The following is a 57,671-nucleotide window of genomic DNA, read 5'->3' on the forward strand; positions in this document are numbered from 1 at the left end:
TTTCTTTCTTCGTTAGTTGAGTTTTTTAATTCATAAACCTTTCTAGGCTCTTCTTCTTTTTTACCTTGATTTTGAGTCCCTTCAGCCTTTTTTCCTTGGTTAGGGGTTCCCTCCGATTTTTTACCCTGATTAGATGAACCTTCTGCTTGTTGAGCTATTTGCAATTGTTGTTGAGCTTTACTTTTCTTAACCAACAATAGAGATGCAGGGAAAGCTGAATTTTTAAATTCAAAATCAACATCTTGGGATTTATCTCCCATTAAAGGGGCTTTTAGTTGGAGTGTTGTAATTTTTTCATGATATTGATTTTCAGAGTATTTGTTAACATTATTTGGTTTTTTAGCTAACTCAATTTTTATCATTGAGTTAGCCTTTGTGATTTTACTTTTATCTAGTTTTAGGAGATAAAAAGCTCCTTTTTGATAATCATCATTATTTTTTAGTTCAAGATTTTTTAATTGTTGTCCTCTTGTATTTATTTGAGAAATGTCGAAAACTTGAGGACCTAAATTAGATTTTTTCTGTTGAGATTGTGGGATTGATGAAGATGATGAAGAAGTTGAGGAGGATGAAGAGGAACCACTACTTACTCGAGAAACTTGCAAAGTTTGTTGTTGTGGATTTTGATCCTCCTTATTTAATGGGAAAATCTTATAGATTTTGCAATTTGGGTCATATTCCATTGTTACGTCTTTTATTCCAGTTCCACTATCTGCTCTTGAATATTCAAAATATCTGCATCAATACTTTTTTTCCCCAAAAATTTGTTTACTTTTTAAGTTTTCTTCCCTTTTTTTCTTGATTTCTTCCAATTTACTCTTAACTTGACTTCCCTGCTCCTGTACTTGAGACTCCTGTTGTTGCTGCTGTTGTTCTTGTTGCTTGGCCTGTTGAAGTTGCTTAGCAACTTCTTCAGCCTTAGTAATGATATCTTCCGGAATGTGTGGTATTCCAGTATCGAATAAATCTTCAACTGCCTGAACTAGAAAGAATTCTCCATCAAAAGTCATGATGGAGGTATAGTAAGTATTTAAAAGATGAGTTCCTATACCAGCTCCACTAGGAGCTAGTAAGAGAGAGGCAGCTAATTTAGCTCCCCTTCAGAGAGCCAATTTAGTTGGTTATCTCTTTAAACTAGAGAGTTCTTTATAGAAGAATATTATTTTCTTCTAAGAACTTGGTAGTTAATCTAACTATTTCTTCTTCTGTAGAAAGTTCTAGAGCTTTTTCAGCCAACTTTTGAATTTCACTGAAGTGAACATTATTAAGAACTCTCTTAATAATTGGGATTGAAGGAGCTGACATTGAAAGAGTTTCAATTCCCAAACCTACTAGAAGAATAGCTGAATGAGCTGAACTAGCCATTTCACCACACACACTCACATCTATTCCAGCTTCCTTAGCTGACTTAGCAACCATACCAATTAATTTCAGAATAGCTGGGGAATTAGGTTGGTAAAGGAAATTAATATTTTCGGACATTCTGTCCACAGCATTTGTGTATTGGATTAAGTCATTCGAGCCAATAGAAAAGAAGTCAGCTACTTTAGCTAACTTATCTGAAATAAGTGCAGCTGAAGGAACTTCAATCATTAATCCTACAGGAATATCTGAAGGAATAGGATATCCTTCAGATTCAAGTTGAATTTTTACCTGTTCAACTAGATATTTAGCTTCCATAAATTCTTCAAATGTAGTTATCATTGGGAACATAATTTTTATTTTTCCTTCACAACTAGCTCTAAGGATAGCTCTTAATTGAGTTATGAAAGAATCTTTTTCTTTCAAACTCATTCTTATAGCTCTATAACCAAGGAATGGGTTAGCTTCCTTAGGGAATGTGTAGTAATTTAATGTTTTATCTCCCCCTATATCTAGTGTTCTTATAGTTAAGGTTTCATTTTCACTTAACTCAGTAAGAGTAGTCTTATAAGCTTCATACTGAGTTTCTTCTGAAGGTCATTCAGGACTCTTCATATAAAGAAACTCGGTTCTAAATAAACCTACTCCTCTTCCTCCGAACTCTCTAACTTTTTTCATATCAGAAGGTTGACCAATATTTCCTAATATTTTTATTTCCTTTCCATCAAGTGTTTGGCACTTCTTAGTCTTATATTCTTCCCATATTTTCTTAGTTTCTTCAAATTTCTTCTCTCTTTCTCGGAATTCCTTTAGAAGTGGATCTTCTTCTGAAGAGAAGCCATGATACACAAATCCTGTTTGTGTATCTAGAGCTATTATTTCTCCATTTTCTACTTGAGAAGTAATATTTTGGGCTGAAACTATAGCTGGGAATCCCATAGTTTTAGCCATAATAGCTGAGTGACTTGTTACTCCTCCAACTTCAGTAACAAACCCCTTAATAAATTTCTTATTTAGTAGTGATGTTTCGCTAGGAGTCAAGTCATTAGCAAGTACTATACATTCACTATCTATTTCACTTAAATTACTTCGTTCTACATTCAAGACTATTGTTAATAGTCTTTCTTTCAAGTCTCTCATGTCTGCAGCTCTTTCTCGGAAGTATCTATCTTCCATATTTTCAAAAATATTTACATATTTGTCATAAGCTGTTTTAATTGCTCACGCAAGTGAGCAATTCTCTTCATAAAGAATATTCTTTATTTCTTCTCTTATTTCTTCATCTTTCATTAATTCTTTGTGAGCTCTAAAAATATCTGCTTTTTCCTCGGAGATATTTTTAGAAGCTAATTCAATTAAATTGTCAATTTGCTTAATAGCTTTTTCTTCCACACTTTGGAAGTAGTAGTATTCATTTTCAGGACTAGTATCAGATTCTTTCTTGAATACTAACTCTTCTTTCTTGAATATGTAAGCCTTACCTACAACTACCCCTTCCCCAATTCCTAATCCTTTGATAAATTTAGACATCTATATTAATTTAAATAAATTAACTTTTATTTTCTTCTAATATTTCTTTTTCTGGGGAAGGGAAATATTTTTCCATTCACTGAGAAATATTAGAAGAAATGATATTGCTTATATCTTTTACTTCTACTTCTTTTCCATATTGTTTTTTAATTCTTCCAATTAAAAAAGAAGTAAGTCTGTCTGGTCTATCGGCCAATTTGTGTAATTCTTGATTTTGTTCTGAAAGAACAGACTCACAGAAACCAATAATTTCTTGTTTCTCTATTTTTGGAGAATCCAAATAGTAAGTTACAACTGACTTAATATTTGGATTATTTCCTATTAATTTTTTGCAACTTTCTCTGATCTTTAAGTTATTGAATTTAAAGTCTCTCCCAAATTCTTTTAATTTAAGGGCTTTAAGTAATTGATTTAGAAAATCTATTAAATTCTTTACTTTTGAGATTTTTCCTCCAACGGAGTTAAAAATCTTTAAAGCAAAGAAAGCATTAGATCACTCACCTAATACTTCCCTTACTTGAAGGCAACTTCTAAAGAATTCATAATTATCAATTATTTCTTCTTGTTCTCTAGAAGCTAATGAGCTTTCCTGTATGGATTCAAATAGTGAAACAAGTTTGTGAGACTCACAATCTTTAGTTATTTTCTTTATCTCTTTATCACTTAACTTAATTGTTGGAATACAACTTTCAGGAACAAGTAGATAATCTTCACTACTTGTTTTCTTTCTCATAACAATTAGTTCAGCTTTTTTGTCATCTCACTTAAATGTTTTGTCTTCAAATAAATCTCTATCTTTATTTTTTATTTGCTCCAAGAAATATTCTTGGACTGCAGGAATAGCGTCGGCTATCGCTCTAAGAGAAGCTAAATTTTTCACTTCTGCTCTTCCAGTTAATGGTTTATTTTTATCTCCCTCAAGTGAAATATTTAAGTCAACTCTGAAATTACCATGTTCCATTTCAGCTTTAGAGATATTTAAGTAGAAAAGAAGGAATCTTATTCACTTAATACACTCTAGAACTTCCTCGGAAGTTCTAAGTTCCGGTTCAGTTGCAATTTCAACTAGTGGATTACCTAATCTTTCTGGAAGAAGAATGTGCACATTTTCTTCTTCTCCTTCTCCATGTGCTGCAGTATCTTCCTCTAGGGATACTGCAGAAATTCCTATTTTCTTAATTGATTTAGGTAAAAAAACATATCCCTTTTTAGCGAAGGGATTTTGTTTTTGAGTTATTTGATATCCCTTAGGAAGATCGAAGTAGAAATATGATTTTCTGACAAATTCAATTTCTGAAGGAATTTCTACATTCAAAGCTTTTGAAAGCTTTAGAACTAATCTAATTGCCTCAGTATTTATTTGAGGTAATGTTCCTAAAAGTCCGAGAGAAGTAAATGAAGAAGAAGTTACTGGAATATTTACAAAAGCTTTCCTTTCAGTAAGAAGAGTTGCATGAATTTCTAATCCCATCTTTAACCTAAAGCTAACTTTGGGAGTAGCTTTAGGTTTCTTAACAGTATTAGAAGAGGTAGTGGAAGAAGTTACAGCAGGAATATCTTTACTACTAGAAGAAGTCTTAGTAGACTTAGTAGTTCTTTTACTTTTAGAAGTTAAAGACACTTAACTTCTAAATAATTCCACTTTTTTCTAGAAAAGATACTACAGAGAGAAGATATTTATCTTCTCTGTAATTAGAAATTAAGTGAAGCCCCATAAATACCTTAGAAGAATCTAACTTTGATTTATAGTGAAGTCAAGGTATAGAAATAGCTGGAAGCCCGCAGAAGTTAGCTAATAGAACTAGTGACTGAAAACTATCTTTGAAATAAATAGGAGAATAAGTTTTTGAAAGAGGAGCTATATCTTCTGTTGTGGGAGAAATAATTATTTCTCCCCTAGAAAGTAATTCAGAAAGTCTCTTCTTATAAAGAGAAATTATTTTTCTAGCCTTTTTATATATATTTACTCTATTATCTCCATATAAAAAGAAGAAACCTAGTAAGTGTCTTCTTTTTACTTCTGAGCCCATTTTGGCTCTAATTTTCTCACTATCATAGGAATAGTAGGTACTTACTTTTAGTAGTTTTAATCTACTATCTTCTTCTTGCTTTTTCTTTTTAGATATATTGTCTTCATAATAATCACCCCTAATTCAGGGGTTGACTATCCCACTTAGAGATAAATAATGAGTAACTAACTCACTAAATGCAACAATCTTATATATAAGTTCTGTTAAATAGATTGGAGGTCAATCTATTGTTGAAACTGAAACAGTTGTATTTGGGGCAAATCTAAGTCTTCCAAGTAATCTTTGAAATTCTTTTCTTATTTTCTTTTCCCTCTTATTAAAAGGTCTATTTCCAGCCTCAGAAGCTTCCTTAATGGCTACAAAAGTAATTTTTTTTATATTTTTGTGATTTTTAGGAAGCTTTTCTAAAGCTTCCAGAGGATTCTTTATATTTAGTGGATAATATGATTTTTTTACTGTCTTTATTGTTGTTAAGTCTGCCGGATCAGGAGCAGAAATAACACTAAGAACTTTAGCTATTGTCTCTACAGAATGAGCCATTATAGAGGGGGTATCTAATAATGTGCAGAGAGGGAGAATTCCCTCTCTAGAAACTAATCCAAATGATGGTTTGAATCCATATAAAGAGTTATAGGAAGCTGGAACTCTAGCCGATCCTCCTGTATCAGTAACAATTGAAAAGTCAATTAATTTTTTAGAAAGAAGATAAGCTGATCCTGAACTTGATCCTCCTATAACTCTCTTTGGAGAGAGTGGTTGAGTAATTCTACCTTTATGCCCAAAGACTCCTGCAGCTCCCATCCCAAATTCATCTAGAGATGAAGTTATTAAGTGAATAGCTTTTGTTTTTGACAAAAGCTCATGAATGGTAGAAGATTTTGGGGGATAATGATCTGGATTTACTAGTGCACTGGAAGAGCCAGTGCACTGACTATCTTTTATATATATTGAATTCTTTAGAGAGTAAGTTAGATAGTTTATTGAGGGAGAATTCGAATGAAAAAGAGTATTAAAAAATCTAGATCACTTTGTGGACTTTAAAGTTTTTGATACTAATTTTTTTCAATCAGAAGGACCTTCAATTGCCTCATCAGGAATTGAGGATAGTAATTTCCAGTCATAACCTCAAAGGATTCTCCAGAGTTTACTTTCTCTTCTTTGTTTTATTTTGGTGTTTTTTTAGACTTTTTTAAAAACTTGAAAAACTAAATCTAGCGAAGCACTCTAAAGTACTAAAAAATAATTAAAAGTGAAAGAAACTTCTTTAAAGTTTCTAAATCTTTTTTCCTAAAAACTTATCTAATTCATCTAGTGTTAGTTCTTCATGAGAGTGAAAATCTTTAGCTACTTCATCATTAATGGGCATATTGTAGATATCTAAAAGATCGTTTTGCATGGATTCAATTAATTTAACTGTGTCATTAATCTCTTCTTCACTTGCGGAAAGTTGAAGAGATTCAGATCCCTTTATAAGTATTTCTCTTATCTTTTTAGGGTCTAAGAAAAGAGGGGAACCTTTCCCCCTCTCCTCTGACAAACTAGTACATTAACTTAAAGTTTTCTAACTAAAAGTTAAATGTGAAGATGTCTTTAACTTGTCCGGAAACAAATTCCTTAAACTTCTTTGAAGCTTTCAATCTTGGAACTTCTTTTTCAGGAATATCAATCTTTGCCTTAGTTTGAGGATTAATACCTGTTCTTGCAGATCTTTTTACAACTTCAAAAGAACCAAATTCAAGAACATTAACTTTTCCTTCCTTCTTTAGGTTTTCAAGAATTAGATATTGATATTCTCTTAAAACACTAGCAACATTATTTTGAGTGCAACCACACTTATCCGCTAGGTGCTTTATTAATTCGTCTTTCTTCAACATTAGAACTTAACTATTTCTTAGCAGCTGGCAACTTACTTTCAGAAGCAGCTTCCTTTAGTTTCTTTGAGAAAGAAAACTTAGCAACATTAGCTGCTGGAATAACCATAGGTTCTTTTGTCATAAAGTTAACTCCTTTTCTTTCAGGTCTTCTTGAAATTTTGATTTTTCCAATTTCAAGAACATTAACTTCTCCTTGTTCTTTCATTTCTGCAATTGTAATTGCTTGGTAAGCTTTTAGAACTGAATCGATTTGATCTTTTGTCAATCCGGTTTCTCCGGAAATCTTCACTAATAATTCTAACTTTGTCATTACAGAAATTATTATAGCATAAAGATTTTTTGAATTATCTTTTTTTGTAATAAATCTTTAGTGGAGAGTATCTCAAATTGAAGTAATTTCTGAATTGAGTTTCCACTAATCTCATCTGTTGTGTAGTGATATTGTCAGGATTTGAGCATTGAATAATAAATGTTGGAATTGAAGACTTTACCTGAGAAATATTTTCCAGTGTAATAGTCTTCTTAGCCCCTAGTAAGAGCAAATTAGCTCTTCCTAAGAAGCTAGATAATTGTCCTGCAGGAAATAATCTAGATATCTCTGCCTGAACAATAGACAGAGCTTTAAATACATTTTCAAGCTTCTTGGAATACATTGCACTAATAAAAATAATTGGAGCTCATGGAAGAAAGTAGAACTTCTTTCTTACTTGAGCTTCAAATTCTTTTTGCTTTTGCTGACAGTCAGGATGGTAGCTCATTAAGTCCCACTTATTAGCTACTATGACTACAGGTAAGTTAGATTCAAATATTTCTTTAGCTACCTTCTCATCCAAGTGATTTATTGGTTGAGAAGGATCTATAACAAATAAAAGAATATTTGCTGCCTTTATAGCTTTTTTAGATCTGACTCAGCAAAGATGATCTAATTCTTCATTTCTAAGTCCTTCTTTTTTCATCTTTTTTCATCCAGGACTATCTATTAATAAATAAGTTTTCCCATTATGAGAAATACTGTATTCAACTAGGTCTACAGTAGTTCCCTCTATTGGGGATACTATTATTGCATTACTTGAGAGTAATGCGTTGGCTAAAGAAGACTTACCTACATTTACTTTTCCAACTATCCCTAACTTAACTTCAGTATCTTCTTCAATTAATTCTTCTTCTAACTCTCTTTGTTGCTTTTCGTCTCCGAGAATAAAGTTACAAATCTTATCTATTAATTCATATATATTGATATCGTGCTCTGCAGATATCAATATAGGAGAACCAAAACCTAGAGAGTTAGCATGTTCTTTTCATCTACCTTCTTCTTTATTGGAATCTATTTTGTTAGCTGCCAGTATTACTGGACAGTTAGCATATCTATGTATTAATTTAGATAGTTTTCACTCTACTGCCCTAATTCCATCTACTTTGGAAAACATAAAGAGAATAATTGTTGATTCTTTCAATTGATTAATCAATAATTGATTAATCTCACTTTGAAAGTTTGGAGACAACTCTTCAGAGTAACCTCCACTATCAATTAGTATTACTTCATGTTGATCTTTCAACTTAGTTTTTCTCATAACTAAGTCTCTAGTGATAGACTTTCTATTCAAAACAATAGAATGTCTATCTCCTATAAGTCTGTTAAATAATTGGGATTTACCTACATTTGTAGCACCAACTATTAGTACTTTAGGTAATTTCTTATCTCTTCTTGTTGACATTATCTAACCAGTATTTAACTCCCCCTTAAAAGGTTAAAGGGGGGATATCCCCCTAAAGACTAATTGACAAATTCTTCTTTGATTTCTAAATACTTCTCTAATTGAAGTATTAATTTACTTCTATATTTTTCCAACCTTTCCGATCTATCCCAACTGAAACTTAGTTGTCAAGAATAAAAAGTAGCTACAAATGCAAAGTCAACTAATATTTCGGCATCTAACTTTAGAAGCTCAGCTAGTTGAACTATTTTTTCCTTAGAAAGCTGAGCTTCTTTAGCGAAATTACCATATTCTCAATAAATAGTATTTAGTCTTGCTCATTCATAATCTATGAGAACTAATTTTTCATTTCCTTCCTCATCCTCAGAGTGAATTAAGTTTTTGAGACTTATATCATTGTGAGTCAATACTCTCGGAAGATCTTTATGTTTTTCTATTAGCTCTTTATAGATAGGGAAATATTTTTGATATTCTTCCCTATCTTTATCTATTTTTGAGGAAAAATCAAAATGATCATGTAACTCTATATTTCCCAGTTGATCACTGGGAACTGAGTGATATTTACTTGCTAACTCAATAACTTTTTTGAGTGTTTTTTTATCAATAAATCTTGCTTTGAGCTGATCTCCTTCAACTCAGTCATAAATGGCATTTCCAGTTGACTCATCATAGTAGATTAAGTAAGGATCTTTTATTAACTTAAGTACTTCACACTCATTCTTTCTAGAAATAAGGTGATTATTTTCAGCTATTCTTACCTTAAATGTCTTTCCCTCTAGTAGGGTTATTTTGAATATTTGATTAGAAAACCCTACTAATATCTTTTTGAAACTTCTAATTTGAGATCTATATTTAGGAAAATGGTCAAGGAAAAATTTCTTTGCTATTTCCTTAGCCATTTCCTACTTAGTTATTTTTCTACATTCTTTGACTAATAACTCACAAAGATTATTAGAAGTTATTAGTCAACCTGAAGATACATAGTATTTCAGTATTTCACTAGGAGAAGGATTTTCAGTAATTTTTAATTTCACTTCTCCTTCTTTAATACGTTCAATTACTGAAGAATATCTCTTATTTATTTGCATAGCTCCATCTCGTAAATTTACGAGAATGGAGTGAGCATCTACAGTAACAAAAACCTCAGTAGGACCAATTATTCTTACTCTTAGTGGTTGATTGGGATCCAGAACTGGATTCATTTTGAATCTCTCATGTCTAGGTCTCTCCATCTTAGGGATCTGTATTTTATTAAAATTTTAAATTTTGAAGTTATTGTTTTTCAATATCTAATTGAAAAACTCTCAAACTATTTTCAAATACTGTTTTCTTTACTTCAATTAATTTCAGATTTTTTCAATCTGAAATTAATCTCAAAATAGCTCTGCAAACACATTGATTCTGAGCCAAATAAGGAGAATCACTCTCAACTAACACTTTTTTAATATCTATTCACTTTATTAATTCCCTAAATTTAGAAAAATTCCTAAAAACTAGTGGGGAGAATGAAATAAATCATTCTCCATCTAGTGATAGGAATTGTTTTAATTCATCCATATTTCCATCAAAAGAATGAATTATTCCCCTTAAATTGGAATACTCTCTAAGTATTTTTAGTGCTTCACTATAAGCATTTCTTAAGTGAAGCACTAAAGGTAATTTATTTCTAATAGATAATTCAATGTATTCTCTAAATCACTTCTTTTGAATTTCCCAGTCTTCTGGGGAATTGGTTTTAAAGAAATCTAAACCAACTTCCCCAATAGCTACTATTTTTTCTCTATTCTTATTTATCAAGTCTTGCAGACTTGACAAAACTTCTTCTTTCTTTTCTAGACTATCTAGATAAAGGGGATGAACTCCTACAGCAGCAAATACATTAGAAAACTCTCTAGATTGCTTTACTACTACACTTGATTCTGCAAGTGTAGTAGCTACATTTAAATAGAAGAAAGAAGATTCAAATAGAATTCGCTTTCTAAGCTCTAAATTATTTTCAATATGACTAAGGTGAATGTGAGTTTCAAATACTCTATTCTCCTTAGTCAATTAGAAAATAATAATTATTGTATTAGTGATAAGTAGGACTATTTAATACTTATTTAAATATCTCTAAACCTTACAGTTATTATCCCCTACATTTACATAAGTCCTTTAATTCTATTTCTAAGATCATGCCCTACTTATCACTAATAATTCTTTTAGTTGATAGTAGGGTATTAGATCTAGATAGGATATATCTTTCTGAAATCAGAAAGAGATGACCTAAAAAAAATATACTTCCCATTTATACTAAGTCAGACTTATCTTTAGGAGTTAAACATAAGAACTCCTTTAACTTGCTTCAGCCAAGTTCAAGGAGAAAACTAATTAAGTTAATTAGAGAAGAAATTGAAAAGTCTGACTTAGATGACAAAGAGAGAACTAATTCCGCTATTGTTATGGGAGGAGCCAATAGCGGAAAATCTAGCTTTATTAATTTACTAGTAGGAAGAAAAAAAGCTAAAAAATCTCCAGAGCCCGGAACTACTCGGGCTCTTTCTAGACACAAAATTCCCTCAACTAACTTAATAATTTATGACAGTCCTGGAATTTTTCCCCCAAATTTGGGAAGAAATTCCAAAACACTCTTTCAACTCTTAAACTTTCTCCCTTCAACTCCAGACTCTAGAGAAAATTACTCAGAATGAGCTTTTGAATATCTCAAAGAGAACTATCCAGAAAAAATAGTTCTCTTAAGTTCTAACGAAAATCAAGAAAGTTTAGAGAGCTATGATAGTTTCATAAGATCGTTAGCTGAAAAATATAAATTACTAGAAAAGAAAGGGGAACTTTCTTTATTTAGAGCTGAACAAAAATTTGTTGAGCTCATAAGAAAAGGAGCTATTGGAAGAATCACTTGAAAGATATATAATAGCTAAAAATTAGAACAGTTTTTTTAGCTATTATTCTCTTTCCTAGCTAAATAAAAAGGTCGTGATAAGAATCACTAAAGATAAAGATAGATTCTCTAATCACATTAGAGGAAAAAGTCATTTTTTCAGCCTTAAATTGGCTGAAAAAAGTATGCACCAATCTTTGAGCTTTTACTACAGAAAATATTGCTCAAAGAATGAAGCATTCAATAAACACAAAGAGAAGATACTTACAGCTTCTCTGTTTTTATTGACTACTTCTTCATTCTTATATAAGAAAAAGGAAGAAAGTCTCTGTACATTTCACTGAAGAAATTATTTAAAAATATTTTCTAGAAAGGAAGTTGTTCACTTCCTTTTCTGCGCAATACTTTATCTAATAGAGTATGACTACTTCGGAAAAGAAGATAAGAAATTAATAAAAGAATCTATAAAGAAACACTGAAAAGATTCTTTACCTTCTTTTGAGGAAGCTTATCTTCTTTTAATAATTAAGAAAAACACTAATCAAAATGATTTGTGCTTACTTGGAATAAGCTCAGAAAAATACTCTAAATTAGTTTCACTTGCTCTTCAATTATCTGAAATTATTAGATATGAAATTTCAGAAGACTATTCAAAAGTATTGAATTTAATTGAAATTTCAGATGATTGAAAAGAGAGAATGGCAGAGATATTTGGATTCAAATCCGAATATATCTCTTTTCTTTATTTTGTAAATTTAAGAAGAAAGAATAAAAAAGGATTACAGAATAGTTTCATTAAGTTTTGCTGTTGAGTTTCCTTTCTTTTTTCAAGATAAACTAGATTAAGTAATGGCTTCAAAGAAAAAGAAAGTAAATTCAAGAGAAAGATCCAGAAAGAAAGAGCTAAAAAAAGAAAAAATTAGATATGAACTTAGAAGAAAAGTTAAGAAGTCTATTAAGAAACAAATATCTAATCTTTTCCCTGTAGCTTCAAGAGCTTCTGAAGAAGTTATTAGTCCGAAATTACTTCTAGAAAAGAAAAAAGCTCTTTCAGAGCTTTACAAGACTCTTGATAGCAAGCAAAGTAAGGGGTTAATAACTAAAGGAAGAGTTAATAGACTTAAGTCAAGATGTACTATCAAATTCAATAAATTGTTCCTAAATCAAGAGTCTAAAAATACCTAAAAGGGTTAATTAGTTAAAAAAGAGGAGGTTGTCTGCCTCCTCTTTTATTTCCCCATTTCTAGGAATTGGTTTTGTTCTACTCGTTTTCTGGTATATTTCCAGAAAAAAGAGTAGAGAAGAAACTAGTAAGAAGGGAAATAAAAATGATCTCTGATATTTAGTAAAAGAATATTTAAAAGTAACTGATAGACAAGGTTACAGAATAGTTGACTTAACTTTTTATTCAAGAGCGAATACAATTTCGTTCTTGAGAGAGCAAATACTAGAAAATAAAGAGTTTTTAGAGAAAAGGAGAGAAAAACTCTTTAATCTCAAGAAAAAAAGACTTGAGAGATTTGGTAAAAAACTTCAGAGAAAGTTACCTATCAAGAAGGTAACTTATTATCCAGAACATGAAGATTATCACAGAAAGATAGAACTTTACACTCTAAAAGTTATTGCCAATAAAAATTCAACTTATGATGAATATCTTCAGGAATATGAAAAATATATTCAAGAAGATAACTTTAGAGAGCTTCTCAAACAAAAATTAATTGGAGAAGCTCTCTCAAAAATAACTAAGAATAAAACAATTAACTCAAGAAATAGATTCTTAGTTTGCTTCAAAACTATGAATAAATCTAATGTGATCTCCGACTGAGAAGCAATAGAAATAGAGCTCTTCAAGAATACTAATCCAAACAGTAAAGAGAAATTTAAGGTTCTCTTTACTGCTTCCATAAATTATGAAAAAGAACTTCACTGAATTTACTCTCAGCAATATAAATATGAAAGAGGTAAGGTTGAGAGAGTTAAATCTCTCGAATTAGAAGCTGAACAAGAAGAAAAGAGACTTAAGAGATGATTAAAGATACAACCTCTGGTATCTTTTCCTAAAGAATGTTTCCAAAAAGTTAAGAGTAAATTTAGTTAATTTTTAGTTAACTTGATTCCAGTCCCTAAGGGCTTGGAATCTGTATTTGTTCTTAATTTCTCTAACTTTAAACACTCTTACGAGAGACCTTTAGAGTTTTCTTTTTTGAACTCAGTTGAGCTCCAAAATGTTGTTGAAAAAGATGACTCTAAAGACAAAAATATGTCTTTCTTAGGAATTGCATTCACTCAAAATGAGTGAAAGTGAAATATTATGAAAAAAATAAATAAAAACATAGAGTCAATGCTCTATGACGCATTTCTTGACAAATTAATGGAAATTCTTCACTTAAAAATTGAAGATATTTATTTTTTTCAGGGAGATCAAGAACAATGAGAAATTTTTATGAAAGAAATAGAGAAAAAGGAAGTAGCTCTCATATATAACCCAAGAATTCAATTACTGAATATAAGAAATATTCAGTTACCAATAATTCTTAGTCCAGGAGCACTTCTTTTCCACAAAAACAAGTTTTCTTGTTTTTTATTTTCTGAGTCACTCAGACCAGGAAATATATTTTTTGCAGAATTTACTTTCTATCATTACTGGCTAACTAAATATCTTTCAGTAGATATCCAAGATTTGGCTATCTTCTGAAAGCCAATAAAAGAAGAAAAAGATTCTGCAACTTTTTCATTTACATTGCCTAAAGTGAAGACTTTAAGTAAGTCTTCACCTAATAAGAGAATTTCTATTCATCAAGCTATGGGAGTCCCTCTCCCAGACTATAAAGATTCTTGATTTTCTAGATTTCTTTCGAGGGAAGAATATTCACAGAAGTTTGAAACTTCTAGTCAATTAACAGAATTGGAAATTGAAAAAATAACTCAAAGTTGCGAACTCCTTTCTGAAGAAATTATTAAGAGAATGATGGAAATCCAATCAATAGCTTTAAAGCTTATTGAGAAAATTACGGAAGAATACACTCCCTCGGAGTGATTCAAAAAAGTTAATTGAAGAGAAGTTATAGAATTAACTTCTCTTAGTGAAAATAAGAAATTAACTGAAAGATTTTCTTTTTTACTTCAGATACTCCCTCTTATAGAACTGCTATTTCTTTTATATTTCCTAACTACTCTCTCTTAACTACCCCTATAGTTCCCATTCAAAAAGCACTTCTTTTGGGTGGGGAACTTCAGAAAGAGAAATTAAATAGTGAACTAAAGTCAAATGAATTTGACTTTTTTCTCTCATATTATTTCTGCAAAAAAGTATTTGCAGGAACAAAAATATCTTCTAGTGCTATTTTTTCCCATGAGGGAAAAAAAGAACTAAATAATAGGATAGTCTCTATTGAGTGAAAAGTCTATTATGACTTTGAGTCTTATTCTGAAATGCTGACACAAGCATCATTTCAGATATATCAACTAAATAATTTAGTAGTCAAAGAAGACTTAATTTTTAATCCAGAGAAAGATTATTCCTCTTTTGAAGAAGAATGTGTTATAGGTCTTGCTAGACCGCTCATAATAATAACTATTATGAGTGGTATAAATCTAAAAGAATTTAATAGTGAAAATCTTTTAAGTCTTTCTGAAAAGCTATCTAAACAAGTAGTTTATATAGCTTTCAATAAGACTTTTGAATGTACATGACTTCAAAAGCTTGCAGAAAGAATGACAAAGTCAGAGAATTCAATATTATCTCTCCTAATTAAAGACTTAACAGTTGACTTATGTGACTGATTTATTTTCTCGAAAAATAAATCACTTAATTTAATTGGTGAGTTACAGGGAACTCACAGTCTTAAAAGACTTTCTACGAAAGTCCTAAAAGATATGAAACAATACTCATCTCTAGAATGCGTTCAAGAAGGAAGAGGAGCTCAATTCCTCTTCCTTTATTATTTCTTTATCCTCAAATATCAGGGATTCTCTAAAACACTTTTAAATGATGAACTTTCACCCAAACATTGGGTGAAAGACTATAAAGAAAAACTCTCTAAAACTTGAGAGAATATAAAAAGATATCTAACAGAATATTGCTCTCTAGATGTTCAGGGAATGGTCTGAGCAGTAGACTGACTCAGACATAAATATGAAAGTGAAAAACTAGTAGATAGGGAGTTAATCCAAGACTTTATATCTTGGATTAAAGCAAAAAATCCTTCAGAGCTAAAAATTCTTATTTCTGAATATTTGGCCCTAAGTCCAAATATATAAATTAGCTAATTATTTAGCAGCTATTTGTTTCAGTAATTCTATATTTATTCCTATACTGCCAAGTTTTCCAGCATGAATAGCTCACATAGAAATAGCTGAAAAGAATAAAGCTACTGAAAGACCATCAAATCTATCTCAGAATCCTCCAACTTTAGTTCCGAAAAGTCTTCCAAAGTTTTTATAACCTAATAGTCTTTTTGAGAGACCAAAAGTATTTTCTCCGAAGTGAGCAATATAAGACATTACTGCTACCCATATTAGAAATACAAAGAAAAAGCTTTCTCTGCAAGAGAAAACTCCATGCCCAAATACACCACTATTTCTAATAGCAGCCACAGCTAGCGCTAGCGCTGTAGTAGTAATTAGAGCTGCTCAATTTAATCCTTCTACAGATTTAAAGAGACTAAATCTGGAGAAGCAATTCTTACCGCATTGTCTTCCTATTATGAAAGCTCAAGTACTATTGGAGAAAACCAATAGTACTGTAACTATAAGTATTCAGAAAGGCAGGAAGAAAGCTAATAGGAAGAAAGAAGATCATCCTAGATAATGTCATCTTAGTAGTTTTGCAACTACTCTAGTAGAAATATTGTCTGGAGCATGTTGATCCAGACTAGATAAAAAGAACTTACTAAAGAATTTAAATGCAACTATATTTCCTAGTCAGAAATATAGTTGGAAGAATAAATAGTGAGTGGCACTCTCAATCTTGAAACCTTCTCCAGTATTTTCTGGAGTGTTCTTAAGAAAATATCTATTTAGGAAATTAAATAGAAGAGGCCCAAAAGCTATAAAAGTAAATATTATTTGATATTTCTTCCCTTTAGCGAATTGAGAAGGATGAACAATTGTGGTGAGAATCTCTCCGGCACTATTAAATACTAGATAAGAAGTAAATAGAATAACTCAAAATTTTCCAACAAACTCTATTGAGTTAGGAAAAGGTCCCTGTTTTAAAAGTGATAAATAACTAGATAAAGAACCTCCCTGCGCAAATGATGAAATATTTGCGACAGAAAGAAGTAAAGTAAATACAACACAGCATATAACAACATTTATGCTGTGTCTTACCCGTTGAGACTTCTCCTGATTGGAAGACCAGAGAGAACTCATTTAATCTAGGAAGCTACATAGAGAAAAAGGTAGAAGAAAGAAATTTTCTTCTACTAAAGTACTAGAGAGTTCGTAGTTCTTTTTCTTTTTTAGCTCAATTATCTTCTAACTCTAGTACATACTTAGATATTTCTTTATCTAATTGTTCTCTGTGAGAATGTTTTTGATTCTCAGATTGAACACTATTTTTAAAGTATTTTTGAAGATCTTTTCTCTTATTTCTAAGAGCTATCTTAGCTTCTTCAACTATTTGCTTACCACTTTTTATTTTTTCTTCTCTTATTTCCTGAGTAGGCTCAGGAATAGAGCATCTTAATTCATTGTCCTTTATATTGATCGTTAAATTAGGTTTAGCTTTCTTTATTGCCTTCTCAATATCATGAGTTATTTTTTGAGAAGGCAAATAAGGCTTAATAGTTAAAAGTCTTGCTTTTTCTAGATTAACTAGAGCTATTTCAGAAAGAGAAACTAAATTCCCTTCATATTCAACTTGAAGGGAATAAAAATGTGTTGGATTCAATCTAGAAATAGTAAATTCTTCTAGCTTTTCATTCATTCTCTTTTTAATGTGTTCAAAATCAGTTTTTAATTCTGATGATCAGTCCTTTAGTGGAATGTTTTCCACTTTATCTTTTTCTTTTGAACTCATTAAAAACTAAAAGATTTCTGAAACTCTAATTCCCCCATTAAGACTTTTAATGAAAGAGTTTTCTACTTCTTGATTGAAGATCAAGAAATGTAATTTATTTTCTTTAGCGAGATTTAGTGCTGAATGATCAAATACTTTTATATTTTCAGATATTATTCTGTCATAACTTAATTGACCATAAAATACAGCATCTTCATATATATTTGGATCTTTGTTATAAACTCCTTCAACTCCATCTTTCCCTATTAATATTTTCTTAGCTCCTATTTCTATTCCTCTCATAATTGCAGCACTATCAGTGCTGAATCTAGGCTCTCCTAATCCTCCCCCAAATATTATTACTCTTCCAGAAGATAGATCTTCTTCTATTTTGGAGAGAGAATAATCTTCAACTATTCTCTCTACTGCGAGAGCTGAATACAGTCTGGATTTAACTCCAATACTTTCAAGTGTTTCTTTAAATACATAACTATTCATAATAGTTGCCATCATACCTACATAGTCTGCCTGAACGGCAGACAATAAATCAATTTTTTCTTCTTTACCTCTTCAAATATTACCTCCCCCAATAACTATTCCTATTTCATAAGACTTATTTAATTCTTTTACTTGAGAAGCTAAAGCTATTAGCTTCTCTTCACTATATATCTCTCCCTTACCTTTTAGAGCTCCTCCACTGAACTTTAAAAGAATTCTTTCTTTCTTTACTGACATCTTCTAAAACTTACAGTTTGAAGAAAAACTAAAGTTTAGTTTCCCAACTGAAATACTAGAGAAAATTTTCTCTAGTACTAAAAGAGAGATTAAGTTAGAAGTTCCGATTTCCAATGAATATGGAAGTTCTCTTACAGTCAAACTATCTCCAGAAGATAGTTTAGCTGCATTGCTCCCCATAAATATAGGGGAAAGAGATATTTCTTTTTTAAATCAGAAAAATGTTGTTCCATATTCATGGAACAATTTTGAAGGATTAAAGCTTATAGAAGAGAATTCACTTAAAAGTTTTTTTGATTCATCCGAATCAAAAAAGATATTGTCAAGTGAAATATAAGAAAAAAGAAAAGAACAAGAGCCCCCTAACTTATTCACTTGACTTATCAAATTTTTCTCAAGGGATTCCAGCCCTATTAATCAAATTAAAACAATTTTGTTTTTTAAATCAAATTTTTCTACTTCAAAAATGTTTTCGATTTCGAAAACATTTTCAAATCGACTTGATTTTAAATTATAAGGCTCATTAGTGAAAATTACTAAATTTTCACTATTTTTTAGGAAATTAAAAATTAATTTTTCAATGTAATACTCATTGTGCTGAAAAGTTAAAAAATGAGAAGAGCTGAGACCTAAAAAGCTACAAGCTTTTTTTCTCAGCTCTTCTATTTTTGAGGCGTATTCCAATGCTTTGGAGTGTGATTTATTTTGAATACTACCAGCAAACTCACTGTAGTATTTCTCAATTACTTCTTCGATTCCGAAGAAGTAATTACAAGTTTTCAAGACTACGTGGCTGCTGCTCTAGCTTGATCTTCTTTCATTTTTCTAGCTTTCTCCCTTACATCATCAATATTTCCTGTATAGAAGAAGGCTTCTTCAGGAAGATCATCTACTTCTCCATCTAGAATAGCTTTAAATGATCTCAAAGTATCTTCCCTTGTTAGATACTTACCTCCCATATTTATGAACTTTTCTGCAACAAAGAAAGGTTGAGAGAAAAAGTTTCTAATTTTTCTCGCTCTAAATACTAGTTTCTTATCTTCATCTGTAAGTTCATCAATACCCAAAATAGAAATAATGTCTTGTAGTTCTTCATATTTTTGAAGAACTCTAACAACTTCATTTGCTACATGATAGTGTTCTTCACCCACCACTCTTTCAGTTAGTAGATTAGATGAAGAAAGTAGTGGAGAAATAGCAGGATAGATACCTAGAGCTGCTATTTTTCTATCTAGAACTACTTTTGCATCTAGGTGGGTGAAAATAGTTGCAGGAGCTGGGTCAGTTAAGTCATCGGCTGGAACATATACAGCTTGAACGGAAGTAATAGAACCAGTTTTGGTTGAAGTAATTCTTTCTTGTAGTCTTCCCATTTCGTATCCCAGTGTAGGTTGATAACCTACAGCTGAAGGAGTTCTTCCTAGCAAAGCTGATACTTCTGATCCGGCTTGCGAGAATCTAAAGATATTGTCAATGAATAGAAGAACATCTTTAGAAAGTTCATCTCTAAAGTATTCAGCGACTGCAAGTCCGCTGAATGCAACTCTTAATCTAGCTCCCGGAACTTCATTCATTTGACCAAATAAAAGAACTGTATTTTTAAGAACTCCGCTATTTTCCATTTCATAGTAAAGGTCATTACCTTCTCTTGATCTTTCTCCTACACCTACAAAGATAGAAAGACCACTATGTCGCTTAGCGACATTGTGAATTAACTCTTGAACTACAACCGTTTTACCTACACCAGCACCACCAAATAGACCAATCTTACCTCCCTTTGCAAAAGGGATTAATAAGTCAATAACTTTAATACCTGTTTCAAGAAGTTCAATACTATCTGTTTGATCTGAGAACTTAGGTGGTTCTGCATGTATTGACCTAAGTTCTACATTTTCTAACTTAGGTAATTTATCAATAGTGTCTCCCACTACATTGAACATTCTTCCTAATGTTTCCATCCCAACAGGAACCATTAGTGGTTTTCCTGTTCTCAAAACTTTCATTCCCCTAAATAGACCAATTGTTTGAGTTAAAGCAATTGTTCTAACTCTTCCATCTCCAAGTAGCTGAGCTACTTCAAAGACAGCCTTTAATTCTTTACTTAATCTATTGTCTGGATCAAATATTTCAATTTTTTCATGAATTGAAGGCTGACTATCAAGTGGAAAGACCATATCAACAATTGGTCCTGAAACTTGAGAGATATATCCCTCCATTGTTAGTGATTTATTAGTGATGGTGTCAGAAGAAGACATATTTAAATAACTTTTATCCTTCTATTTTTTCATTTTCATATAGAAGGATAAAAGAAATATAGAAAAAAATTTAAAAATCTAAACTTCTAAAATAGACCTGTTTTTAAAGGTTTTTATGGTTAAATTTGAATTTATTTACTAAAAGTAAACTGGAAAGTTTGCAATTAAAATAAATTTTATTTCTCCTTTTTTCTACTGGCGGTTATGGTGAAATGGTCAACACACCTGATTGTGGTCCAGGCATGTATGGGTTCGAATCCCATTAATCGCCCCATTTATCGAAAATAAAGACTTAAACTATTTAATTTAGAGTAGGTAGTATTTCTATAGACTTCTAAGAAAAAAGAGAATGGTTGATTCAAGTAAGAAATTTATGATACATGCTCATAAATTAGACCATTCTCTTTGCAAGTCTATAGAAAATCACTACCTAATTTATGAAGACTCATCTATGTGAGTTTTCTTTTTACCTCCTTTTCAGACGGAATTTCTAACTGAAACTGAAGTAGAAATTCCTTCTAGAAAAAATAAGGATGTAAATATAAAAGTAAAAAGATATGTAAGTTCTACTAATAACTTACCTATCTTTTGATTTTTCTGAAAAGATCACTGATTTAATGTATTAGTTACATTACATCCAGAAGATAAATATTCTATTTACCTAAACATAGCTACTCCTCCATTGGTGGAGGAAAAAGCTTTTAAGTTTATAGATTTTGAATTAGATTTAAGACTAACTAGTGAAGGAGAATTAAATCTCCTAAATAGTGATATTTATGAGACTCAGTCTCAGAGATTTAAATATTCTGACAACTTAAAGAAAGAAGTTTCCAAAACTATGAGAAAAATTTTTATTCTCTTGAAAGAAGGATGATTCCAAAAATTAGTTTCCAAAGAGAATATTGATTCTCTTTGAAATAGAGTTACTTCTACCCTAGGAAAAGAAAAAGAAGAACTTCTAAGGAAGAATGAAGGATTTACTGAATTAGTTGAACGACTAGAAGTTTCTGAATTTAACTAGTAAGAACTAGTTAATTAAAAAAGAAGGGAGGGCTTTTAGCCTCCCATATTTAATTTCAGTGCTGAAGTAATTTCAGTAATTTCCTGAGTAATATTTGCCTGTCTCATTTTTTGATAAACAATTTTGTATTCAGCTAATTTTTCTTCTGCGGCTTTAACTGCATTATTCATGAGCTCTCTTCTCTGACTGTGTTCAGAGATCTTAGATTCTATGAGAGCAACTAATATAGTTCTCTCAAAATAAGCTGGAAATAATTCTATGATACTTTCAGAATTATCAAATCTGTGATAGTGAGTATCATATCTTATACCTGTTCTTGCCCTCCCAAAATAATCTTTTGTGAAGGGCAATATAGAAAAGTTTCTAAGTTCTCTACCAACTTTGTGGTGAACTAAATTGAGGTGGTAGCATCCTCTAGTAATATATTCTTTTAGTACAAATTTAGCTACCACCTCCAAGCTTTCAACTAAGTCTGCAGATTTAATTTCGGAGGGATAAATTTCAATTATTCTCTCCTTTAGGGCTGGATATCCCTTCAGGAGGTTAAATAGTTTTTTACCAAAAACTACTAGAAAACCATCTAAAGGAAAGTTCTTAACTAAATAATCAATTATTTGAGCATTAAATCTACCGCAAAGAGCTAAATCAGTTCCTATAACTACTCAGAGGGAGAGTTTTTCTCCTCCCTCCCCAATGTATACAAATTTAGCATTACTTACTTTGTAATCATGCTCATAACTGGAATAAAAACTTCTGAATAGGAATTTAATTCCCTCAACATAGTCTCTTCCTTTTTCTCTCATATCTCTATAGTTTTTTAACTTTGTTGAGGAAATTAACTGAAGAGCTTCTGAGATCTTCAGAATGGATTCCATATCCTTAATTTTTCTTGAGATTGCAACTAACCCAGAAGACATTGTTAACTAGTTACTTAAGTTTTAAAAACTTAAGTCCTTTTTAATTTCTAATTGAATTTCTTCAGTATCCATGAAAGCTCTATATTCTGCTCTAAACATACTAGTCATCATATCTTTAGCAGCTACGCTAACTTTCTCAGAAAGAGAAATTGTTTGATAAAGAGAATGCTTTCTTCAAGTTTCAAGTATTCTCTTTAAGAAAGGAGTAACTCATTCCGGTTTTTCTAATTCAAGTATTAACTTACTTGAAATTAGGAATAGTAAAAGAATTTCATCTTGAGGACTATAAGGGTTTAAAGGAGGTTGAACCAAAATAGGAAGTATTCTAGCTCCGAGAGCTAGAGACTTTCTAGATTCCTCATTTAAATCTGATGAGAATTTAGAGAATTCTAGAAGTTCAAAGTATTGAGAAACAGCTAGTTTTAGTGAGCCAGTAAGACTTTTAATTGCAGCTTCTTGCGCAGAAGCTCCAACTCTTGAAACTGAGTTAGATAAGTCTACAGCTGGTCTTTGACCAGAGTTAAAGAGTGTAGTCTTCAGGAATAGTTGCCCATCAGTAATAGAAATTACATTACTTGGGATATAAGCTGAAATATCATCAGACTGTGTCTGAATGATAGGGAGAGCTGTTATAGATCCGCCTCCATTTTCGGGAGATAACTTTCCAGCTCTCTCTAGAAGTCGGCTATGTAAATAGAAAATATCTCCCGGGAAAGCTTCTCTCCCTGGAGGGAAGCTTAATAATAGGGAAAGAGTTCTATAGGCAATAGCATGTTGCGTCAAATCATCATAAATGATTAGGACATCTTCCCCCCTTCTCATTCAATATTCAGCTACTGTAATACCAACAAAAGGAGCCAAGAATTGAAGAGAAGGAAGATCGGAAGCACTAGCTACAACAATAGTTGTATAGTCTAGTGCTCCTACCTTCTCTAAATCTTTAAATGATTGGAATACAGTAGAGTTCTTTTGACCTATAGTTACAAATACACATCTAACATTCTTACCTTTTTGATTTACTATGGCTTCCATAGCCAAAGAAGTCTTACCTGTTTGTCTGTCTCCGATAATTAACTCTCTTTGTCCTTTACCTATCGGAATAATTGCATCAATTGCAAGTATTCCAGTATAAAGGGGTTCGCAAACAGAACTTCTTTCCATTACTTCTGGAGCAGGAGCTTCTACTTGTGATCACTCACTTATTTCTATCTTTCCCTTCCCATCTAAAGGTTCTCCAAATACATTAATAATTCTTCCTGAAAGAGCATCTCCTCTAGGAGCTGAGAAGCTCTTTCTAGTTCGTGAAACAGTCATTCCTTCGGAAATTAATCCATAATCTCCAAGTACTACTGCACCAATACTACTTTCTCGAAGAACTAATACAAGAGCTGGTATTTCTTGTTCTCCTATCAGGAGAACTTCATAAAGGAAGCAATTAGATAGTCCAGAGAGAAGAAGAATTCCATCTGAGTTGGAAAGAACCTTTCCAACTTCTTCTTCTCTTAGAGCTACCTCATTATCTTGTATTAGTCTCTTTAGAGTTTCTGCAAATTCATCTAGTCTTGTAGTAGCCATATAACTCTATCTAATTATTTAGCAGAAAGTCTTTCATAAAGTTCTTTCTTAATGGTATCCATTTTTCTTGCTAGTGAGCAATCTAAAATGGAGTCTTCATATTCCATTCTGATACCAGCAATTAAGCTGGTATCAATTGAAGTTTCAACTCTAATTGATTTTCCAAATTTAATTTCAAGTCCCTCTATCAATTTTTTAAGTTGAGCATCTGATAGTTGCTTAGAACTTGTAATTTTGACATGAACTTGTTCAAGTTCTCGCTCAACACTTTCTATTAATTGTTCTAGAAATAGAACAATGTGTTTTATTAGTTCATGTCGAAATATTAAGTCAATAGTTGAAGGAAGATATCTTTGTTGAAAAGAAAAAAGTCTAATGAGCTCAAAAAGAAACTTTTTTCTTTTCTCTGTTTGAATATTCGGGGAAGTTAAAAATATTTCAAATTCTGGAAACTTCTTAAAAAATTCTAAAAGACTTTTAGTCTCATCTAAAAGGAGACTAAAGTCCTTTTTAGTTGAGTAACAAGCTACTAAAGCTTTTACAAATCTAAATATTTTTTCTCTCTCTCTTACTGCGGAAGAGGAGTTATTACTACTACTCACTTAAGTAACTACTAACTTAAAGCTATTTCTTCTTTTTCTCTAAAAGCTTTATTGATATCACTAATGTATTCATTTACTAACTTGTTGTGTGTTTTTTGATTAATAGAAACACCAACAAGTTTTTCAGCTAATTCAACTGAAAGATCAATAACTTTACCATTAATAGTTTTCTTAGCTTCCTCTTCTATTTGTTGAGCTTTTCTCTTACTTTCCTCAATAATAGATTGTTTTAGTTTTTCAGCTTCTTCTAATTTTTGAGAAAGAATCTTTTCAGCTTTTTGTTTTTGTTCAGTAATTATTCTTTTTTCTTCTTCCTTTAAGTTAGATTGTTGAGTTTTTAATTGAGAAAGAGCTACTTTAGTTTCTTTAGTGGCTGAAGCTAATTGAGTATGAACTTTATCTAATTTATCTTTTTGCTTAGCTAAAAAAGCGTTAGTAGGTTTTCAAAAATAGTAAACAATGAAAATAATTACAAAGATTGAACTCAGAAAGTGAACTGCAATTACAGTTGGATTTGAACTTACTAATGAAAATAGCAGGTCCTGAAGTTTTTTCCCTAAACCGTCACTTTGAAAAAAGATCATTTAGTCAAAATTAAAGATTTTAAGTTAATTATTTACTAATAAATTAAGAACCTACCCCCCGTATAGGCAGAGAATTGAGACAATCAATCCATAGATAGCTACTGATTCACAAATAGCTACTCCAACAATATATTGTTTGAAGATTAAAGCTTCAACTTCTGGATTTCTAGCTAATGATTCAACTGCTTTACCACCAATATAACCTTGAGCAACTGCAGCCCCTAAACCTGCAAGAATAGCAACACCAGCTCCAATATATTTCTCATTATTATTCTGTTGGAATAATGTGAGTGTATTTAAAAGAAAGTCGAAAATTCTCGGCAAAACTACTTGTTAATAAATACTATATATTTAAATTTAAGCTTTTTGCTGATGCATCGAATTAGATGCCATTGACCAATAAATAGATGCCAAGAACAAGAAAATCATGGAATGCAACACTGTATCAACAATATCAAAGTAAAGATTTAGAGGAACACTAATAATTGAAGTAGCTATTCCTGTAGATAGACCTAGAGAACCTAAATAGGTTTCAAAAACATGGTGAAAAATAAACAAAAACAGTACTCCAGCAAAATAGTTACCTCATAATCTAAAAGCTAGGGAAGCTACCTTCCCTAGCTCTCCTAACATAGCCAATACATCAGGAATAGGGAAAATCTTTTTCCCTTTTCTCTTTATTCATATAAAGTAGTCAGTACAGAATCCTCAACCTCTATATTTAGCTCCAAAGAATAAAGTTCCTAAAAATACAAACCCTGACAGGGTTAAGGGAACTATCATAAAGTTAACTATTCCCTTAAAACCGAGCATATTTACTATTCCAGAAGTCCAAAAGTAGAGCATTATGTAAAGAAAAAATGGAATAGTAAATTGATTTTTAGGTCCCAATAACTTTATGGTGTTATTCTTAACCCATCTAACCATTAAGAAAACCATAAACATAAGCTTTGGGAGTTTTTCATATGAATCTGATTTTTCAAGTGCATCCCTATAGAAAACTCCCAAAGCAAAAATAAATATCATCATGAGAGCAACTCCCATGATCATTGAAGAAGTATTGTCTTTAGAGTCTTGTAGAAATTTCAATCCAACACCACTAAATAGTGGTTGTATTGAACTAAAAGACAAACTTAAATTCACTAGATTAAGTTAAAAATATCTATATTCTGAAAAACAACCTATAGGTTGGATTCGGAATATACACTGTAGTAGTAAATAATCTTATAGCAGGAATAACAAGTACTCCTGCTATAGCAAATCATTTTTCAAAATAATATTCCTGTGAACCAACATTTTTTTCAATAATAGTCCCAATTATTAGTACTGAAGAAAGTACTAATAAATTAAGTCAGTGAGAGAATATTAATTTAGTTCTGATTCCTAAGGTACTTTTAGTTTTATCTTTATAATTAATAAACCTTAGGAATCAGAAAGAGTAATTACTCCTAAGTAAAGTTAGCTTAAAGAATTTATTTAGGAGTGTAAAGTTTTTACACGTAAACCAAGCTTGAACAATTGCTGTCAGTAAAGCAGTAATTGTTGCTGGGAATTTTCCCTGACCGATAGTATTTTTAATCAAGAAATCATATATGATTGCAACACTAACATATATGCTCAGTGAAATCATTGATGTAAGGAAGCATATACGATATCACCTTTCACTTTCCAAATAAAGGTATTAAATAGCTAAGTTTTGAACATTTACTTCTTCTTCAGCTTTCAACTTAAATTGTTTAAGTTGAGCTCTTCTATTTCTCAATTGGAATTGAGCATATCTAAAGAATTCCATAAATTTCTTATAGCTAACACTTAATAGTCCTATTAATAGGCAGTGAACTACTCAAAGAACTATTCCAGTAGTTTTTGTTATGTCTGGACTAGAAGTCAAGACATTTACATGTTCACTAGTTCAATAAGTTCATCCGAACCCATTAAATGTTCCAATAAATACCATTGCAGCTCAACAAGTTAATAATCAAGCATTAAAAGTTCACCATATTCAGAGTATTAATTTATTTCTAGAAATTAAAAAACTCTTATATGAGGGAACTTTTAATACTTCAAAAAACTTATGTCTATATATAAGAAAAGAAATAAGGAAAACAGAAAAACCTAAGAAGGAATAAAAAAGTAATTTATGTGATTGCTGGAATATAGCTATAAGCACTCCAGCAATCAACATAAGGTGTGCAAAAAAACCAATGAAAGCTCCAAACACAACATTAGGTATTAAGTTAAAGAACAAAAGGGGTTTCTTTTGAACCCCTTTGTTTGTGTTAATAAAACCTAGTCTTATTAACAAGGTTCCTTTACCTAACTAATTATTTAGATATGGAGGATGAGAATATTTATTTAATAGATTTTCTATTAATACCTTATTCTTCTTAGGATTCAAGAAAAAGAATCCTATTAAGAATATGAGAATAGAAGACACTACCAGAAATAGTAGTGGAGCAAACAAAGCTATTTGGAAAGAATCTCCACTACTGAAGAAATCACTGTATCCTTTACCATTTCCAGCTGAATGACCAAACACGAAAAACAGAGATAAAAAGAAATAATAATAAAAGATCTTTTTACTGAAACAATACTTAAAGTTTTCATTTTCTCTAAATCTATTATTTTCCTTTCTAGTTAAAAGAAAGAAAATAAAACTCATCAAGGCAAATAGAGTAGGAGAGCCTCAACTATTTTGATTTGATCCATTCATACTCACAATACTTTTGAAAAATGCAACAAAACTAACAATTGCGCCAGCAAAACACAAAAAAGAAAGTGTTTGCTTTCACTTTAAATTTCTAACTGGTTTTGTTGAATAAATATATATTCTTCCCTTTCTAACTTCTCTCTCAAGCCTTTCAAGGGCTTGAGTTCTAGTTACTATGTATTCAAAACTGTCTTCATCTCTATCTAGTTTTCCGCTACCGAAAGATCATCTTTCGGTATTGAATAGATTTCTATAGACACTATATCCTGCCCATTCTTTTTCAGATTTTGTTTTAGAAGATCTTCCTTTAAAAGAATCACTACTTCTCTTTTTTTCTTTACTATTGCTTTTAAGATTTTCTTGTTCCTCTTCTAATGTAGCTGAAAATTCTTCAGCTACAAGATCTCCATACTTCTTCTTTACATCTTCTAAAGAAGTAGTTTTTAGATCTAATTGATAGCTGTTAAGTACTCATATATATACATAATTAACTTCATCTTCTAATTCCTCTTCTTCCTCAATACTTAACTCTTTCTGAGACTTCATGAGAGAGTTAAGTATTTTCTTAACTGTTTCACTTTCGGACTTCTTTGGAAGTCCATCTCTAAACTTATTTGTTAATTCAGGTATTCCATCTTTATTGCCAGAAAGCTCTGAGAGCTTTCTAAGTAATAATAGAGAAGATACTACAAAATCTAAGCTTTCTTCCTCTTCCGACTTAAGGTCACTAAAAAGAGGAGAGCAATAAGAAAGCTTAGTTAAATAATCTTTGAGTTTTAGAAATAATTCAGTGAAATATTTCTTATCTTTTCTCTCCACAAAGAAACTTTCTTTGTTGTTTTCTAACAAACTAATTGGTTATTTTCTTAAAAAGTTTTCTCTCCTATCTTAAATAATTGTTATTTAAATTATTGACTGGTCTATTACTTCAAAAAAAGTAAAGGACCACCCACTGCCAACAGGACTCCTTTAGAATTTTAAGGAAATTCAATTCCATAAAAATAAGAAAATTATAACCTAATTTCCTTATATATTCACTAATTTCTGGACTGTAATAATTACTCCAGAAATTAGATGAAAGTGAATATGAAAAACACCTCAAAAAAGATGAGATTGATTCCCTAGATTGCAAAAACTTTCTAAGGAGTGTTACTCACTCCCCAACTTTATTTGAGATATATAAATCTAAAAACATGAAGGGGTTATCGGAACCCCCGAATGCTTTATTAGATTTAATTGATTCCAAAACTATCTCCCTAGATAGTTTTTGATCTCCGAAAGACAATATTCTTAATTGAACAATAACACTCCTTAGTTGAATGCAGGAGGAAAAAGATTCCTCCCTAATTAAACTAACTAATTCTGAAGATAGATTTAAATCTGCTTTGCTAAGCAGATTTCTTAAATATCTATCTTTAGCTGAGTCTCGAGGTTTATTTAACCAGAAGTTTCTATCTTCCACTTTATTTAAAAGATCTATAGATAGAAACTTCCTAGTTTCTGAATATATTGTTATAAGTATTTTTATTCCGTGAAAATTTATTGTCCGGAATAAAAATTCTAAATCAGAAAGTTTTCCTATATAGTCTTCAAAAATAAAGTGAGTGTAATCTACAAATAAGTTAGTTTGAGTGAGTGAATTTTTCACTCTCTCAAAATCAGCTCTTCTTATGTGTAGAAGAGTTCCTTTTTGAAATTCTGACATTAATTCCTCTATTTTCATCTCTAGAGCATCTAAGCTTCTAGAGATATAAATTCAAATCATTTTTTAGTTAGCTTTCTTTCGTAATAGATAAGAAACTCCCAAAGTTACTAAGGAGAAAGCTACTAAAAAATAAAAGATCTCTAAAGAACTTCCTGAATATCTAGTTAAGTAGAGCTTATTGAAGCTTAGTGGTGACACTAAGCTAGTGAAATAGTCATAGAGTTTAGTTCCTATCGATGATAGGAACTTAAAAGGTCAAGTGAAGAAATAATAGAGAAAAAGAAGTATTATTACAGGAGTAAATAAAAATTGATTTACTCCTGATATAAGAAATAACTTCTTTGTCTTATAAGAGAAAAAGAAAAGAGATATAAGACAAGCACTTACAGTTCTTAGGAGTAACTCATTGACACTAGTCAATCCTAATTTACCAATTAGCCTAAAGACAAGTGCAAAAAAATAAGAAAGAATAAAAGAAAGGGAGGAAAGGGCTGAAGGGAATAATAGAAAAGTGATCCAAATAGATTTAGATCACTTTTCAAATGGAAGAGATTTCCCCTTCTTATTCTTTTTTCTTTGAAAAAGTTCTGAAGATTCTTCAAAAAATATTCTTGTAGAAGGGATAGAAAAAGCTGTAGCTCAGGAATAAGTAAATAAAGAAGAAAAGATTAGTATCTTCTTTATTTTTGGATTAAGACAATTGGGAATTATCTTGGAAAGAATATTTTTTACTAAATTCATGTGAAATCCACTTATTACTATTAAGTGGACTATAGATAATTCCCTAAAGTCTTCTATGACAGGGTTTATTTCCCTGTCTCTCTTATTTAAGAGAAGATAGGAAATAAACTTCTGAGTCTTTCCACTATAGTTAGAAACTATTACTTTATTTAGTTTTTCCTGCAGGAAAAACAAAAACTTATCTGCCTTTATAGCACTCCCTATGTAATTGGATGAATACATCCAAATACAGAAAAATAAGAATATAAAACAAGACCTAACACAGGTCTTGGTTAAGTCTAATTCAAAGACATATATGAATAATAAGAAGGGTGGAACAAATAAAATAATGTGCCACTTAAAAATAGGAATAAAAGAAAAGAATACAAGAAGTAGTGAGTAGAAAACTCACTCAACTTCAGAGAAAGAGAATGATTTCTTCTTAAGCAATTCATTCTCTTAATATCTAGAAAATAATTTTTTAGCTAAATCTTTGAGAGAAAGATTTAATTTGGAATTAAAGTATTTCTCTCAAAAAGTGTTGTAACACACTATTGCTAGTATTCAGTAGAGAATAAATCCCATAATTGTTACTGCAAAGAAAGACAGTACAGGTCTTTCCTGTACTTTATATTTCCAGTAAACTGCATACTTATCTACATTATTTAAAGCTAGTGTGTCTATAGCATAGAACACTAGCAATATTGTGTTTATAAGAATTAAAGTTCCAAGAATGACTCATCCAAAAATAGATAGATTTTTTAAATATGGAAAAAATCTACTGAAAGATGGAAAGTTTTTGGATCAGTCCATTTTCGGAAAAGAATACAGAGATCAAATAAGTATTAAAGCTATAGAGGGAATAGTTAATCAGTAAAACATCATTAATAATCTAGTAGCTAGATAGATATCTCCTGAATTATCTATCATTTGCTGACCATTGTTAAAGAAGATCATTTAGATCTTCTTTACAAATTAACTACTGAGTAGATACTATAGTTGAGAATTTAGTTCTGAATAGAACTCAAATTCTGAAAGATAATCTTGATATTTTCTCTTTTCTTCTAGTATTAATTCTTCTGGAGCGTTAGAACAGAAAGATTCTCTAGAAAGTATCTTTCTGGATCTTTCAACTTCAGAAGAATATTTAGAAAGTTCTTTTGAAACAAATTCTTTATATTTGTCTTTTGGCAAATCATCTATTAGAAGTTCAAAATAGAGTTTTCCAACTTTAACAGTCGGGAAATGAGAAAGATCTCTCTTTTTCTCTAGTGAGACTAAAGTTTGATTTAGTCTCCTGAAATATGGATTTAATTCTTCTATCTGCTTTTTAAATGAAGCGGAGCTAAGAGAAGAAACTATTCTGAACTTAACTTCTTTTGAGAAGTCAAGTTCGAGAGAGTGATAAAGTTGTCTAACTTTTTTCATGTATTCGAAAAATCAGGACCCTTCATCTGTTTTTTTAGATCATTTTTTTGGATAAAAAATTGAGTAAAAAACAGATTCAAGCTCTCTATTAAATAGTTTTTTATAGTATTTTTCAGAAAATTCTGTAATAAAAGGATATAGTATTCTGCAACTTAACTCAGTTATGTAAGCTAAAAACTTAATACTATTTTCTTCTCCCTGTCATTCCAGTTTTAGGAGCTCTAAAAACTGGTTAGATACTTTCTCAGTAAAGAAAGTAACTATTAATTTAGTTAGAGAAGAAAAATCATAAGAAGAGAAGAGTTCTTCTAGTTCTTCTGAAAGAAAACTAAATTCTCTAATAATTCATCTTTCAGCTCAACTAAGATTTTGGAAGTCAAACTTTATTTGCTTTTCTTCTCCAAAGAATAAAGATTGACTTCCACTCAATTTACTTTCAAAAAATTTGAAAAGGTGTTCCAATTTGTGAATAAAGTTAATTGGTTTTTGAAAAATATTTTCAGAATATTTGATATCCCTATCAAAGTGTGTGTTTGATAGGAAAGCAAATCTAATTACATCTGAAGAATATTTACTATATAGTTCCTCCGGGAGAATTCCATTTCCCAGAGACTTAGACATTTTTTCTCCCTTAGAGTTTCTAAGTATTCCATGTAAAAAAATATTTTTAAATGGAGGTTTAGCGTTGAAATGAAGGGAAAGATATATCATTCTTGAAATTCAAGGAAATAATATATCTTTCCCTGAAACTAGAGTAGAAAAGGGGAAAAATCTATCCCTTAATTTAGGAGAGCCTAAAAAAACAATATCTGGTCAAAGACCAGAAGAAAATCAAGTATCTAGAGCTATTTCCTCTGATATAAATTGATCTTGATCATTTATATCGGGATTAACTCTATATTTTCTGAACTTCTTATCGTAAGCCATATTCACTTTTATTCCTCAGCTTATCTGTCTAGATAAGCATCAATCTTCAGTATTATCTAGATAATCTAGAAGTCTATCCTTCTGCGAGGAAGGATAGATATTTAACTTAAATTTCCCAGATCTTATTATTTTTGCTGCTAACTGAGCTAACTTAGAGGCAGCAAGAAATCATTGCTCAGTTAGAAGTTTTTCTACTAAAGTATTACTTTTTTCAGAGTAAGACAATCTAGTCTTATAGTCTTCTATTCTTTCTAATTCTCCTGTAGACTGAAGTCAGTCTACAATTTCTGATCTAGCTTCTAATCTATCTTTACCGAAGAATTGGCAAGCTACTTCAAGTAGCTTCCCATTTATATCAAATACTTCTATTTGATCTAGTGAGTACTTTTCCTTAAGTTCTCAGTCTATACTGTCATGTGCTGGAGTACATTTCATGACTCCAGTACCAAATTCCTGAGAAATAGAATTATCAGCTAGTACAGGAATTTCTCTTTTAATTCCCGGAATATAAACCTTTTTGGAGATAAAAGAAGAATATCTTTTATCTTCTGGATGAACAAATACAGCTACATCTCCAAAAATTGTTTCAATTCTGGATGTAGCTACCAAAAGATATTTGTCACTATCATCTGTGAAGTAATACTTTAGGTAATAAAGCTTTGAATTTTCTTCTCTGTGTATTACTTCACAGTCAGCTAAAACTTCTTGTAACTTAATGTCTCAATTAACTAATTTCTTTTTCTTATAAATTAGTCCCTGAGAAAACAGGGACAAGAATTTTTTTAATACAAAAGATTTAGATTGTTCTTCTAATGTATATCTAGCTTTAGAGATATCCATAGAAGAAGTAATGAGACTGAATTGAGAGAAGATTTTTTCTCTCAATTCAGTTGCATACTTATTCATTTCTTCTAAATATTCTTCAGGACTTAAATGAGAGAATTTCTCCCTGAAAAGGGAATCAAACTTTGACTGGAATGAAATTCCAGCATGATCAACTCCTATAGCTCAATAGGAGAAATATTTTCTTATAGTTGATCACTTATATCTGAAGTCCTGTAAAACAATGTTTCACAGGTGACCTAGGTGTAAAGTACCTGTAAGGTTAGGGGGAGGAAGAAGAAGTGAGTAACAACTCACTTTTTCTTAACTAAGCACTAATTCTGCTTATTTACAGCTGCCAATAATTGTTTTATTTGTCTTTCAGTAGGAGTTCTTCCTAATTGTCTATAAAGCTCTCTCACTTGAGAAGCTTTAATTCAATTCTCTCTAGGATCTTTTTTATATCTCTTAACAGCTGCACTCCATCCTAAATAGAGTCCCATAATAAATACAAGAACAAGACCAACAGCTCAACCTATGTGAGTACCCGCACTATCTTCAAAAAACAATACAAAAAAGTTAAACATATTAATTACTTACTACTCTTTTTCTTTTTGTTATTTAACTTCCATCCTAAAACTATTCCAATAATGAAAGCTGCCACTATACCTACTCCTCAACCAATTTGATCTCCATTAAAGAAAATGAGCAAAAGTTAAATTACTTTTTCTTTTTTCTCTTATTTGCTAATTTTCAACCTAGAATCATTCCCATTATGAATGCTGAAACTAATCCAACCCCTCATCCAATATGTTCTCCAGTTTGGAAGAAAACAAAACTTAGTTAAAAAAATAAACCTACAAGTATAAATTTAGTTTCTAAATTTTCCCTAAGCAAGAAGAAACAAGTTCTTCTGGCTTTAAATTTCTATCTTCATATTTTTTATATAGAGAATCAAAATTACACTTTTGATTCTCTTGAGAGGAATTTTCTTTCTTTAATTCAATAGGAAAAGTTTTGATTTCAAAGCTTAATTCTTTTTCTTGTCCACTGGAGTGACTATGTCCAGAATTTTCTAAATTAACTTTTTTAGGATTAGCTGAATAATCATAGAGGGAATAAATATAGTTTCCCTCTATAGTTCCTTCTTTAAAAGTACTTTCATTAATTTCTTGAGAAGTTGTGTTAGAATTTTGAACTTCTGAAGTTACAGAAGATTGACTTGCGACACTAGTTTTTAAGCGGACATTCAAAACAGAAGGAGATAATAGACAACTTTTTGAATCACTAAATGGAGAAGAAAATAATCTAGTTAGTGCAGAAAAATTATTTTTAGCTGAAAAGTTACAAGCTTTCGATAACTTTTCATGCAAACTTCTGTCATTTGAAGAAGAGGGTCTCAAGTGTTCTGGACCTTCTTCTTCAAATAGAAAAAGCATATTAATTGCATGTTGTAACTTTATTCACTTAGTTAGTAGATGTAGGAAAAAACCTACATCTACTTTCTTGTCTTTTTCTGAATTTCCATAAAAATAATTTAGATTGCAATCTTGAGTTCCTGAAGAGTCACTATTGGACACTTGACTAACTGAAGAGGTAGTCAAGTCTTGTTCTTGTTTAGTGTTTAAGCAATATCTGTAATAATTAGTTCTCCCTAAATATTTAAGTGGAATTTCTACAGTCATAGATTTGATTGTTTCACTTTGAGTAACTGGTTCTTGATTTACTTGCTGAATGTTATAGAGGTTTGAAAGACTTTGCTGTGAATTAAAAGAAGCTGAAGAACTTGCAGTCTGTTTTGACTGAGAAGAAGGTATTTCGAAAAATAGTCTTACTTTAGTGTAAAGACCATTTAATGATGAATGAGTTCAATTTAAGTTATTTTGTGAACTCATTCAAAAAAATCAAGAAAACATTGGGAGACCCGTAAGGAACAGCAAGAAAGATCCTTTGAAGTGCATAAATCTTTAATTGCCCCCCCCCAGCAAGTTCTTATTGTTGATTATTTTCGTCACTCAATTTAAATAATCACTTGTGGCTAAAAATTCTAGTATTATCTCCTTGACTTACGTTGTGAGGGGGGGCATTTGTCCTCAAATTCTTTCTTATTCTTTACAGATCTTTCTTCTACTAACTTATACATCTCTTCTAATTGACAAGTTCCAGCATTTTTAAGTGAGTACTTTCTTTTTGAATCGAATTTAAAAAGAAGTACTTTACTTTCTATCTTTTTGATATTTGCTCAATAATCAAAAAGAGAATAATTTAAATTTCCAGAGAAATTTCCCTTAGAAATTACTTCTTTAGTAATTTTTGAGGAAATATCTTCATTAGTTTGTTGTGATTGTTGCTGAACAGCAGCAACATTATTTTCTAATCCAGAAGCAGAAAGATCTAGAGTAACTTTCATAGTTGTAGGAGCAAGTAAACACTTCTTTCTTTTTCAGGAAGTAGTAAAAAATAACTCATCTAGTAATTTTTTGGGATCATCAGTTTCCAAAGAACAATCTGTTTTGATTGTTTGCAATTTTTGTGACAATCCATTTCCACTAGAAGAATCTCTTCTAGTTCTTCCTCCATTTTCTTTTTTCTCAAAACCTGTTTCTTTGTCATAAATAGACATCATGTTACCTACATGCTCTACTTGTATATATCTAGTAAGTAAATGCAAAAGATGTTTAATAACTTCTATATTTTCCTCCCTAGAGTAACCAACCCATTCTGGATTACAAGGAGTAAAACTTTGACTTGAAGATGAAGAGGAAGCGCTAGCAGATGCTGCGGCGGCCGAAGCTGCAGGTTGCTTTTTCTTCAGAATAGATCCTTCCGGCAAACAAAATTTTTGTCAATCTAATCTATTTAGGTTTTTTAAAGAAAGTTCAGCAATTAACGCTGGAACTTTCTTATTTTGTTGTTGGCCTGAAGTAGAAACTTGATGCGGTTGACTATTTACTTGCATAATTTGATAACTATTAGAGGCTCCTCAGGAGCCTCCGGAAGATGTTGTAGTTTGAGTTAGCTTATTTAATTCTTTAGGTAATCCATCAATGTAAAGTCTTACTCTTGTAGTTAATCCTTTAGCTTCACTTAACTTAAAAGGATCAGTTTTTCCGTTTGAAGAGAAAAAGCTGATACTAAATAAAGGAACAGAAAATAGAGCAAGAAGGGATGGACCCTTTAAAAAAGATAAGCTAAAAGGGTTCATCTCAATATATTTATATGTATCTTATAAAGGAAATTATTCTTTCCTTTATTTGGAAAATAACCAATAAGGACTTAACCCTTATTGGTTTTAGAGGAAAATTATTTAATTAACGGCTTGTGTTTGAGCCTTCTTGTGAATTAATTACTCCGGATTGTTCTGACTTTTTATCGGGAAAATTTTTTAACTCTAATTTATCAAACTCAAGAGAATAATAATTCTTATTCAAGAAAGTTAAATTCTTATCTTTCTTTTTGTCCTCCTCTGTTAGAGGGGACAAAGAATATTTATTTCCTGTTTTTACTGTAAATGTCTTTGAAGGTCTTTTTATTACCTTTGTGTTTTGTTGCAATTCATTTGAAGTTATTTCTGAAGGAAATAAATCAATAAGGTATGAATAATCTATTCTTCCCTGAAGTTCTCCCCTTTTATATAGAAAATCAGAATTTACTTCAATATTTTGATTTTGGATCGTACCACTATCAGAATTTTGATTAGCATCTTTCCTCAAATTAAGCTTTACTCTTAAGGATTTAGGGAAAAGGGAGCATTTCTCTTTTCCTTCTATGGAATTCAGGAATAGATCTTTCAAAACATTTTTATTTCCTGAAGAAGTTAATTCACAATCTTTTTTGATTTCCCAAGTTTTCTTGGAATCTTTTTCTTTTTGATCTTTACCTTTCTCTTTGAATTCAATTTCTGAATTCTCTAAAAATAGAACATTGTAGGCATGTTCTACTTGAAGGAATTTAGAGAATTCTTTTATTAAAAAGTCAATAAGTTCTGTTTTGGAATCATTTCCTCATCAGAAAGAACTTTCTAAATGTTTTCAATCATTACATTCATCTCGCCTTGAATTGCCGGAAGATTGAACTTCATTTCTTTGAACTGAAGTTTGTTGAGCTTCAGGTTTTCCTAACTCCCCATTTTTAGGAATACAAAACTTATGTAGATCTTGTCTATTTAAATCCCTCAAATCTAGATCAACCATTAGAATTGGTTTTTTCTTGTCATGAGTCTGAGATTGATTATCTCCATTAGATTGTTGCTGATTAACTAAAGAAAACTTAACACTTCCATTGTCTTCTTGAGATACTTTTAGATCATCAGAAAACAAATATACTCTTGTTTTCTGATTATTTCCAGGATTTTGAATCTTCAATTTAGAGTGAGAAGGTTCAAGAAGATACATTCCTGCAACAGGAACAGAGAAAAGAGCTAACAGAGGCAATCCCTTCAATACACCTGTTAAAGGAATTCTCAAGGACTAAAGAATACTAATTAAAAATTAAGTAAGTTTTCTCTACTTAATTTTTATTTTTTGAGACTTTGAAGATGGTTTGATGATTGCCTGAGCAATTGATTTAATGGTTGGTTATAAGTTTTTTTACCTATTTTTCATCCTGGGGGGGGGCATTGCTCAAAAAACTTATCTTTAGTTAGATTTCTGTAGTCTACTAACTTGTAGATTGATTCCAATGTACAAGTTCCTGTAGTTAGAGCATATTTTCTTTCTTTATTGAAAAACCTAAAAATAGGAATTTTCTTTTGATCGTTATTATTCCCATTTTTAGGGATCTTTCTTAATCCCCCTCAGTAATCAAATAGTCCATAATTTATATTTCCAGTAACTAATCCCTTAGAAATAATGTCCTTAGTTAAGGAATTAGATGATTGTGGTTCTTGATTTTTAGTTCTACCTTTTAGATCTATGTTTACTTTCATAGTTACTGGAGAAAGTAAACAATGTTTTCTTTTTCAGGAAGTTGTGAAAAATAAATCAGTCAAAACTTCTTTAGTGGAAGTTTTGTCTAATTTACATTCACTCTTTAATTTTTCAGTGATTTGTCCATTATTACTTCCTCCATTGTTGTTGGGATAATGAGTTTTCTCATCATAAATAGCGAACATGTTCGCTACATGATCTACTTGAATGAAAAGAGTTAATGTTTTCATTAAGTAATCTATAAGTTCTGAATTTTCTCTAGTTCTATCTTTAGAGTAACTTAATCACTCTGGAGTACAGAGTGATATTTGATTTTGAGTAGATTGGGTTGAAGATGCTGCGGCCGCAGCAGCTGCATTATTATTTATTTTCTTCAAAATAGATCCTTCTGGTAAGCAGAACTTTTGTCAATCTAATCTATTTAAGTTTTTTAGAGAAAGTTCAGCAATAAGTGCTGGAGTTCTTTGATTTTTTGGTTGAGGTTGTGGAGAAGAAACCTGTTGATTATCAACTTTCATAATTTGATAATTGTTAGAAGGATCAGAAATGCCCCCCCCGAGAACGGAGGTGGCAGAAACTATTTGATTTTGTTCTGGCAGTCCATCTATATAAAGTCTTACTCTAGTAGTCAATCCACTGGCTTTACCTAGTTTAAAGGGATCAGTTTCTTTGGAATTTGAATAGAAACTGATCCCAAATATAGGTAAAGAAAATAAAGCTAGAAAAGATGTACCTTTTAAAAAAGGTAAGCTAAAAAACTTCATTCAAGTTTATTTTCATGTATCCAATAAAGGAAAATCTTTTCCTTTATTTAATGTTTCTACTTTTTAATTAGGAAAGAATTTTTTATTTAGATGTTTGATTTCCATTGGTTTGATTAGAAGATTTTTTAACTTGAAAATCTTCTAATTTCAAAGTATTGAATTGGTAAGAATAATATTTCTTGTCCAGATAAGTTAAATCTTTTTCTTTATCTTTCTCCTCTAATGGGGAGAAAGAATATTTATGTCCTGACTTAACAATAAATGAAATGGGCTTATCTTCTTTGCCCTTTACTTCTTTTTTGTTTTTCTTCTCGAAAAGAGAGTAAGTTATTCTTCCCTGAACAACACCTTGTTTGTAAATTTCATCCAATGACAACGGTTTTCGCTGAGAATCTAAAGAAACAAGATTTTGACTATTTTCTTTTTTCAAATTTATTTTCAACTTCATGGAAGTAGGAATTGCTTTGCATTCTGACTTTTTTCCTCCAGAATTTAAAAATAAGTTTCTCAAAACATTCTCATTTTTAACTCCATCTTTTTGTGAATCTAGAGAAATTCCGCATTTTTGCTTAATTTCTTGTAGTTTTGAAAGATTTTTAACATCTTTGTGTTCAAATTCAACTTTTTGATTTTCTAATGCCAAAAAATTATAAGAATGTTCTACTTGAAGAAATTTTGAGAATTCACTTAAAAGAAAACTAATAAGTTCTGTTTTGGGGTCATTACCCCATCAGAAAGAACTTTCTACTTGCTTTCAATCACTACATTCTTCTTGTTTTGGGATTGAAGAATTTGTTCCTCCTTGCGATGAAGTTTGTTGTGTGGCTTGTTGAGGGTGATTGCTCTCAGTCTCTTTAGGTATGCAATATCTTTTTAGATCTTGTCTATTTAAGTCTTTAAGAGAAAGTTCAGCAACCAATATCGGCTTCTTCTTAGTATTTTGATTATTTTGAGTCGTTCCATTTTCTTTCTGTGTTGAAACAAACTTAACTCCCTGACCTTCATCTTGAGATATCTTCAAATCATCAGAAAACAAATAAATTTTTGTTTTCTGATTATTACCTAAATCTTGGATTTTTAATTTGGAATGAGAAGGTTCCAAAGCCAAAAAGCCTGTCACTGGAATAGCTGCAAGAGCCATTATAGGCAAAAATCCCTTTAGTAAGCCTACTAAAGGAATTCTCAAAACTTAATAACTAATTATTTATAAATACAAAAACCTTTTTTAATTTTCACTAAAGATTTTTGAAATTTTCTCATCTAAGCTCTCTGGACTCAGATAACTTTAATAGTTGTTCAAAATATTTACTTTCCAAAAGATAACCATGTCCAGTTTTGAAAGTAAATATTGTTGGTTTTGTATTACTACTTTGATTTTTTATTGGTTGTCCTCAGTAGTCATATAAGGCATAACTAATTCTTCCCCTAAGAGATCCTCTCTTAGAGACAATATCTTTAGTTAATTGAGTTTGGGAACTACTCACTGACTGAACTTGAGAGCTTCCAGAATTTACATTCTTTATTTCTAATTGCATATTGGCCATCATCGGGGATGGAATACACTTCTTTTTTCTATGATCTGGAGATAAAAATAATTCTCCTAACGACTTTTTACTAATATCTTCTAGCCCACAACTTTGTTTAAGTTGTTGTGTTTTTCCATTTCCTTGATTTTTCATTAAATTCAGAAAATTAGTTTCTTTTTCATAAAGAAGAAACATGTTGTAAACATGTTCTACTTTCATAAAAGAAATTATTTTTCTCAATAAATATCTAATTAACTTAATTTGTTCATCTTCATTACTGTACGAGTAGTAAGGAAGATATTTTCATTCATTACATTCATTAGATTGTGCTTGAGGAGAAGAAGAGCTTGCAGTAGCTATTGCATTCTGTTGTTTTTTCAATACTGAATCAGAAGGAATGCAATATTTATGTCAATCATCTCTATTTAGGTATCTCAAAGAAAGATCAAAAAGTATTGCAGGTTTTTTGTTAGCTCCTGACTGTTCTTGATTTTGAGAAACTTGCATTATTCTATTATCAAGTATTTGTTGCTGAGTGCCCCCCCCCAGCACCAACTGATGCAGCTTGAGCTACTCCATTTGTTCCATCAAATCCTTTTAAAAATAAATTAACTCTAGTAGTGAATCCTCCAAGATCTTTAATCTGGAATTCTGTTCCAGATTGTTGAGTGGAGGAATCATAAAAATATAGACCACCTAATATGGGGGCTAGAGTAACTGTCAATAGCGGAAATCCCTTAAAAGAAAATAAATTTAAAAATTTCAATTCTTAAAAAAATTTAAGTTTTCGGGAATTTGAATTCCCGAAACTTATCTAATAAATTAAATCTTCTTGATTTGGGGAAATTTCCTTCAATTTTAGGGAAAGACTTTTTTGTTCTTTGACGAAATTTTTTAGTTCTAAAGTTCTTTGATCTACTGAATCAAAGAATTTCTTTAAACTAAATGGTTTTTGAGTACTAGAACTTTCCGGATCAGAACTTCCCTGAGAATCCTCTTTTAGTGAATATTCATTCTTTGATTCAAAAAGAATGATTGGAAGTCTTGAACCATTATTTTCTTTTGTTCTCTTTAAGTTAGTTCAGTAATCAAAAAGAGAATAACCTAAAGTTCCGGAGAAAGTTCCTCCGGAAATTTTTTCTTTATTTAGGAAATTATTTGTGGATTTAGGAGAAGGTTGAGAAGCTGCTGCCGCAACTACATTGTTTTGACTACCTAATTTCAAAGTTATGTTAGTCAAAACTGGAGAAGGCAAACAACTTTTCTTTTTCAAGTCTGGAGATAGAAACAGAACATCTAGAGAATCTTTAGTTTGTTCTGTTTTTAAATCACAATTATCCTTAATTTTTTTAAGAAAACTATTTTCTTGTTGAGCAGAAGTAGTTGTTAAAGTTTGATTATTTTCTTCTCAAGTAATTTTTATATCTCCGTTAGTTCCTGATCCACTTCCTTCTGTAGATATTTTTGAATCTTTCTGATAGAGAGCTAGCATGTTAAAAACATGCTCAACTCTTCAGAATTGATACATCTTTTTTAAAAGCTCTCTAATCAATTCTGAGTCATAATCTTTTTCTTCTATTTCATATAAATATTTCCACTTACATTCTTCAGTAGTTGAATTGGAAGCTGACGTACTAGTTGTAACAGCAGAAACTTCCTGTTGAGATTTTTTAAATAAATTCTTTCCTTCATTAACAACACAATATTTTCAGTAACTTTCTCTATCCATATTTTTTAAATAAAACTCAGCTCTCAATATTGGTTTTTTAGATTGAGTGCTCTCTTTAGTTTCTTCTGAAACTTTAAAGATTCTACTTAAGTCATTGTGGGGTCCTGAACTGCCCCCCCCCCCCAAGAATATCTACAGAAGAGACTGAAGATTGTGAAGCTCCAACTTGACCATTTCCTTCTAAAAATAAATTAACTCTAGCTGTTAATCCTCCTAATTCTCCCACTTGTTTAGTAGGAGAAGAATTAAAAAAATAAAGTCCTGCAGGAAAAGAAAGAAAAGCTAGAAAGGGGATTCCCTTAAAAATAGATAACTCTAAAAGCTTCATTTTTTAACTTAGAGAATTAATTAGTAAATTAAATTCTCTGAGCTAGAGGAAGTTTCTTGAAGCTTTAGAGTAATATTCTTCTTTTCTTTAGAGAAATTTTCCAAATTTAATGTTCTTTCCCCTAAGGAATCAAAGAGTTTTTTCAAATTTAAAGGTTGTGAAGTTCCTGTGGAGCCTGATTCAACAGAACTTTGTTCAGTTCCATCTTCTTTCAGAGAATATTTATTCTCTGTTTCGAAAAGAATAATAGGCAATCTTTGACTTTGTTCACCATTTTTTGGTTTTTTTAAGTAAGTTCAGTAATCGAAAAGAGAATATCCTAATTTACCTGAAAAAGTTCCTTTAGATGAGATTGATTCTTTAGTTAATGTATTTGTAATTTGTGATTGATCTTGAGAGGATGCTGCAGCTACAGCAGCAGGAGCTCCTACTCCAACTTGATTGTCTAATTTCAAATGTATATTTGTAACTACTGGAGAAGGAAGGCAACTCTTTTTTCTTAAGTCAGGAGACAAGAATAAATCACTTAAAGCTTCTTTATCTTGATCTGGCTTGAGATCGCAACTTTCTTTAATTTTTTTAAGTAAATCATTATTAGTGTTTTGATTAGTTGAAGTTGCTTGAACTTGATTACTTTCTCAAGTAATCTTTATGTCTTGAGTTCCGGAACTACTCCCACTTCCTCCTCCACCATTTGAGTTAGAGGAGATTTGTGATTCTTTTTTGTAGAGAGCTAGCATGTTGTAAACATGTTCAACTCTTCAAAATCTATACATCAATCTCAATACATGACTTATTAAGTCATGATTTTCTTTATCCTCCCATCTAGATTGACTTAATGTTTTTCACTTACATTCTTCATTATTAGTAGTTGATGGTTCTGCAGAAGATGAAGAAGTTGTTGAGGTAGTAACTTCCGGCGAAGATTCTTGCTTCTTAAATATTTCTTTACCTTTTTCGGAAATACAAAATTTTCAATAATCTTCTCTTTCCATACTTTTTAGATAGAACTCAGCCCTAAGAATTGGTTTATTATTTTGAGAATTATCTTTAGTTTCTTCAGAAACTTGAACAATTCTTCTTCTCATATCTATTTGGTTACTGCCCCCCCCGACCGATAAAGAAGAAGCTGCTGCAGCTGGAGAAATTCCAGCTTGATTATTTCCATCTCAAAATAAATTAACTCTAGCCACTAAGCCTCCTTCTTTTCCTATCTCATTGAAAGATGAATTAAAGAAAAATAGGCCTACAGGAAAAGAAGAGAAAGCTAAAAAAGAAAAACCTTTTAAAAAGGGTATTTCTAAGAATTTCAAGTTTTTTTAGATTAAAGAAGGCATTTTGCCTTCAAAGAAATTTAAAAAATTAAGACTTTCTTTTTATTGCGAGGAAGAAATTCTTGCCACTCCACCATCTCCAATAGCTATGGCTCTTGAAGGAAAAGAGCTTAACTTAAGATTTCTCGATTCAATTGATTCGGAAATATTTTTTAAATTCAAGGGATATGTTTGGTTATTAGAAGAATTTCCATTATTTCCTAAGGAATATATATTTTCAGTTTTCAAAGATAATAGAGGAAAACTTTTTTCATATTTTCTCTCTTCACTACTACCTCTTTCTCCTTGAGTTAGGACAATATAATTCAACTTTCCGGAGAATTCTCCTCCGGAAATTAATTCTTCAGTTAATTTAAATTCGGAACTCTCTCCCGAAGGATTATTTTTTAACTTCAATTTAATTTTTGCTTTAATTGGTGGAGGTAAACAACTTTTCTTCTTGTCTACTTTCTTAGAGTCCTGTTTAATTTCCGGAGGGAAAAATAATTTATTTAATAATTTGTTTTTGTCTTCGCTCTCTCCCAAAGAACAATTCATCTCTTCTTGAACAAATTTTTCCAACCCATTATTATCTTGCGCTTGGTCACTTGAACTATCATTTTTCAATAAAGATTTGTCTTTCAAGCTCGAAAGAAAATCTTTCAATTCTTTTTTAACTCCTACTTCTTCACTTCCTGAATTATTAGGTTTTGAATTTTCACCAAAAACTTTATGAATTGATGTATTTCCGTCATAAAACATTAAGAGGTTGTGAGCTTGTTCAGCCAATAAGAAGGATGCCATTTTACTTAATAGAGATTCAACTATATCTCCTGAATTATGTTCATTTTTCCCGATTAAACGTTGTGAAAATGATTTTCATTCACAATCTTTTTCTGATTTTTTGTCTTCCCTTCCATTTCAAAGAATTGAATTTTTAGGAATACAGAATTCTTTTATAAAAGGCTTATTGAAACCTCTCAATTGGAATTTTCCCCTCAAAATAGGTTCTTTACCTTCTTTTTCTTTCCCGACTCCCGAAGAAGATTCTTCAGAATCACTACTTCTATCAACTAATTGATTTTTTAAAAGTTGAGACTTAGGTTTTTCTAAAAATAATTCAACTAGAGTTGGAAGTCCTTCCAACTCTGATTGATACTGCGAAATTTTTTTGAAAACATAAATTCCTCCAAAAGGTGCACTAGCTAAAGCGAAAATAGAAAATCCTTTCAAAAGTAGAGAAGTAGACATTCCTTATAGAGTGATTACTTAATTAAAAAAATTAAATTTCTTTTTACTTTTTGGCTTAAGATATTCCTCCATCTCTAATGGAAAGAACTTTCGAAGGGAAACTTCCTAATTTAAGAGTCTTAGACTCTATTGAGTCAGAAATCTTTTTAAGACTTAATGGATATCTAGGTCCATTCCCTGAACTTCCATTTTGAGTGTGAGTAGTTTCTCCTAATAAATATTTATTTTCGGATTTCAAAGTAATTACAGAATACTTCTCATTATTTTTAATTTCATTACTTTGAACTAAATTTTCTTCCTGATTTTTGAAGAAAAAGTAACCCAAACTACCAGATAATTCTGCATTAGAGATTGACTCTAAAGAAAGACTTTGCTGCCTTTCATGAAGATCATTTTGCTTAGAAGAATTGTTTTTTAACTTAATTGTCAAATTTGCTTTAATTGGTGGAGAAAAACATCTTTTTCTTTTTGAAGGAGATCTTTCAATTATTTGAGAATTTGAGAAAAATAAGTGACTTAATAATTTATTTTTCTTATCTCCATTCTCCAATGAACATTCTTTTTTCTCAAAATTTCCTAACAAATCATCACCACTATTTTCATCAATACTTTCAGATCCTCCATTATTTGTGGAAACTTTATAAAAATTCATAGTTCCGTTTTCCCCAACAATACCTTCTATTGTTTTCTTAACCATTGAAGACTCAGAACTTCTTTCTTGTTGAACCGGAATATTGTGGGCTACTTTCCCTAAACTAGTACTTTTGTCATAAAACATTAAGAAATTGTGGACATGTTCAGCTCTCAAGAAAAGAGACATCTTTTCCAAAAGATAACTTACTATATCTTCATTGAATTCCCCGAGAAAACTATTTCATCTTTGAGAAAGTGTTTTTCACTCACACTTTCATGAGGAAGAATCTTCAGAATTGGTCTGTGGATTCTTCGACAGCAATGATCCTTCAGGTATGCAGAACTTTTCTATAAAGGGTTTTTTAAGTCCTCTCATTCTAAATACACCTCTCAAAATTGGTCTATCTTCTTTCTTCCTTTGACTTTCAGAATCATTTTCTTGAGAAACTCTTTCATTTTCCAAAAATAAATCTACTTGAGTTGGAAGTCCTTCCAACTCTGATTGATATTTTGAAATTTCTTTAAAAATATAAATTCCCCCTAACGGAACAGAGGTTAAGGCAAAAATAGACAGTCCTTTTAAAAGTAGAGAGGAGGCCATTCCTTAAGGAAGGATATTAAGTATTTATTACTTAATTATCTATAAGCTCAAGCTTTCCCTCCGTCACCGATAGAAATTACTTTTGCGGGAAAATCTCCTAATTTAAGGGTTTTGGATTCTATTGATTTTGAAATGTCTTCCAAAATCAAGGGATAAATTCCGGAAGAAGATTGTTGAGAAGTTGAGGAAGAAGTGTTCTTCTTCAATAAATATTTATTTTCTGATTTGAGATTAATTAGGGGGAAACTTTTGTCATTCAAGTCTACTGACTGAGAAGAATTGTCTCGACTCTCGAAGAAAATGTAACTTAATGTTCCGGAAAATTCACCTTCAGAAATTAATTCTTTAGTCAAATTAGAACTTTCATTTTGAGAAAAATTTTTATTATTTTTCAACTTAAGCCTCAAATCTACTTTTACTGGAGGAAATAAACAACTTTTTCTATTTTTCTCTTGACCTAAATTAGTTCCAGAGGAGATAAAGAATTTTTTCAGCAATTTCTCTTTATTTCCATTAACAGTTAAGGAACATCCTTTTTGGTCAAGTTGAGACAAAATATCATCTCCTTTACCATTGGTAGAGGAAACAGTACCTGAACTATCTCCTCCACCATTAGGTTGAGAGACACCATTCCCATTCTTACCCCTTAAAGACTCACTTGTGGCGGATCCGTCACTCAAAAGACTTTCCAATTCTTTCTTTATTTTTGATTCATTACTTTCAGTTCCAGAAGAAGTTTCGGAACTTCCATTATTTTTCTTATATGTCTTATATACGCTTGAGCTACCATCATAAAACATCAAGAGATTATGGGTTTGTTCAGACAACAAGAATAGAGACATTGAGTCTAACAATGAATTAATCAATTCAGAATTATGTTCTTCTTGATTCAATTGACTAAGTCTCTTCCATTCACATTCTTTTCTAGAGGAAACTTCATTCTCTGAATTTTGTTGTTTTTTCCACAAAATTGAATCTTTAGGTAAGCAGAATTCTTTTATGAAGGGCTTGCTTAAGCCCCTTAATTGAAATTTCCCCTTTAAAATTGGTTTATTTTCTTTTTTCTGTTGTGAACTATTTTTAGAATCGGAAGAATCTGATGAATCAGAACTATCTGAAGAGTCAGAAGAATCTGTTGAGTCTGAGGAATCACTAGATTCACTAGAAGTTAATTTATTGGTCAAAGGAGAAACTCCAGAATCATTATTTTCTAGAAATAAATCTATTTGAGTTGGAATCATCTCCAACTCAGATTGATATCTGGAGATTTCTTTAAAAATATAGATCCCTCCAAAAGGGACGCTAGCTAAGGCAAAAACAGATAATCCTTTTAAAAATAGTGAAGCGGCCATTACTTAAAACATCTACTTATTACTTAATTATTTATTTCTTGTTTTTTGGAAGAAAATTTCCAAAACAAAGCATATTGTCCCTCCTTTGGGACAAGAAATAAATTATTTAGTTTTTGAAATTTTTAGTCAACAAGGCACAAAAATCTATTGATTATTAATTATTTATAAAATGGCGGATGCGGAAGGACTCGAACCCTCAGTCAATAGTTTTGGAGACTATCGTTTTTCCTTTAAACTACGCAACCAAAACCTTGGGTTTTGGTAAAGAAGAAAGTATTATGAACTTCTCTTTGCCCCCTGTACGCTAATTAGAATGTTAACCTTAATTTAAAGATATATTCTTACTTAAATAATTAACTAGATCTAGGTGATACTAGAGCTAAAAAATCAACTAAAAGCTTCTCTTAGAAAAGTTCTAGAAAATAAAGGCTTCTCTCTTCTTTTAGATAAGGTAGAGCTAGAAGAAACCAAAAATTCTAAATTTGGTTTCTTCAGTACAAATCTACCTTTCCTAATTTCTTCTGCCTATAAAAAATCAATAGAAGAAAGTGAACAAATTCTTATTAGTTCATTCCCTAAAAATGAACTAATTCAAAAAGTTGAAGCAGTTCAAGGATATCTAAACTTCTTCATTTCTCCTGACTTAATAGAGAACTTCTTTCGAAGCTCACTTAAGAGAAGAAAGATAATTTCTAGAGCTAATAATGAAGAAAACAAAAAAGATAAATATTTTGTAGAAATAGTATCAGCTAATCCTACTGGAATACTCCATATAGGACATATCCGAAATGGAGTAATTACTGATACTATTTCTAACTTACTAGAGTACAACAATAATTCTGTTTTTAGAACTTACCTAATAAATGATGCTGGAACTCAAATAGAAGAATTATTGAGATCTATTCATAACTTTTATAGTTTCACTTCCAGAGGTGGAGTTGGTATCAGCTTAACAGAAGAAATCAATGTTAAATACACTGGAAGTGAAATAAAAGAATGTGCTGAAGCAATATCGCAAAAATTTGGATACAACTGAGAATTAACAGACAAAGAATTAACTCATCAAATAAAGTTATTTGCTGTTGAGTTCTTTCTTGACAAGATCAAGAAAGAACTAAAAAGTCTATCTATTCAAGTAGATAGTTGAGATTATGAAAGCAGAATCTGCAGTGAATCTGCTTTAACTAATCTAATTAAAAAATTAGAAGACTTTATTTATCTGAAAGATAATGCACTTTGATTCAAGACAAGTGCATTCCTAGAAGGTTATGAAAAAGATGATGTACTTGTGAAGAGTGACGGTAAGATTTCATATTTTGGGCAAGACTTAATCTATCACTTGCATAAATTGGAATTCTTGGGAAAAACTGGAACAATAGTTAACACTTTAGCCGAAGATCACAAGGGACACATAGACAGAATGAAAGCTTTCTTTTATTCCATTGGTGTCCCTCAAGATAGTGTTAAGTACAAAATAACTAGATTGTCTAGGTTGATTATGGAAGGAAAAAAAATAGTGTTCTCAAAGAGAGAAAATATTTTTCTCTCTGCAGAAGAACTAAAAGAACATCTTTCAGTAGATGAAATTAGATGATTCTTGTGCTCTAGAGATGAAGAAAATGAACTAGATATAGATTTATCTAAGTTAAAAAATAAAGACTATAACAATCAAATCTTCTATATTCTCTATGCTTACTCTAGAGCGCTAAAAATAACTGAAAGAATTTATTTTGATCTTTCGGAATCAAAACTATCTTTCGAAAAACTAGATAGTGAAGTAGAACAAAGTTTGATTAATTCTGTTCTTTCAGTTGAATTGAAATTCCAAAAAGCAATTCAAACTCTAAAGGTTCATATTATGTCTGATTACTTATTCTCTTTAGCTAAGAAATTCCACTCTTTTTATGAAAGTGTCTCAGTAATTAATGAACCTAATACTGAGACACAAATAACTAGATTTGCGCTAGTTAAGCTAGTTCTAAGAATATTCTCTGAATTACTTCCTCTTTTCAGAATTACTCCAACAACTCTAAACTAAAAAACTGAATTACCCTTTCTTAGAAGCAGAAGCTGCTTCTGATGAAAGCGGTAAAGGTGATTTTTTTGGAGGACTTCATGTAACAGTAACTCTAGTTGAGGTAGAAGACTACCTCAAATTAAAGGAAGCTAATTTGCTTCCTAGAATAGGAGATTCTAAGTTACTAAGTGATGCTTGCGTTTACTATTTAGCTCCAAAATTACTAGAAATACTTGGAGACAAAATTGTTTCCATTTCTTTTGGAGCTAAAGAATATAACAAGTTGTACTCTAAACTTCAAAACTTAAATATTCTTTTAAGTTATGCTCACAATCAAGTGTGAACAAAACTTAGAGAAAAACTTCAAGAAAAAGGTAAAGTATTACCCCCAAAAACAATAATTGATCAATTTTGTACTAAGGATAAATATACTGGATACTTAAGAAGTATCTCAGTTGAATGCCAAGATATAAATATATTCAAAACTAAAGCTGAAAGTTGTTTTATATCTTGTGCCATCTCCTCAATAATTAGTAGATTTAACTTTCTTGAAGAGATGGCAAGTCTATCTATTAAGTTGTCTTATAGTCTCCCACTAGGAGCTTCAGATAGAGTAGTTAGAGCTTTCCATGATATTTCGGAAATATCTAACTTTAAACATGAATGGTATTGTAAGACTCACTTCAAAACTTATGAAAAAGCAATTAGAACTCTTAATTCCCCAATAGATTAGGGAATAAAAAGTTTTTTCTTTTTTAGTTAATAAATAATGAAATTAATGAATGGAGTTATTGCAGGAATTTTGGGTGGAAGTTCTCTGGTAGGGGCTTCATGAGGAGGTTATGAAGTTATTAACAAAAAAGCTAATTCTAAAGAAAGGGAGAAACGAGATTCCGATTCTAGAGAGGAAAAGGAATTTAAATGAGAAAAACAAAGATATAAATATTTATTAGAAGTTGCAACTCACAACACCTGTATTCAAAAAGGTGTCTCTCCGTGAGATGATGAAACTTGATGAAAGAAAAGTACACCTTGTTATTTTTGATCAAATACTAGGGATTCTAGAAAAAGATTTCTAGAAGAAAGTGAAATTGGTTTAAGGGGTAGTTGAGAAGAAATTTCTGCTTATTTGGCTTCAAAAGGTTATTGAAAAGATCAGGGAGAAGGAAAATATAAAGCCACAATCGTTGGAGGAGGTTGGAGCAAAAAAGTTAAAAACAATGAGAAAGAGATACTTTTGTTTTCTGCAAAGAAACTCATCCATTGAGAGATGGAAAAGTGGAAGTTATTTGTAAAGAATTTAAAGAAGATGAGCAGGAAAGAGGATGATATTGATTCATTTGGACAGTCTAGATAATGGTTGATTTATTATTTTTTCCTAAAATTAAAAATAGTTTTATATTTATAAATAGTTAATGTTTAAAACTACTTTATTAACTAGAGAGGAAGCTCTAGCAAGAAGAAAGTGAATACTAATAGATGCTACTGATGCTTGTTTAGGTAGATTAGCTGTTCAAATAGCTAATCTACTTAGGGGAAAGAATAAAGTAGACTTTACTCCATCTTATGATTGTGGTGATTTTGTAGTAATCACTAACAGCGACAAGATAAAGTTGTCAGGCAATAAACTAAAAAATGAATTCTGATATAGACACTCTGGTTATCCGGGAGGAATTAAAAGAAGAAGTGGTGAAGAAATGCTAGAAAAATATTCAGATAAATTATTAACTCTAGCTGTTAAAAGAATGCTTCCTAAAAATAGATATCTTTCTAGAGCTTTACTTAGAAAGTTAAAAGTTTACAAAGGCTCTGAACATCCTCACGCAGCACAAATTTCTAGTTAGATAAGTTTCGTATTTTCCCCTTTTTAGGGGAAAAATAAAAACCTCTTTAAAAAAGAGGGAGAAAATCCCTCTTTTTTAAATTAAACTACCAAGCAGCTAAGTTTCTTATTATTGTCTTAGACACTTTGTAAGAAGTTAAGAATGGTGAAGCTTGTTTCACTAGTAAATTAATAAACTTGGAATCAACTTCTTTTAGTGAAGGTATATCAAAGAATTTAGTTGGCAAACTAAATCTCTTGATATGTTTAATTACATGCATAACTAAACCTTCAGAAGAAACTGATCCATATAGTAAATAAGCTAATTCAACTGCTCTATCATGACCTTCTTTGTCGTGAAGAGTAACATACTCAAGAAAAGAAGGTAAGAATAGAGCTAATGATTTATAGAAATGAGTATTAGTCAATTTAGTTAAATTAGCTGCTAATTTATATCAAGTCCAGTAAGTGGACTTAGTCATGAAGTATCTTCCGTCATAGCACTTAGCTGCTATTTCCATAATTATTTTGCAATCTATTAGGGAAAGAGAAGAATTTCCCTTAGAAACAAAATCAAGATATCACTCTATAGATCTCATTTCTCTAATAAGTCTCATTCTGTCTTCTATTTCTAGTTGACTATCGAAATAGTAGAAAAATAACTTAAAGAAAAGTAAATGAAGTAATTCCATTTGCTTTTCTTTTGAATATTCTACTAAGAAATTAGGGTAGTAGAAAACATGATCAGAACTATCAATAGGATTGAAAAGATATACTGATTGATCAAAATAAGTTAGATTCTTGAAAGCTACTTTATTACTCAATACTTGTTGCTCTACCAACTTATTGTTAGGAATAACTAAAGTTGGTAGAGAGAAAAGAGAATAGTAAGCAGATACTACTGGCTTATGAGAATTAGATTGAATCTTGATACTATTAGGTTTTACTAGTCTTTTGATAACTAACTTAGATAGATCTATTAATGTACTAGAGCCCACAACTACAAGACAGTTAGCTCTGTGCTTATATGCAAAGGAAACTATTTGAGTAACTGATTCTCTCGTTAGTGTTGGTTGAACATTAGTGTATTCATAAAAATCTAATTTTTCTCTCTCTAGAGAAGCAATTAATTTTCTATAACCAACTAGTTGTCTTGTAAAAGCATCATCTGTTATCACAATAACAGAGTTTGCTTTTGCCTTTCTTAAATGATTAATTAGTTGTTCTTCGACTACATTCTCATTAACTACTCAATTACTTAAGAGAGGAACTCTTCTCTTAGATTTCTTAGATTTAGATCCTGATTTTTTATCTTCTTCAGTTTTTTTACTTTGTTTTGACATTTCTTCTTCTTGTTCCTTGACTATTTCAACATAGTCAGGGGAATCAAAGTTAATAATTCCTAATTTTCTAGCATCTAATATTCTTTCTTTGCTGGAAATAATTTCCTTAAATTTATTTAGTGCTAATTCCTCTGAAAGGGAAATAGCACTATTTTTAGCTTCTTGTCCAGCCTTATTTACTTCTTTTTCTAAGAAGGAACGTTGAACACTAAAGAATAGTTGACTATCCAAACTATTCTTATAGATCGACTCATCTATGTTTTCATTTTTCGGAGGAGGAAACATCTTATTAATTAATTCTTGTGCTTTATTGAAAAGATTCTTCACTTCTTTTATATTATTTTTGGCTATAAACTACTTTAGCTGAAAGTAGTTTCTTTCTGCATTGTTCCTCGAAAGAAGAGAAACTATGAGTTAAGAGATGAACATTATCTCTTAAGTCTTCACAAGAAATTTTTATGTCTTCTAGTTCTTTTTCTCATGTACTTTTTATTGTCTTAACTACTTTTTTATCAACTTTTTTACCTAATTTCTTATTTTGCTTTCTCTTTTGTTTTTCTACTATTTTTAGAGAACTACCTAAATATTTCATAATGTAAATATCCAAATCAGAAATAAGCTCTAGAGCTCTGTCTTTGCAAGAAGAGAAGAATTCCTCTCTTCTTTTTAACTCTTTATATTTCTTTTGTTTTCTATAGAAATCATTAATTGATTCAAGAGAGATAGTTTTTTTATTTGGGTTAGCTTTGCTTTCCGAATTTTTTAGTTCTTCTAAAAATAAATCAACATTATTGTCGTGAACCACTTTCTTTTGTTTAAGGAAGTGACAATCTCGCTTGAGTTGAAAAATTTCTCTCTTGAATTCCAGTAACTTCTTTAACTTGAAGTTTCGGAAATTAAATCAATAATAAAGGAAGGAAACTAAAACAAAAATCGATCCCAGAGGAAAAGCAGCATATGCCTCTCATGACAATTTTTTTAATTAAGACTAAAAAATTTAAAGATTTTTATAGGTTTCCCAGAATTTTTTAGCTTCTGGAGAAGAATTTAATTCTTCAAAAGAAGGATGTTTTCTATTTAATTCTTTATCTGCTTCATTAATTGCACTTACTATAGGAAGAATAAAAGGAGTTAAATTTCCCACTTCTTCTTTTTTCATATATTTACTTAGTAAATCTTGTAATTGTTCATGTTTTAGTTCGTCTGGAGTTTCTGCAAACTTTTTGCCTAAAAAGTTTGAAAGATCATCTATTTTTTTGGAAGCTTCTCCAAATTTCTTTTTAGTGTCGGAATTACCTTCTTTATCCATTCAAGACTTCACGTCTTGAATTACTTTTTTGAATTCTTGATTTTCTAATTTATCTAGTGAATTAGTCTTTCCATCTAAATATTCTTTAACTGAATTTATTTTTTCTTGTAATTCTTTTATAGAAGAAAAAGATTCACTTAAGTGAATCTTTTTTCCCTTTAAATTTTCTTTATTTTCTTCTAAATATTTACTAAAAACATTTAAATAATCTTTAACTCCAGAAAAAGAAGAAATAGCTGTTCCAGTAGTTCCTAGGGCTGTAAGCCCTATTATCCAAGCAGCTATTTTAGAAAACAGAACCACTACCTAGAAAAAACTAAATATACCTATTTAATTTAAATAAAAAGAAAACTAAAATTTTAAGGACTTATAAGTTATCTATTTATTCTAACTTAAATGTTATAGACTTATAAAACTTCTTATATTTCTATAAATATAAATATAAGAAGAAGTTCTTAATTGATATTTTCTAAATATTTATTAACAGCAGTAACTGCTCTCACTATTGGAGCTAACTCTGTTATTTTCTTGGGGGGGGGCACTCAACAAAAGAAAGTAGAACAAACTTTTGAAGAGCTCGGCTCTTCAATAAAAGACAAGAATAATTTAATAGAAAAAGAAACTGATCGAATAAATAAAGAAAAAGAAAAGAGCAAAGAAGATTTCGACAAATTAGACAAAAAGAATAACGAAACTAAAGAAAAAAGACGAGAATCAGAAGAACAAAAGAAAAAACTAGAAGAAGCTAATCAAAGTGCGATCCAAAAAAATGAAGAAAACAGTAAACAATTATTAAAGAAAAAGGAAGAATTAGAAAAATCTCTATCTGAATCTCAAAAACAAATATTGGAAAAAGTTAAAGAGCAGGCAACAAAAGTTAGCCAAAATTTCTCAAAAATCTATAACCAAGAGCTTGAAAAAATAAAACAAGCTCTTCAAAATTTAAGAGAACATAATGAGAAATTTATTAAAGAATTGTCTGAAAAAATAGAAAAATTACCAGAAGAAATTTTTAAGGATCTTGATACAGAAAAAACACAATAAGAAGAAAGTTCTTCTAAAAAATAAATTAATTTAATAATCTACCCCTCCTCTCAGGAGGGGGAGAAAAAACCTTAACTCATTTTTTTAAATTTCCTACTAAATCTCATAAGTACTACATCTAGTTCAAAAACTATTTCCCTTTTTTCAAGTTGAGAACTTAATTAAATCAAGGAAACTAATTTCCTTGATAAAAGATTTAGTTTCAGGCAATTTAAATAAACAAAATCTCTTCTCAGGAACATTCTCTTTAGTGAAAAGTAAGTTATAAAATTCCCAACAGCCTATCTTCTCTATAGGATGTTTTGTGACAATTTGAAGAAAAGAAGAAAATCAATCAGAACTTCTCACATTACTGCATCCAATATCTATAACTCCTTTTCAACTACCATTATCTTCGAATCCTCTATATAATATTTCCTTTGTGTCTCCCTCAGCTTTCTTTCAAGTGCCATAAAATTCTTCAGGATATTGCTCTCCTAACATAATTACATATTTAGAAGGGGAATATACTTCCCCTTCTTCTCCAATATATCCTCCTTTAATTACATCTATTATTTCGGGAGTGAAATAATTTTCTCCCTCAAATGAGGGATAATCTCTAAATGTTTTCTTAGATTGTGTTATACATTCAGAAAATATTTTTCTCTCATTCTCGTCATTTTTATATGATTCGCATCCCTCTCCTCAGTATTTCTTTCCAGAAAATAAGGTCTTAATTATTTGAATTCCATTTACTTTATTTATTTCTCTAGGATCTAAATTTTTTAATTCTTTATTAACTTCTTTTTCTATTCAAATATCCAATAACTTTCCAAATTTAGACTCAAATCCATTTAGTCTAGAAATAAATAAAACACTATTTCTTCCGAAGAAGTCAGAAAATTTAGGAATCTTTTTCTCTCAATTTCTGTAAGCTAAATCATTTAGCTTACTCAAGTTAATTCTGAAATGATCTTTAATTAATCCTCCTCCGGAACCAGTAAGACTGGTTACTTTCTTAAATTCTTCACACTCAACTAAAAGATCTATTATTTCGCACTTTTCAGAATCCTCGAGATTCTGAAATCAATCACTCAATTGGTTTAATTCAGATTTATTAAGTGATAAAAATCCCTTTTTAAGGTTTTTTCATATTTCCAATAACTTTTGTTTTTCTTGTTCTGAATTTTCAGATTTATGGCTTGAAAATGGAATAAAACTTCTTGGCCCGAATCAAATATTCTTGCCATCTATTAACATTCCATCTTTTAAATTCCTTCTCTTTTGTCCGTGAGACTTAGCTTCTATTTTTTTAGTTAATCCTTCTTTAGTTACTAAAAAAATAGAATCTCTACCTCCTTCACTTTGGGAGGATCACTCCCCGAAGTGATATTCCCCTAGACTGCTTTTATGCTTTTATTTTTAGATTCACTTATTAATAATTTATGTGTGAAAGGGGCAAACTGCCCCCCCCCAAGAAGACTAACCTCTCTCGATATATTTCTCTTATTTCCGAAAAGATCTTTAATAATGAAAGAATCAATATGCTTTCCTATAGAAATTCCAAATACACTTCCAGCTCCAATTACTGTAGTTATGAGTTTTTTAAACATTCCTTTTAAATTGGACTAAAAATATTCCAAATTAAGGATAACAAAATAATTAGTTAAATCTCTTTTTTCTTCCTCTAATAGAGGAAGTGAATATAAAAACCTAACTAATTATCTTTATAGTCCATAAAGATCGCACTTAGCTCAAAATTGATTTCCTTTATTTCAGTTGGAAAGATAAAAGGGTCCAAAAATATTTGTTTCTTTAACAAAAGATGATGTTTCAGGAATTTGAAATAAACATCATCTTTTATCTTCAAATCTTTCCTTACTAAAAAATAAGTTGTAGAACTCTCAACAACCCATTTTTTCTAAAGGGGTTTTTGAGATAAGACTTATAAAAGAAGATCATCAGCCAGAAGCTGTTACTCTGCTGCAACTGGCATCTATAATTCCTTTTCAACCCCCAACATCTTCATAGCCTTTAACAACTTCTTGTCTCATTTCTGGAGTTACTGCTTTTCATTTTTTGTAGTCTTCTCCAGTGACAATTCATTTGTCGCCAACTAAAGAATATTTAGGTGGGGCATACATTGGATCTTTCAACATTTGTCCAGCTTTAATTACATCAATAACTTTTGGAACAAAATTTCTTTCTCCAGAAATTTTCTTATAGGAAGAAAAATCTTCGCTACTTGTTGCGAAACATTCTCCAAAGATTTTTTTATGTTCTTCATTTTCAGAATATTTTTCGCAACCATCTGCGAACTTTTTTCCAGTAACTAAAG

At 30.7% G+C, this 57,671-nt stretch carries 61 protein-coding genes and 2 tRNA genes (2 of these 63 cut by a window edge); 13 read left to right on the forward strand and 50 right to left on the reverse strand.

What is annotated here, in order from left to right:
• The 11 genes from MSU_RS02385 to MSU_RS02435 form a co-directional block, all read right to left on the reverse strand.
• Window positions 1-1,112: the 5' portion of a hypothetical protein gene (locus MSU_RS02385; RefSeq protein ID WP_013609888.1), read on the reverse strand. 706 nt of this gene lie to the left of the window's left edge; only the first 1,112 of its 1,818 coding nucleotides appear in the window; it begins with the start codon at window positions 1,110-1,112; its stop codon lies beyond the left edge, outside the window.
• A 34-nt stretch (window positions 1,113-1,146) separates the two neighbouring features.
• On the reverse strand, window positions 1,147-2,892 hold the full coding sequence (gene ptsP, locus MSU_RS02390) for a phosphoenolpyruvate--protein phosphotransferase (RefSeq protein ID WP_013609889.1): 1,746 nt from the start codon (window positions 2,890-2,892) through the stop codon (window positions 1,147-1,149).
• 19 nt (window positions 2,893-2,911) lie between these two features.
• Entirely contained in the window at window positions 2,912-4,513 is a 1,602-nt protein-coding gene (locus MSU_RS02395) for an aspartyl/glutamyl-tRNA amidotransferase subunit B (RefSeq protein WP_013609890.1), read from the reverse strand.
• Window positions 4,514-4,520: 7 nt separating this feature from the next.
• A complete protein-coding gene (locus MSU_RS02400; RefSeq protein WP_334198813.1) occupies window positions 4,521-6,089 on the reverse strand; it encodes an amidase family protein in 1,569 nt (522 codons plus the stop codon).
• Window positions 6,090-6,195: 106 nt separating this feature from the next.
• Window positions 6,196-6,459: a hypothetical protein gene (locus tag MSU_RS02405; protein WP_013609892.1), complete on the reverse strand. Its 264-nt coding sequence runs from the start codon at window positions 6,457-6,459 to the stop codon at window positions 6,196-6,198.
• 28 nt (window positions 6,460-6,487) lie between these two features.
• Window positions 6,488-6,796 carry an HU family DNA-binding protein gene (locus MSU_RS02410; RefSeq protein ID WP_013609893.1) on the reverse strand — a complete coding sequence of 103 codons (309 nt, stop codon included), beginning with the start codon at window positions 6,794-6,796 and terminating at the stop codon, window positions 6,488-6,490.
• A 10-nt stretch (window positions 6,797-6,806) separates the two neighbouring features.
• The gene (locus tag MSU_RS02415; RefSeq protein ID WP_013609894.1) at window positions 6,807-7,106 is read right to left on the reverse strand and encodes an HU family DNA-binding protein; all 300 of its coding nucleotides are present in this window, start codon (window positions 7,104-7,106) and stop codon (window positions 6,807-6,809) included.
• Between the two features lie 34 nt (window positions 7,107-7,140).
• A complete protein-coding gene (gene der / locus MSU_RS02420) occupies window positions 7,141-8,511 on the reverse strand; it encodes a ribosome biogenesis GTPase Der (protein ID WP_013609126.1) in 1,371 nt (456 codons plus the stop codon).
• Between the two features lie 59 nt (window positions 8,512-8,570).
• Window positions 8,571-9,410 (reverse strand): phosphotransferase, encoded by an 840-nt coding sequence (locus tag MSU_RS02425; protein WP_013609127.1) that lies wholly within the window; start codon window positions 9,408-9,410, stop codon window positions 8,571-8,573.
• Window positions 9,411-9,413: 3 nt separating this feature from the next.
• On the reverse strand, window positions 9,414-9,743 hold the full coding sequence (locus tag MSU_RS02430) for a hypothetical protein (RefSeq protein ID WP_013609128.1): 330 nt from the start codon (window positions 9,741-9,743) through the stop codon (window positions 9,414-9,416).
• Between the two features lie 40 nt (window positions 9,744-9,783).
• Complete coding sequence (locus MSU_RS02435; RefSeq protein WP_013609895.1) at window positions 9,784-10,560, reverse strand: TatD family hydrolase; 777 nt, start codon at window positions 10,558-10,560, stop codon at window positions 9,784-9,786.
• Window positions 10,561-10,685: 125 nt separating this feature from the next.
• On the opposite strand from MSU_RS02435, the gene MSU_RS02440 reads away from it, so the two are divergent.
• From MSU_RS02440 to MSU_RS02465, 6 genes are read left to right on the forward strand one after another with little or no spacing between them, the layout of a single operon-like run.
• Window positions 10,686-11,432 (forward strand): GTPase, encoded by a 747-nt coding sequence (locus MSU_RS02440; RefSeq protein ID WP_013609896.1) that lies wholly within the window; start codon window positions 10,686-10,688, stop codon window positions 11,430-11,432.
• Between the two features lie 55 nt (window positions 11,433-11,487).
• A complete protein-coding gene (locus MSU_RS02445; RefSeq protein ID WP_013609897.1) occupies window positions 11,488-12,228 on the forward strand; it encodes a hypothetical protein in 741 nt (246 codons plus the stop codon).
• A gap of 13 nt (window positions 12,229-12,241) precedes the next feature.
• Window positions 12,242-12,577, forward strand: a complete 336-nt coding sequence (gene rpsT / locus MSU_RS02450) for a 30S ribosomal protein S20 (RefSeq protein ID WP_013609898.1) — start codon at window positions 12,242-12,244, stop codon at window positions 12,575-12,577.
• Window positions 12,578-12,605: 28 nt separating this feature from the next.
• Window positions 12,606-13,490, forward strand: coding sequence for a hypothetical protein (locus tag MSU_RS02455; RefSeq protein ID WP_013609899.1), 885 nt, complete (start codon window positions 12,606-12,608; stop codon window positions 13,488-13,490).
• A 12-nt stretch (window positions 13,491-13,502) separates the two neighbouring features.
• Window positions 13,503-14,576: a hypothetical protein gene (locus MSU_RS02460; RefSeq protein ID WP_013609900.1), complete on the forward strand. Its 1,074-nt coding sequence runs from the start codon at window positions 13,503-13,505 to the stop codon at window positions 14,574-14,576.
• A 35-nt stretch (window positions 14,577-14,611) separates the two neighbouring features.
• The gene (locus MSU_RS02465) at window positions 14,612-15,652 is read left to right on the forward strand and encodes a DUF2779 domain-containing protein (protein WP_013609901.1); all 1,041 of its coding nucleotides are present in this window, start codon (window positions 14,612-14,614) and stop codon (window positions 15,650-15,652) included.
• Window positions 15,653-15,661: 9 nt separating this feature from the next.
• Here the strand turns inward: MSU_RS02465 and MSU_RS02470 are convergent, their stop codons facing one another.
• The 5 genes from MSU_RS02470 to atpD all read right to left on the reverse strand — a co-directional run bounded on the left by MSU_RS02470 (window position 15,662) and on the right by atpD (window position 20,383).
• Entirely contained in the window at window positions 15,662-16,765 is a 1,104-nt protein-coding gene (locus tag MSU_RS02470) for a membrane protein (RefSeq protein WP_013609902.1), read from the reverse strand.
• A 61-nt stretch (window positions 16,766-16,826) separates the two neighbouring features.
• Window positions 16,827-17,414: a ribosome-recycling factor gene (locus MSU_RS02475; RefSeq protein WP_013609903.1), complete on the reverse strand. Its 588-nt coding sequence runs from the start codon at window positions 17,412-17,414 to the stop codon at window positions 16,827-16,829.
• Between the two features lie 6 nt (window positions 17,415-17,420).
• Entirely contained in the window at window positions 17,421-18,128 is a 708-nt protein-coding gene (gene pyrH, locus MSU_RS02480) for a UMP kinase (protein WP_013609904.1), read from the reverse strand.
• A gap of 3 nt (window positions 18,129-18,131) precedes the next feature.
• Complete coding sequence (locus tag MSU_RS02485) at window positions 18,132-18,911, reverse strand: hypothetical protein (protein WP_013609905.1); 780 nt, start codon at window positions 18,909-18,911, stop codon at window positions 18,132-18,134.
• 2 nt (window positions 18,912-18,913) lie between these two features.
• Window positions 18,914-20,383 (reverse strand): F0F1 ATP synthase subunit beta, encoded by a 1,470-nt coding sequence (gene atpD / locus MSU_RS02490; protein ID WP_193345415.1) that lies wholly within the window; start codon window positions 20,381-20,383, stop codon window positions 18,914-18,916.
• Window positions 20,384-20,581: 198 nt separating this feature from the next.
• Here atpD and MSU_RS02495 point away from each other — a divergent pair.
• Together MSU_RS02495 and MSU_RS02500 are read left to right on the forward strand one after the other, a co-directional pair.
• Window positions 20,582-20,657: transfer RNA gene (locus MSU_RS02495), tRNA-His, on the forward strand.
• 75 nt (window positions 20,658-20,732) lie between these two features.
• Window positions 20,733-21,404: a DUF402 domain-containing protein gene (locus MSU_RS02500; RefSeq protein WP_013609140.1), complete on the forward strand. Its 672-nt coding sequence runs from the start codon at window positions 20,733-20,735 to the stop codon at window positions 21,402-21,404.
• Between the two features lie 35 nt (window positions 21,405-21,439).
• On the opposite strand, the gene MSU_RS02505 is transcribed toward MSU_RS02500, so the two are convergent.
• The 28 genes from MSU_RS02505 to MSU_RS02640 form a co-directional block, all read right to left on the reverse strand.
• Window positions 21,440-22,321 carry a F0F1 ATP synthase subunit gamma gene (locus tag MSU_RS02505; protein WP_013609907.1) on the reverse strand — a complete coding sequence of 294 codons (882 nt, stop codon included), beginning with the start codon at window positions 22,319-22,321 and terminating at the stop codon, window positions 21,440-21,442.
• Between the two features lie 21 nt (window positions 22,322-22,342).
• Window positions 22,343-23,896, reverse strand: a complete 1,554-nt coding sequence (gene atpA / locus MSU_RS02510; RefSeq protein ID WP_013609908.1) for a F0F1 ATP synthase subunit alpha — start codon at window positions 23,894-23,896, stop codon at window positions 22,343-22,345.
• A gap of 14 nt (window positions 23,897-23,910) precedes the next feature.
• The gene (gene atpH, locus MSU_RS02515; protein WP_013609143.1) at window positions 23,911-24,498 is read right to left on the reverse strand and encodes an ATP synthase F1 subunit delta; all 588 of its coding nucleotides are present in this window, start codon (window positions 24,496-24,498) and stop codon (window positions 23,911-23,913) included.
• Between the two features lie 11 nt (window positions 24,499-24,509).
• Window positions 24,510-25,082, reverse strand: a complete 573-nt coding sequence (locus MSU_RS02520) for a F0F1 ATP synthase subunit B family protein (RefSeq protein ID WP_013609909.1) — start codon at window positions 25,080-25,082, stop codon at window positions 24,510-24,512.
• Between the two features lie 51 nt (window positions 25,083-25,133).
• Window positions 25,134-25,406 carry an ATP synthase F0 subunit C gene (atpE, locus tag MSU_RS02525; RefSeq protein WP_013609145.1) on the reverse strand — a complete coding sequence of 91 codons (273 nt, stop codon included), beginning with the start codon at window positions 25,404-25,406 and terminating at the stop codon, window positions 25,134-25,136.
• Window positions 25,407-25,439: 33 nt separating this feature from the next.
• Window positions 25,440-26,213 (reverse strand): F0F1 ATP synthase subunit A, encoded by a 774-nt coding sequence (locus MSU_RS02530; protein WP_237696881.1) that lies wholly within the window; start codon window positions 26,211-26,213, stop codon window positions 25,440-25,442.
• A 31-nt stretch (window positions 26,214-26,244) separates the two neighbouring features.
• The gene (locus tag MSU_RS02535; RefSeq protein WP_237696882.1) at window positions 26,245-26,712 is read right to left on the reverse strand and encodes a hypothetical protein; all 468 of its coding nucleotides are present in this window, start codon (window positions 26,710-26,712) and stop codon (window positions 26,245-26,247) included.
• 51 nt (window positions 26,713-26,763) lie between these two features.
• On the reverse strand, window positions 26,764-27,330 hold the full coding sequence (locus MSU_RS02540) for a hypothetical protein (RefSeq protein ID WP_237696883.1): 567 nt from the start codon (window positions 27,328-27,330) through the stop codon (window positions 26,764-26,766).
• A 72-nt stretch (window positions 27,331-27,402) separates the two neighbouring features.
• Entirely contained in the window at window positions 27,403-28,641 is a 1,239-nt protein-coding gene (locus MSU_RS02545; RefSeq protein WP_013609149.1) for a hypothetical protein, read from the reverse strand.
• 34 nt (window positions 28,642-28,675) lie between these two features.
• Window positions 28,676-29,557 carry a hypothetical protein gene (locus tag MSU_RS02550; RefSeq protein WP_013609150.1) on the reverse strand — a complete coding sequence of 294 codons (882 nt, stop codon included), beginning with the start codon at window positions 29,555-29,557 and terminating at the stop codon, window positions 28,676-28,678.
• A 3-nt stretch (window positions 29,558-29,560) separates the two neighbouring features.
• Window positions 29,561-30,460, reverse strand: coding sequence for a ComEC/Rec2 family competence protein (locus MSU_RS02555; RefSeq protein ID WP_043885163.1), 900 nt, complete (start codon window positions 30,458-30,460; stop codon window positions 29,561-29,563).
• A gap of 216 nt (window positions 30,461-30,676) precedes the next feature.
• The gene (locus tag MSU_RS02560) at window positions 30,677-31,174 is read right to left on the reverse strand and encodes a hypothetical protein (protein ID WP_013609915.1); all 498 of its coding nucleotides are present in this window, start codon (window positions 31,172-31,174) and stop codon (window positions 30,677-30,679) included.
• 36 nt (window positions 31,175-31,210) lie between these two features.
• Entirely contained in the window at window positions 31,211-33,712 is a 2,502-nt protein-coding gene (gene valS / locus MSU_RS02565; RefSeq protein WP_013609916.1) for a valine--tRNA ligase, read from the reverse strand.
• Window positions 33,713-33,729: 17 nt separating this feature from the next.
• Entirely contained in the window at window positions 33,730-33,981 is a 252-nt protein-coding gene (locus tag MSU_RS02570) for a YneF family protein (protein ID WP_013609917.1), read from the reverse strand.
• Window positions 33,982-34,272: 291 nt separating this feature from the next.
• On the reverse strand, window positions 34,273-35,289 hold the full coding sequence (locus MSU_RS02575) for a hypothetical protein (protein WP_237696884.1): 1,017 nt from the start codon (window positions 35,287-35,289) through the stop codon (window positions 34,273-34,275).
• 158 nt (window positions 35,290-35,447) lie between these two features.
• Window positions 35,448-36,599, reverse strand: coding sequence for a hypothetical protein (locus MSU_RS02580; RefSeq protein WP_013609918.1), 1,152 nt, complete (start codon window positions 36,597-36,599; stop codon window positions 35,448-35,450).
• Window positions 36,600-36,705: 106 nt separating this feature from the next.
• A complete protein-coding gene (locus MSU_RS02585) occupies window positions 36,706-37,860 on the reverse strand; it encodes a hypothetical protein (RefSeq protein WP_013609919.1) in 1,155 nt (384 codons plus the stop codon).
• Between the two features lie 50 nt (window positions 37,861-37,910).
• Window positions 37,911-39,086, reverse strand: a complete 1,176-nt coding sequence (locus MSU_RS02590) for a hypothetical protein (protein ID WP_013609920.1) — start codon at window positions 39,084-39,086, stop codon at window positions 37,911-37,913.
• Window positions 39,087-39,168: 82 nt separating this feature from the next.
• Window positions 39,169-40,227, reverse strand: a complete 1,059-nt coding sequence (locus MSU_RS02595; RefSeq protein WP_013609921.1) for a hypothetical protein — start codon at window positions 40,225-40,227, stop codon at window positions 39,169-39,171.
• Window positions 40,228-40,321: 94 nt separating this feature from the next.
• Window positions 40,322-41,119, reverse strand: a complete 798-nt coding sequence (locus MSU_RS02600; protein ID WP_013609161.1) for a hypothetical protein — start codon at window positions 41,117-41,119, stop codon at window positions 40,322-40,324.
• A gap of 7 nt (window positions 41,120-41,126) precedes the next feature.
• Window positions 41,127-41,336 carry a hypothetical protein gene (locus MSU_RS02605; RefSeq protein WP_232500248.1) on the reverse strand — a complete coding sequence of 70 codons (210 nt, stop codon included), beginning with the start codon at window positions 41,334-41,336 and terminating at the stop codon, window positions 41,127-41,129.
• A gap of 90 nt (window positions 41,337-41,426) precedes the next feature.
• On the reverse strand, window positions 41,427-42,467 hold the full coding sequence (locus MSU_RS02610; RefSeq protein ID WP_013609923.1) for a hypothetical protein: 1,041 nt from the start codon (window positions 42,465-42,467) through the stop codon (window positions 41,427-41,429).
• Window positions 42,424-42,669, reverse strand: a complete 246-nt coding sequence (locus MSU_RS04770) for a hypothetical protein (protein WP_052293981.1) — start codon at window positions 42,667-42,669, stop codon at window positions 42,424-42,426. The genes MSU_RS02610 and MSU_RS04770 overlap by 44 nt, the downstream gene beginning before the upstream one ends.
• Window positions 42,670-42,689: 20 nt before the next feature.
• On the reverse strand, window positions 42,690-43,982 hold the full coding sequence (locus MSU_RS02620) for a hypothetical protein (protein WP_013609165.1): 1,293 nt from the start codon (window positions 43,980-43,982) through the stop codon (window positions 42,690-42,692).
• Window positions 43,983-44,045: 63 nt separating this feature from the next.
• Window positions 44,046-45,233, reverse strand: a complete 1,188-nt coding sequence (locus tag MSU_RS02625) for a hypothetical protein (protein ID WP_013609166.1) — start codon at window positions 45,231-45,233, stop codon at window positions 44,046-44,048.
• A 55-nt stretch (window positions 45,234-45,288) separates the two neighbouring features.
• Window positions 45,289-46,467 (reverse strand): hypothetical protein, encoded by a 1,179-nt coding sequence (locus tag MSU_RS02630; RefSeq protein ID WP_013609924.1) that lies wholly within the window; start codon window positions 46,465-46,467, stop codon window positions 45,289-45,291.
• A 35-nt stretch (window positions 46,468-46,502) separates the two neighbouring features.
• A complete protein-coding gene (locus tag MSU_RS02635; protein WP_013609925.1) occupies window positions 46,503-47,819 on the reverse strand; it encodes a hypothetical protein in 1,317 nt (438 codons plus the stop codon).
• A 170-nt stretch (window positions 47,820-47,989) separates the two neighbouring features.
• Window positions 47,990-48,064 (reverse strand) — tRNA-Trp (locus tag MSU_RS02640).
• Between the two features lie 122 nt (window positions 48,065-48,186).
• Between MSU_RS02640 and argS the strand changes: the two genes are divergently transcribed.
• The 4 genes from argS to rplM are packed head-to-tail and all read left to right on the forward strand — an operon-like array spanning window position 48,187 to window position 51,680.
• Window positions 48,187-49,857 (forward strand): arginine--tRNA ligase, encoded by a 1,671-nt coding sequence (gene argS, locus MSU_RS02645; RefSeq protein ID WP_013609926.1) that lies wholly within the window; start codon window positions 48,187-48,189, stop codon window positions 49,855-49,857.
• Window positions 49,858-49,876: 19 nt separating this feature from the next.
• On the forward strand, window positions 49,877-50,569 hold the full coding sequence (locus MSU_RS02650; RefSeq protein WP_237696908.1) for a ribonuclease HIII: 693 nt from the start codon (window positions 49,877-49,879) through the stop codon (window positions 50,567-50,569).
• Between the two features lie 36 nt (window positions 50,570-50,605).
• Window positions 50,606-51,193: a hypothetical protein gene (locus MSU_RS02655; RefSeq protein WP_013609928.1), complete on the forward strand. Its 588-nt coding sequence runs from the start codon at window positions 50,606-50,608 to the stop codon at window positions 51,191-51,193.
• A 58-nt stretch (window positions 51,194-51,251) separates the two neighbouring features.
• Window positions 51,252-51,680, forward strand: a complete 429-nt coding sequence (rplM, locus tag MSU_RS02660; protein WP_013609172.1) for a 50S ribosomal protein L13 — start codon at window positions 51,252-51,254, stop codon at window positions 51,678-51,680.
• A gap of 85 nt (window positions 51,681-51,765) precedes the next feature.
• On the opposite strand, the gene MSU_RS02665 is transcribed toward rplM, so the two are convergent.
• The 3 genes from MSU_RS02665 to MSU_RS02675 are packed head-to-tail and all read right to left on the reverse strand — an operon-like array spanning window position 51,766 to window position 54,613.
• Window positions 51,766-53,286 carry an iron-containing alcohol dehydrogenase gene (locus tag MSU_RS02665; RefSeq protein ID WP_237696885.1) on the reverse strand — a complete coding sequence of 507 codons (1,521 nt, stop codon included), beginning with the start codon at window positions 53,284-53,286 and terminating at the stop codon, window positions 51,766-51,768.
• A 52-nt stretch (window positions 53,287-53,338) separates the two neighbouring features.
• Window positions 53,339-53,974, reverse strand: coding sequence for a hypothetical protein (locus MSU_RS02670; RefSeq protein ID WP_013609174.1), 636 nt, complete (start codon window positions 53,972-53,974; stop codon window positions 53,339-53,341).
• A 24-nt stretch (window positions 53,975-53,998) separates the two neighbouring features.
• A complete protein-coding gene (locus MSU_RS02675) occupies window positions 53,999-54,613 on the reverse strand; it encodes a hypothetical protein (RefSeq protein ID WP_013609175.1) in 615 nt (204 codons plus the stop codon).
• Window positions 54,614-54,769: 156 nt separating this feature from the next.
• Here MSU_RS02675 and MSU_RS02680 point away from each other — a divergent pair, with 156 nt between their 5' ends.
• The gene (locus MSU_RS02680) at window positions 54,770-55,354 is read left to right on the forward strand and encodes a hypothetical protein (protein ID WP_013609929.1); all 585 of its coding nucleotides are present in this window, start codon (window positions 54,770-54,772) and stop codon (window positions 55,352-55,354) included.
• A 96-nt stretch (window positions 55,355-55,450) separates the two neighbouring features.
• Here the strand turns inward: MSU_RS02680 and MSU_RS02685 are convergent, their stop codons facing one another.
• From MSU_RS02685 to MSU_RS02695, 3 genes are all read right to left on the reverse strand, one after another.
• The gene (locus MSU_RS02685) at window positions 55,451-56,593 is read right to left on the reverse strand and encodes a hypothetical protein (RefSeq protein ID WP_013609930.1); all 1,143 of its coding nucleotides are present in this window, start codon (window positions 56,591-56,593) and stop codon (window positions 55,451-55,453) included.
• Window positions 56,594-56,730: 137 nt separating this feature from the next.
• Complete coding sequence (locus tag MSU_RS02690) at window positions 56,731-56,946, reverse strand: hypothetical protein (protein WP_043885164.1); 216 nt, start codon at window positions 56,944-56,946, stop codon at window positions 56,731-56,733.
• A gap of 114 nt (window positions 56,947-57,060) precedes the next feature.
• A protein-coding gene (locus MSU_RS02695) for a hypothetical protein (RefSeq protein ID WP_013609931.1) crosses the window boundary here: on the reverse strand, window positions 57,061-57,671 show its end. It continues 895 nt past the right edge of the window; 611 of the gene's 1,506 nt are visible here — the last part of the coding sequence; its start codon lies off the right edge, out of view — the gene reads right to left on this strand; its stop codon occupies window positions 57,061-57,063.

It is taken from the genome of Mycoplasma suis str. Illinois (genome assembly GCF_000179035.2).
In the GTDB taxonomy this organism is placed as follows: Bacteria; Bacillota_I; Bacilli_A; order Mycoplasmatales; family Mycoplasmoidaceae; genus Eperythrozoon_A; species Eperythrozoon_A suis.